Genomic DNA, 56,979 nt, shown 5'->3' with positions numbered 1-56,979 from the left:
CACACCCTCGAAAACCAGTGCGCTCACCCGCCCTCACTTCTCCGCCAGATAGACCTCGCCCAGCAGCGACGAGTTCGACCACGGCACCTGCTTGTTCTTCGTGCTCGAGACCACTTCCGCCCGCACGCGCGTCAGCATCTGCTGCACCTCCAGCCCCGGCGTGCCGAGATGGCGGGAGAGGGCGGCGGAGAACGGCGAGTTGGCGCCTTCGCCGTCGAGCGCGACCTGGCCCGGCGCAGTGGCGAACGCGATCAGCGTGCCCGCGCCCAGCGTTGCACCGGCGCCCAGGCTCGTTGGCGCTGCGAGGCCCGAAGCGCCCTCGATGCCTCGGTTGGTGCCGGCGGCGGCGACCTGCTGCGCCATCGGGTTGTTGCGGCAGGCATCGAAGATCAAAATGTTGGTGCGGACCTGGTCGTCGAGGCCGGCCATGATCGTGTCCATGTCGATCATCGCCTCCGTCATGCCCGCGCCCGGCTTGAGCTCGACGTCAACGGGAATGAGGTAGTTGCGGCCGTCGACCTGCACGCCGTGGCCGGCATAGTAGACCAACGCGACCTGTGCCCGCGCCGCCTCGCGCAGGAAGTCGCGCGTCACTTTCTGCATCGCTGCGCGGTCGAGATCGATGCCCTCCGACACCGTGAAGCCGATGTCGCGCAGGCTCCTGGCGACGGCGCGCGCATCGTTGGCCGGATTGGGCAGCGCCTTGACATGCGCGTAGGCGCCATTGCCGATCACCAGTGCGAGGCGCTTGCCGGGCGTCGCCGGGGCAGGCGAGGGCGCAGGCACCGCGCCCGTTTGCTGCGGGGCCGGCTGCGTCACCGGTGACGGCGCATCGCGCGGGACGGGGGTGAGCGCATCCGTCACCAGCGACAGCCGCACCTTGGCGGTGGCCTGGTTGGCCTTGCTGCCGGCATCGGAAGCCACGATAGCCAGCGTGGCCTTGTAGTCGTCGCGCGCATGGGCGTAGTCGCCCTTCGCCTCATAGGCCAGCGCGCGGTGGATATAGCCTGATATCAGCACGCTGTTCGGCGGCGTCATGATGTTGACGGGCGGCTTCTCCTTCGCAAGCCGGATCGCCTCGCTGCCATCGGCAATGGCGCGATCGAGATCGCCTCGCACGCGCCAGATCGCGGTGCGGTTGATCAGCGGCTGTGGCAGCGTCGGGTCGAGCCGAATCGCCTGGTTGATGTCGGCAAGCGCGCCGTCGAGATCGCCCAGCGCCTCCTTCGCGATGCCGCGGTTCTGGAACGAGAACGTCGATTTGGGCTGCAGCTTGATCGTGGCATCGTAGTCGGCAATCGCCTTAGCGTAGTCACCCTTGCCGCGCCAGGCGTTGCCGCGATTGTGGAAGATGGTGCCATCAGCCGGGCCGAGCTTCAGCGCATCGTCGAAATCGGCGATCGCGATGTCGTAGTCGCCCTTGTCGTAATAGGCCGATCCCCTGAGATTGTAGACCGCCTGGCTCGGCTGGAGCCGGATCGCCTCGGTGGTGTCGGCGATCACCTTCGAATAGTCGCCCTTCTTGTTCCAGCCGACCGCGCGCCAGAAATAGATCGTCGCGAGCTGCTCGCCGCGAAACACCTTCAGCGCGACGATCTTGTTGCAGGCGTCGATCATCTGGTCCGGCGGCGTGGTGTCGGTGGTGCAGAGCGGCCCGAGCTGGCTGCGCGCCTGCGCGAAGGCGGGCGCGGCCCACAGGGTTGCTGTGAGCAGGCAGAGCGCGACGAGCAGGCGGCGCATGGCGATGGTCCCTTGAAGGAGAGGCGCTTGTTTGTTGCCCGGCGATGCGCCGGGGTTCACGCGCTCGTCATTGGACGTGGGGTAAAGCGGGGGAGGGTATTCCCTCAGTGGGCAGATTTTGCTACGACGCTGGTTCCCAACATTTTTGCCCACCGCTTTCCCACTCATGAAGAACGACGAAATCCTCAGCCAAATCACCGAGTTCTGCCGCAAGGCGGACATGGCGGAATCGACGTTCGGCCGGCGCGCGGTGAACGATGGGAAGCTGGTCCATCGCCTGCGCGAGGGAAAGCGCATCACGATCGACACGCTGGAGCGGATCCAGGCCTATATCGCCGCATCGACGACGGGCGGCCTGCCGCCGCCGCGGGGGCTCCAGGTGCCGCCGGAAAAACGCGATCCGCGCGGCAATTTCCGCTTCTTCGAGAACCGGCAAAAATACCTGCTGTTCGTCCATACCTGCAGCGAGAAGCGGGTGGTCGCCGAGCGCGTGGCGCTGGAGCTCGCCAGCATCCATCCGCGGCCGCCGGCGCTGCGTATCTTCGACGCGGGCGTCGGCGACGGCACGGTGCTGGCCCGGGTCCTGCGCGCAACACACCAGCGCTATCCGCACATGCCGTTCTACGTGGCCGGCAAGGAGCTCAGCCTCGAGGACCTGCGGCTGACGCTGGAGAGAGTCCCGGACCGCATTTTCGAGCATCCGGCGTCGGTGTTCGTGTTCACCAACATGTTCTACTCCGAGGCGCCCTGGCTCACGCCGGCATCGCCTGCGGCGGCCGCGGCCACCGTCTGGCACGAGGTTCCGCTACGGGGCGCCTCATCGGGCGAGTTCGAGCAGCAGATCGCCGAGTTGAGGCCGTTCCTGGAGCAGAACTGGCGCGCCGCGATCAGCCCGCGCACGGCCATGCCGCTCTACGAGCGGCCCGTCGTCCTGGTGCTCTACCGCGAGGACCACAGGTTCCTGCTGGATTCGACCATTCCGCGGCCGGGCCAGACCGAGGCCAATTTCGACCTGGTCATTGCGTCCCAGCCCTACCGCGCTCTGTCCTCGGTCAATTTTCGGGCCAAGCGGATCATTGCACCGCTGGCGCGGGCGCTCCGGCCGGGCGGGCGGCTGATCGGTATTCACTCCCATGGTCACGATCCCGGCATGGAAATGATCCAGGCGATCTGGCCTGGAGAAAATCCTTTCTCGGTCAGCCGTCATGAGCTATTGCGCGCGGTAAAGTATGAGCTCGGGTCGTTGGGCCGCGACCTAAATTTTAATGCTTATGCGGACAACCGTTCAATCTTCAGGTATGATATGGAAGCGCTGCCCAACGAGGTGACGGGTACCATCGGAACCTCGACGGCCTTTGCAGCGTGGAATGCGGCGGTGTATGTGGCGCAGATCGAGGACGACCGATTGGCAGAAATGACTCAAAACGGCCGCACTCTGGATGCCGCCCGGGACGTGCTGCGGAAGTACAACGGGCTCTGGTTTCTCGACGAGTCCTACGTCATCTCGCGACGGCGTGATTGACATAATCCAAGGTTAAACATCGCAAACGCCCGCCAGGTTAACGGCGGAACAAGGGGTTACTGATGCGCGCGTCCTATCTCTTCACCAGCGAGTCCGTGTCCGAGGGCCATCCCGACAAGGTCTGTGACCGGATTTCCGATGAAATCGTCGATCTGTTCTACCGCGAGGGGCCGAAGGCCGGCATCGATCCGTGGCAGATCCGCGCGGCCTGCGAGACGCTCGCGACCACCAACAAGGTGGTGATCGCCGGCGAGACCCGCGGTCCGAAGTCGGTCACCAACGAGCAGATCGAGAGCGTCGTGCGCGCCGCGATCAAGGACATCGGCTACGAGCAGGACGGCTTCCACTGGGAGAAGGCCGATATCGAGATCCTGCTGCACCCGCAGTCCGCCGACATCGCGCAGGGCGTCGATGCGCTGCAGCCGGGCGAGGTCAAGGAAGAGGGCGCAGGCGACCAGGGCATCATGTTCGGTTACGCCACCAACGAGACGCCTGATCTGATGCCGGCGCCGATCTTCTATGCCCACAAGATCCTGCGCCTCATCTCGGAAGCGCGTCACTCCGGCCGCGAGAAGGTGCTGGGTCCGGACTCCAAGAGCCAGGTCACCGTGCAGTACGAGAACGGCAAGCCGGTCGGCGTGCGCGAGATCGTGGTGTCGCACCAGCATCTGGTCGAGGACATCTCGTCGAAGCAGATCCGCGACATCGTCGAGCCCTATGTCCGCGAGGCGCTGCCGAAGGACTGGATCACGCCGAAGACCATCTGGCACATCAATCCGACCGGCAAGTTCTACATCGGCGGTCCGGACGGCGATTCCGGCCTGACCGGCCGCAAGATCATCGTCGACACCTATGGTGGCGCGGCCCCGCATGGCGGCGGTGCGTTCTCCGGCAAGGATCCGACCAAGGTCGACCGTTCGGCGGCTTACGCGGCGCGCTACGTCGCCAAGAACATCGTCGCGGCCGGTCTCGCCGATCGCTGCACCCTCCAGCTCGCCTACGCCATCGGCGTCGCGCGTCCGCTGTCGATCTACATCGACACCCACGGCACCGGTAAGGTGTCGGAGGACCAGCTCGAGAAGGCCGCCGCCAAGGCGATGGATCTCACCCCGCGCGGCATCCGCAGCCATCTCGACCTCAACCGCCCGATCTACGCGCGCACCTCGGCCTACGGCCATTTCGGCCGCACGCCCGACAACGAGGGCGGCTTCTCCTGGGAGAAGACCGACCTGGTCGAAGCGCTTAAACGCGCAGTCTAAGTACCAACGTCATTCCGGGGCGCCGCGACAGCGGCGAACCCGGAATCCTTGTCCATCATGCCGAGATTCCGGGTTCGTCCCTCCAGGGCGACCCGGAACGACCAATTCAACAACAGGACCTCCGCTATGAATGCGAAGCCCGGCTTCACCGATTACATCGTCAAGGACATTTCGCTCGCCGATTTCGGCCGCAAGGAACTCTCGCTGGCCGAGACCGAGATGCCCGGCCTGATGGCCACCCGCGAGGAGTTCGGCCCGAAGCAGCCGCTAAAGGGCGCGCGCATCGCCGGCTCGCTGCACATGACGATCCAGACCGGCGTGCTGATCGAGACGCTGGCGGCCCTCGGCGCCGACATTCGCTGGGTCTCCTGCAACATCTATTCGACGCAGGACCACGCTGCCGCCGCGATCGCGGCCGCCGGCATTCCCGTCTTCGCCGTCAAGGGCGAGACGCTGAAAGACTACTGGGACTACACCGCAAAACTGTTCGACTGGCACGGCGGTGGTCACCCGAACATGATCCTCGATGACGGCGGCGACGCCACCATGTACGTCCATCTCGGTCTGCGCGCCGAGAACGGCGACACCGCCTTCCTCGACAAGCCCGGCTCCGAGGAAGAGGAAGTCTTCTTCGCGCTTCTGAAGAAGCAGCTCAAGGAGAAGCCGAAGGGCTACTTCGCCGAGATCGCCAAGAGCATCAAGGGCGTTTCCGAAGAGACCACCACGGGCGTGCATCGTCTCTATGACATGCAGAAGGCCGGCACGCTGCTGTGGCCGGCGATCAACGTCAACGACAGCGTCACCAAGTCGAAGTTCGACAACCTCTATGGCTGTCGTGAATCGCTGGTCGACGGCATCCGTCGCGGTACCGACGTGATGATGTCGGGCAAGGTTGCGATGGTCGCGGGCTTCGGCGACGTCGGCAAGGGCTCGGCCGCGTCGCTGCGCCAGGCCGGCTGCCGCGTGATGGTGTCGGAAGTCGATCCGATCTGCGCGCTGCAGGCCGCGATGGAAGGCTACGAGGTCGTGACCATGGAAGACGCCGCGCCCCGCGCCGACATCTTCGTCACCGCGACCGGCAACAAGGACATCATCACGATCGAGCACATGCGCGCGATGAAGGATCGCGCCATCGTCTGCAACATCGGCCATTTCGACAACGAGATCCAGATCGCGGGTCTGCGTAACCTGAAGTGGACCAACATCAAGCCGCAGGTCGACGAGATCGAATTCCCCGACAAGCACCGCATCATCATGCTGTCGGAAGGCCGCCTCGTGAACCTCGGCAACGCGATGGGCCATCCGTCCTTCGTGATGTCGGCCTCCTTCACCAACCAGACTCTGGCGCAGATCGAGCTGTTCGCCAACAACAAGGACGGCAAGTACAAGAAGGAAGTCTACGTGTTGCCGAAGTCGCTCGACGAGAAGGTCGCGCGCCTGCACCTCGCCAAGATCGGCGTCAAGCTCACTGAGCTCCGCAGGGACCAGGCCGACTACATCGGCGTCAAGCAGGAAGGTCCGTACAAGTCGGATCACTACCGCTACTGAGATCGCATCCAGCTGCGACACGAAGGCCCCGGAGCGATCCGGGGCCTTTTTTTGTAGGCTCGTTGTGCTACGCTCGGAGGTAGAGCCAAAACAAGCCCGCCACTTCTCAAGCGGGTGGCCGCGTTTCCCACGTTCATTGTCAGATGCATATGGAGGGAATGCGATGTCCAGCGAAGCCAACGTTCAGTTGCTCAAGGAAGCCTATCGTCGGTGGAACGACAGCAAGGGCGGCAGCGTCGACTTCTGGTTCGACAGCGTCATGGGCCCGCAGATCAAATTCGACTCGCTTCCGCAGGGAGCTCCGGCGGTGCCCTTTGCCAAGTGCTATGACGACCGCACTCAGCTGCGTGGCTATTTCGAGGGTCTGCTGGCTGACTGGAGCATGCTGCACTACACCATCAATGAATACGTCGCGCAGGGCGACGCTGTTTTCGCGCGCGGCTCAACTGCCTGGACCAATAAGAGGACCGGGAAGGTCGCTGAGACACCGAAGGTCGATTTCTGGCGCTTCAAGGACGGCAAGGCGATCGAATTCTACGAGTATTTCGACACAGCCCTCGTCTACGACGCTGCCACTGCCTGACGGTTGCAATTCGGCACGGCGTCGCCCATCCTGTGCCGGGGAGAACGCCATGACCGCAACCGCAGAACATTTCGACGTGTTGATCGTCGGTGCCGGCCTGTCCGGCATCGGCGCGGGCTATCATCTGCAGAACAAGTGCCCGGGCAAGAGCTACGTCGTTCTCGAGGGGCGCGACTGCATCGGTGGGACCTGGGACCTGTTTCGCTATCCCGGTGTCCGCTCCGACAGCGACATGTTCACGCTCGGCTATTCGTTCAAGCCGTGGACCGATCCGAAGGCGATCGCCGACGGGCCGCAGATCCTGAATTACGTACGCGAGACAGCAGCCGAGAACGGCATCGAGAAGCACATCCGCTTCCGCCATCGCGTCAAACGCGCGTCTTGGTCCACGCCGGACGCGCGCTGGACCGTCGAGGCCGAGCGCACCGCAGGAGAGGGCGCAACCGAACTCGTGCGCTTCACCTGCAATTTCCTGTTCATGTGCTCGGGCTATTACAAATACGAAGCGGGCTATACGCCGGAGTTTGCGGGCGTGACGGATTTCGCCGGCCGCATCGTGCATCCGCAGAAATGGACCGAGGACATCGACTACGCGGGAAAGCGCGTCGTCGTGATCGGCTCGGGCGCAACCGCAGTGACGCTGGTGCCGGAGCTGGCCAAGAAGGCGGCGCAGGTCACCATGCTCCAACGCTCGCCGACCTACGTGGTGTCGCGCCCGGCGCAGGACCCCGTCGCCAACAAATTGCGCCGCAATCTGCCGACGCGGCTTGCCTATCATGTCATCCGCTGGCGCAACGTGATGTGGGGGATGTTCTTCTTCCAGCTCAGCCGGCGCCGGCCTGCCAAGGTCAAGGAGCTGGTGCTCAAGGGCGTGCAGATGGCGCTCGGCCCGGACTACGACGTCGCGACCCATTTCACGCCGCGCTACAATCCCTGGGACCAGCGGCTCTGCCTCGTGCCCGACGGCGATCTGTTCAAGGCGATCCGCGAGCAGCGCGCCGCCGTCGTCACCAACGAGATCGACGCCTTTACGCGCGACGGCATTCGCCTGAAGGATGGCAGCGAGCTTGCGGCCGACATCATCGTCACCGCGACGGGGCTGGTGCTCCAGGTCGTCGGCGGTCTCGAGGTCAGCGTCGACGGCCGCGCCGTCGATTTCGCCAACACGCTGACCTACAAGGGCATGATGTATGCCGACGTGCCCAACATGGCGTCGGCCTTCGGCTACACCAACGCGTCCTGGACGCTGAAATGCGATCTCACCTGCGAATATGTCTGCCGGCTCATCAACTACATGGACCGGCACAATTTCCGCCAGTGCATGCCGCACAATGACGATCCTGAAATCACCGCGCAGCCGTCGCTCGATTTCACCTCGGGCTATGTCCAGCGCGCGGTCGCGAAGATGCCGAAGCAGGGCTCGAAGCAGCCGTGGAGGCTGTACCAGAACTATGCACTCGACATCGTCTCCTTGCGCTTCGGCAAGATCGACGACGGCGTGATGCAGTATTCCTGATCACGCCGCCGCCCGCTTTATGCCTTGCGCGTGGTGAGCGCGAGCCCAAGATCGATCGCAAGCGCGAGCACCACGGCGGCGCCGCCAAGTCCGAACAGGACCAGATAGTCTCCGCCGGTCTGCGCGTAGATCCAGGAGAAGCCGTAGGCAGCCGCCGCCTGGAACAGCGCAAAGCTGGTTGTGGCGTGGCTCCATGTGGCGCGCTGCTGCTCGGTCGAGTGCGGCACGAGCTCGTGAATGCGTCCGAGCACCAGCGGCACGATACCGGGTGTGAAGCCGCCGACCACCACGCTCGACACGATTAGCGAAACCGGTGCCGTGCTGACGGTGGGCAGCAGCACGGCGGCCGCCTCGATCAGGAACGCCGCGCGCAAGGCCGGTCCAAATCCCGAGCGGTCACCGAGATGGCCGGTGACGAGCGGGCCGACGATGGCGCCGAGACCGTACAGCACCCAGTAGCGCGAGCCCGCCGCTATGCCCTGGCCGAGGCCACGCGCCACGAAGTCGACGATGAAGACCATGTGCGGCACCAGGGCCACCGCGTTGAGGCCATACTGGACCAGAAGCGCGCGGACGGTGGGCGAGGCCTGATGGGACTTCGCGTGATGCGATGGCGCGCCATCACTCTTGGCCTCCGCGGGCCAATTCCACCAGCTCGCGAGCGTGAGCACGGCGGAGAGCACGCCGAGGCCGTACCAGCTCTGCTGCAAGCCCTGTTGAAGAAGCAAGGGCACCAGCGTGCCCGATGCAGCGACGCCAAGGCCGACGCCGGCAAAGATCACGCCGCCGACGATGCCGCGCCTCGCGGCCGATACGTGCGGCAGAATGACGGAGGCCGCCAGCACCATGATGATTCCGCCGGTGAAGCCCGACAGAAAGCGCCAGGCGAAAAACCAGGCGAATGACACCGGGGTGGAGCTCGCGAAGAAGGAGAGGGTGGCAAGCAGCATCATCGCCCGCAACGCGCGGACCGCGCCGATGCGGGTGGCCAACGTGCGTGCCGCGAGCGCGCCGGCGAGGTAACCGGCGAGATTCGCGGCGCCGAGATAAACGACGTCGGATGCGCTGAACCATTTTGCGGCGATCAGCGCCGGGATCAGCGGCGTGTAGGAAAAGCGGGCGAGGCCAAGCCCGACCAGTGATGCGGACAATCCCGCCACGGCGTACCGCCAAGCCTGCCGCGACGTCGATTGCGATTCCGATCCCGGCTGCCTATGCGGCCGGGCGTGGTGCCCAGTGTTTGCATTGAGTTCGGTCATGTCATCCTCCTGCGCGCACAATGGCGCGCGGATCATCCTGTCTTTGCGGCGCTGCGGCGCCGGAATTCCTGCACGGGCAGGCCGCCCCAGCCCCAATTGTCGGTGTCGACTTCCTCGATCACGACGAAGGTCGACTCGAGCGGCTTGCCGAGCACATCGAGCAGCAACTGGCTCGATCCCTTGATCAGCGCGGCCTTCTCCTCCGCCGTGAGCGACGCCGCTCCCGGCGTCGTTCCTTCGCGGGTCACTTGAATGGTGACGATCGGCATGGTGTTTCTCCGCGCTCAGTGCCCGGCGCTCTGGCCGCCGTCGACGTGCAGGATCTCGCCGGTGACGAAGCTGGCCTGCTCGAGATAGAGCACGGCACCGACGATGTCGGACATCTCGCCCATGTGGCCGACCGGATGCAGCGCGCCGAGCTGGGCGTGCGTCGCAACCGGATGCATCGGCGACTTGATGACGCCGGGCGCCACCGCGTTCACGCGGATGCCGCGCCTGGCGTATTCGATCGCGAGCGACTTGGTCGCGGCATTCAGCCCGCCCTTGCTCAGCGAAGCCAGCACCGACGGCACGTTCGAATTGGCCTGATCGGCCAGGGTCGTCGTGATCTGGACGACGTGACCCGAACCCTGCTTCTCCATCTCCGCAATGGCGAGCTGCGTGATGTGGAAAAAGCCTGCGACGTTGGTGCCCATCACCGCCGCGTAGTCTTCCGCCGTGTACTGCGTGAACGGCTTTGCGACGAAGATGCCGGCATTGTTGACCAGCGTGTCGACGCGGCCAAAGCGCGCGACGGCCTGCGAGACCACGCGTTCAGCGGTGGCCCGGTCGGCGATGTCGCCGGGAACGGCGAGGATGTCATCGTCGCCCGACGGCTTGATGGAACGCGCCGTTGCGACGACGCGATAGTTGCGATCACGAAAACCCTGGACCAGGGCGGCGCCGATGCCCTGCGATGCGCCGGTGATGATGGCGACCTTCTGCTCGATACCCATGACGGGCTCCTGTTGTTGGCTTTCAGAACCTGCGCCAGCAGCGGCTGGCTCGGGTGCTGAGGTACGCCGCGGCGGCCCGGCTGCGAATACACGTTGTCCGGCAGACACTGTTACGTGGCGCGAACGAATGCCGGACCGGCCTTTGGCGGCGGTTGTCGCGGCGGGGGCGAACGCCTAGCTTGTCACTGGAATTTGATGGGGCGACGGGTCGGCATGGATCGTCTGGATGCGATGAAGGTGTTCGTCCTTGCGGTGGACGAGGGCAGCTTGGCCGCCGCAGGGCGCAAGCTCGGCCGCTCGCCGGCGGCGGTCAGCCGCGCCATCGCCTTCCTGGAGGAGCGGGTCGGCGCCGAGCTGCTGCACCGGACGACGCGATCGATCAAGCTGAGCGAGGAGGGCGAGCGCTATGTTGCGATCTGCCGTCGCGTGCTCACCGAATTGGAGGAGGCCGACGACATCGCGGCCGGACCGCGCACGGCACCGCGCGGCCTGCTCACGATCACTGCCCCCGTGGTGTCGGGCGAGATGGTGCTGCGGCCGATCCTCGATGCATTTCTCGATGCCTATCCGACGGTGTCGGCAAAGCTCCTGCTGTTCGACCGTTCGGTCAATCTGATCGAGGAGGGCGTCGACATTGCGCTTCGCATCGGACCTCTGGCGGATTCCGCGATGGTGGCGATGCGGGTCGGCGGGATCAGCCGCGTCGTCGTCGCAGCGCCGCGCTACCTGAAGCAGCACCCGCGCATCGCTGAACCCGGCGATCTCGCCAAGCACCAGATCGTGGCGATGGCGCACCTTCCCAATTCCTGGACCTTTGCGCCACCGGCCGGCTCATCGGCAGCCAGGACAGTCCAGTTCACGCCGCGGCTCGTCGTCAACAGCACCTATGCGGCGGTAGCGTCCGCGGTCGCGGGGCGCGGCGTGGCGCGGATGTATTCGTACCAGGTAGCCGAGCAGATCGGGCGCGGCGAGCTCGAGATCGTGCTGGCCGGCGATGAGGATCCGGAGATGCCCGCGCATTTGATCTGCCCGCAGGGACGGCTCGCGGTTCCCAAGGTACGGGCCTTCACCGACTTCGCCGTGCCCCGGCTGAAGAAGCATTTTGCGCAGCTCAAGAAGAGCCTCGGTTCACGCTAGACATTGCGGCCGCACGGCGACTGCCAATGCGTTGTTTTGCGTATACGGCCGCCGGGCTGAGTCGGCGATGGTTCCAGAACGGTTAACGCCGATTTAACGGATGAGTCCTAGCCTGTCTCGGCCGGGGTTACTCGCAAGGCCGAGGTGAGCCAATGGAAGCCCAGAAGATTGCGGTCGACGCCGTCGTCGCGCTGACCGATTGCGACCGCGACGCCGTCATCGCCTTCATCCGCCGGCTCTATCTCGCCGGCGTCACCGACCCCAAGCGCCTCACGTTCAAGGGCCTGCAGGCGCTGTCGCGGGTCTGATCGGCACGCGCGCAATCGAACCTACTTGGCCCCGACGGTCGGATCGCTGATCCGGATCGAGGTGACGCGGTCCTGCCGCACCTCGAATGAGAAGGGCCATGGTTCGTAAGTCCAGAGCTCGGTTTTCTCCAGCCCACTCGGCCTGACATGGAAGGGGCCGCCGAAGCGCGCCATCAGTTTCTCGGTGCTGTCGCCGAGATTGACCTGGTTGAAGCTGTAGGCGGCGACCGGCGCCGACCCGCTGACCTGAAGTGCGACGACGCGGTTCGCCTTCACGGTCGCGGCGAGGTAAGGAAGTTGGTCTGGCTTGCCGAGGAAGTACACATAGTTCGTGGCGTTGTCCGCCGGTGGCAGCTTGCGGTGTGGTTCGCCGAGCGCGGCCTTGAGTGAGGCCTCCGAGATGCCGACACCAAGCGCGCCCATCCGCTGACAGGCAAAGCTGAGCACGTCGGGATCGGGCGGGGTGATGCGCTTACCGGCTTCGACCTTGCAGGCGAATGTCTGCCCGACCCGTAGCCACTGGCCGCGCAGCTCCGGATCCGGAGGCTTGCCGCCTTGGGACGACGGCGAAGTGCCTTGGCCGTTCACGGGTGCGAATATTCCAAGCAGAACCAGCGCGAGCGCGGAGCCCGCCAACGACCGCCACATCCCCAAGACACACCCCGATTTTCCCGCCCTGGAACCAGGATAGCATGCCGCAAACCGACCGCAACGCCGGGATTGGCGGCGCGTCACCTACCATTTCAAATTGTGCGCGGCACGGCTCGGGACGCCCCAATCACAACCTGCGGAACAGCCTCAGGATGCAGGCCAATATCTTGCAGCTCGGGCCGGGTCGGAGTAGATCACGTCCCCGGCTGGGTCACTCGGGATTTGGGGAAATGCTGAAACAGCTTTTTGCGCCGCAACTTGTCATTCTCTATGTGCTCGCGGCTTCGACCATTTACGTTCACTTCCGCGGCAAGCAGCGACTGCGCTTCGCGCGCCAGCTCGGCGACCACTCGACCTACCTCGCGCCCTACAATGTGCTGATGTATGCGGGCTCGGCCGTACCGAACAGCCCGGTGATCCCGGTCGAGCAGTTTCCGGAGCTGAAGCCGCTCAGCGAGAATTGGGAGACCATTCGCGACGAGGCCGTGCGCCTGTTCGACGAAGGCTTCATTCGGGCCGCCGCGAAGAACAACGATTGGGGCTTCTACTCGTTCTTCAAGAGCGGCTGGAAGCGCTTTTACCTGAAATGGTACGACGACTTCCTGCCGTCGGCGAACACGCTGTGCCCGAAGACGGTGGAGCTGCTCAAATCAATCCCGAGCGTGCACGGTGCGATGTTCGCGATGCTGCCGCCGGGCGGCAAGCTGGGCGCGCACCGCGATCCCTTCGCCGGCTCGCTGCGCTATCACTTGGGGCTCGTCACGCCGAACTCGAACAAGTGCCGCATCCTCGTCGACGGCGTCGAATGCGTCTGGCGCGACGGCGAGGCCTTCATGTTCGATGAGACCTTCATTCACAGCGCGGAGAATGCGACCGACGTCAACCGCATCATCCTGTTCTGCGACGTCGAGCGCCCGATGAAGTACGGCTTCATGACCGCGATCAACCGCTGGGTCAGCCATCACATCGTCAAGGCGTCGGCGACCCAGAACATGGACGGCGAGAGCGTCGGCGTCCTCAACAAGGTGTTCGGCAAGCTCTACGAGATCCACCTCGGCAGCCGCAAGGTCAAGGAGTGGAACCGCAACGTCTACTACACGCTGAAATATTCGCTGACGGCGCTGATCCTCGGTCTCATCGTAATGTCGGCACTGCGGTAGCGCGGATTGGCGAAGCGCGTAGCCCGGATGGAGCGAAGCGAAATCCGGGTTCCTGCCGCGGCGAGAGTCCCGGATTGCGCTTCGCTCCATCCGGGCTACGGTGACTGAATCGCAAAGCCCCGGAGTGTTCTCCGGGGCTTTGTTTTTGTCGCCTGGCCGTGATCTTACTTCGGCTTCGCGCCAGTGCTGATGATCGACCCCACATGCTGGCCGCGCAGCGCCGCGCTGATCCGACCCGGCACGAGACCGTTGACGACCTGCACGCGCGTGATGTGCCGCGCGTTGGCCATCACCTCGAGCAGCGCTGGATCGAACGGCAGTGTGCCCTTCAGCTTCGCAAGCTCGGCAAAGCTCGTTTCTTTCAGCAGCTCGGCCTTCTTGCCATCCGCGCCATTGGGATCGGTCGTGTAGACGCCGTCAACGTCCTCCACGATCGTAAGCCCGGCAGCGCCAAGCGCGTCGGCGAGCAGGAAGGCGCCGGTATCGGCCCGATGCAGCGGGATGCGCGCGGTCGGGAATTCATGATGGTGGTAGGGCGGGAACGCGCTGCCGACGACCGCGCGCGCCGCCTGGAGGTGAATGGCGAGCTGGCTCGCGATGGTGGGATGCTCGACGTAGGAGACACCCTCCGGTGCGAGCAGGCTTGCCAGGATATGTCCGTTCTGGCCGGCCTCGCTGGCGGCGAGCGGTGCGAGCGAACCCACGGGCAGGCCGAGGTCGAGGCCGACGCTGTAGAGATGACGGGCGCGGATGCCGGCGCCGGTCAGGATGAGCAGGCGATGCTCCGGCAGGAGCGACCGCAGCTCGTCGACGAGCGGGAGGATCGCTTCGTGACCGCGGTCCATGATACGGCCGCCGATCTTGATGACCTGCAGCCAGGGCAGCAGCTTGATCGGACGATTGCCGGCAACGGGACGGGTGAGATCGCTGTCGAGCAGAGTCTGGCGCGCGAGCGGCGAAGCGACGTGCTTGATCTGGTTGGTGTCAGCCATGACGGTGCTCTCTTCAGCTCGCGGTGATGATGGTGCCGACATGCTCGCCCGCGAGCGCGCGGGTGAGATTGCCGGGGACGAGGCCGTTGATGATCTGCACCTGCCGGACATGGCGCGAGGCGTTGAGCAGATCGAGCACCGGGAATTCCAGGATGGAGTCCTGCAGGCCCTTGGCCTTCATCTCCGCCACCGAGATTTTCGGGATGAAGGTGGCGTTCTTCGACGTCTTGGGGTTCGCGGTGTAGAGGCCGTTCTCGTCCTTCACATAGATCATCGCCTTGCAGCCGAACTGCTCGGCAACGAGGAAGCATCCGGCGTCGGTGCGATAGGGCGGGATCACACCCTCGGCCGCGGGCCGCATCCACAGGCTATAGGGCGGCATGCCGCTGAAGATCACGGCATTCACTTCGGCGAGGAACAGCGGCACGGACGACAGCCCGGCGCTGGAGACGGCGGAGATGCCGTGCTTGGCCAGCAGCTGCCCGAGCATCGCGGCGTTCTGGTCGGCGACGGAAGCGCCAAGCTGCGACAACACGCCCGCGGGCAGGCGGAGCCCGGCGGCAATCGAATATAGATGCCGCGCACGAGTGCCGGCGCCGGTTCCGATCAGGAGCTTGTGGGCCTTGCGGGCGGCGACGATCTCCTCGACGACCGGATAGACCGCGGCGCGGCCGCGATCGATCATGCTCTGGCCGCCGATCTTGATGACCGTGGCTTCCGGCAGGATGCGGAAGTCTGCTGCCTTTTCCGCTGCGGCCACAAGCTGCGGGTCGGTGAGCGAACGCTGCATCAACAGCCCCTCGAGCTCCGTGATCGTGTTCGACATCCGAGACATCCTCTCGTTTTGTGACGCAGTCTCTGCGGCGGGACCCTCCGGTCCGAACCTGGCGAATCTTGCTGCACTCCGCGGTCCATGGCAACAAGATCGCCGCGATTTAGCGACCAAACATGGAGCAGGCAATGGCCCCGTTGCCACTTGCGAACACCGAGATCGTGCAATTCTTCCGCGAGTGGTTGGATACCTTCTCGGGGTATGTCCGTGAGGTCGACTACGCCTCGGCGCGGCCGCTCTTCCACCCGGACGTGCTGGCCTTCGGCACGCATAACGATGTCATCCCCGGCCTCGACCAATGGGTCTCGTCCCAATGGAACAACGTCTGGCCGAAGACGACCGACTTCCGCTTCGTGCTCGAGCAGGTCTCCATCCTGGCATCCCCCGACGGTACAATGGCGACGGTGGTCGCGCCGTGGACGAGCACGGGCTATCATCCCGACGGCAGCGCGTTTCCGCGCCCCGGTCGGGCGACGATGGTGTTTTCAAAAAATGGCGATGGCTGGCTGTGCGTGCATTCCCACATGTCGCTCAATCGCGGGGTGCCGCAGGCGAGCCACGCCAATCGGCCGGTGAAGGCCTGGTAGAAATGCAAAAGGCCCCGGACATTCCGGGGCCTTTCGATTCCAGATGTCGTTCAGCCTATTCCGGCTGGCCGATCGAGACCTTCAGCGTGCCGACGCCGTCGACGCCGCATTCGAGCTTGTCGCCGGGCTGGAGCTGCGACACGCCGGCCGGCGTGCCCGTCATGATGATGTCGCCGGCGGCGAGCTTCACCTGCTGGGAGAGCTGCCAGATCGTCTCCGGCACGTTCCAGATCATTTGCTCGAGGTCGCCGGTCTGGGCCTCCTTGCCGTTCACCGTCAGCCAGATCCTGCCCTTGGTGGGATGGCCGATCTTCGAGGCCGGCTGCACCGCGGAGGCGGGGGCCGATCCGTCGAACGACTTGCCGATCTCCCACGGACGCTCCTTCTTGCGCGAGGCGATCTGGAGGTCGCGGCGGGTGAGGTCAATGCCGACGGCATAGCCGTAGACGTGGTCCAGCGCCTTCTCGGCGGGGATGTTGAGGCCGCCACTCTTCAGCGCGACGATCAGCTCGACCTCGTGATGCAGATCCTTGGTCAGCGGCGGATAGGGAATGGTGGCGCCATCGGGCACCAGCATGTCGGCGTGCTTGGCGAAGAAGAACGGCGGCGCGCGCTCGTCATTGCCCATCTCGCGGATGTGCTCGAGATAGTTGCGGCCGACGCACCAGATGCGGCGCACGGGAAAGCGGCCGGTCTCGCCGACGACGGGAAGCGAAGCCTGGGGCGGAAGCGGAATGACGTAGGAGGCGGCGTTCATGAAGCGGTCTCGCTGCTCTTGAGGTGGAACGAACTCTATGCGGTTGCGCTGATCGGCGCCAGAGCGCCGGCGTCGTGGTGCTGCAGGCGGAAGAACGAGGCGTAGCGGCCGGAGCGGCGGAGCAGCTCGTCGTGCCGGCCCTGCTCGACGATCTCGCCACCCTCGACCACCAGGATCGCGTCGGCGTGCATGATGGTGTGGAGCCGGTGCGCGATCACGATGGTGGTGCGGTTCTGGCAGAGATGCTCGATCGCCTCCTGCACCTGCCGCTCGGACTCGGAATCGAGCGCGGCGGTGGCCTCGTCCAACAGGATGATCGGCGCGTTCTTGATCAGCGCACGCGCCACCGCGATGCGCTGGCGCTGGCCGCCGGAGAGCTGCGTGCCGTGCTCGCCGACCGGCGTGTCGTAGCCGAGCGGGAAGCTCATGATGAAATCATGCGCGCAGGCCGCTTTCGCGGCATCAATGATTTGCTCTTCGCTCGCGCCGGGCTTGCCGAAGGCGATGTTGCTGCGGATGGTGTCGCGGAACAGATAGACGTCCTGGCCGACATAGGCGGTCTGTGCGCGCAGCGATTTGCGCGAGACCGCGCCGATCGACTGGCCGTCGATCACGATCGCGCCTTGCGTCACCTCGTAGAAGCGCAGCAGCAGCCCTAGCACGGTCGATTTGCCACCGCCGGAGGGGCCGACCAGCGCGGTGACTTTTCCGGGCTCCGCAACGAAGGACATGCGGTTGAGCACGGTCTCGCCAATCCGGTAAGAGAAGCTGACGTCGCGCATCTCGATCTTCGCTTCGGACAGCTTCAGCGCCGGCTTGTCGTCGTCGGAATGCTCGCTCGCCGGGCTGTCGACGACCTCGAGCAGCATGCGGGCGCCGACGAGCTGGCTGTTGAGGTCGATGTTGAGCCGCGCCAGCCGCTTGGCCGGCTCGGTCGCCATCAGGAACGCGGTCATGAAGGAGAAGAACGCGCCGGGCGTGGCGTTGAGCGCAACCACGCTGTAGCCGCCGTAGAGCAGGCAGCCGGCGACCGCGAAGCCGCCCAGCATCTCCATCAGCGGGTTGGAACGGTTGGCGACGCGGGCCATCTTGTTGGCATTGCGCTCGACGATCGCGATGTTCTCGTCGATGCGCTTCTGCATGGTGTCTTCGAGCGTGAATGCCTTCACCGTGCGGATGCCCTGGAGCGATTCCTGCATCGTCTCCAAGATGTCGGCGGTGCCGGTGAACTGGTTGAAGGCGAGGCCCTTGATGCGCTTGACCAGCTTGCGCAGCACCAGCATTGCCGGCGGCACCACGACGAGGCCGATGAACGACATCACCGGGTCTTGCCACACCATCACGCCGATCATGGCGAGCAGCATCAAAAGGTCGCGCCCGACTGCGTTGACCAGCATGTTGAGGACGTCGGTGATGGATTTGGCGCCGGCGGTCAGCCGCGCCAGGAATTCAGACGAATGCCGTTCCGAGAAGAAGCCGACGCTCTCGCGCATCAGCTTGGCGAACAGCTGGCGCTGGTTGGTGGCGAGGATCGCGTTGCTGATCTTGGTCAGGATCACCATGTGGCCGTAGGTCGCCACGCCCTTGATGAATAGCAGGATCACCGTGATGCCCGAGAACATCGCGATGCCCGCGACGTTCTTGTCGACATAGGCCTGGTTGATGACCTGGCCGAGCACGTAGGTCGCGCCCGCGGTCGATCCGGCGGCAAGCGCCATCAGCGCGAAGGCGACGAGGTAACGCCGCCAGTAGATGATCCCCTGTTCCGTGACCAGGCGGCGAATCAGGATTGCCGCCGTGTAGGGATCGTCGGTGATTTTCTTTGGAAACTGGGCCATCCGGTGTCCATTGACGGGGCAAGCAGGAGCCTGCCCGCGCGTCAGGGATCGAAGGGCCTCTGTGCCCGCTAAAGCCGCGCTTTTCAAGCCCAATTAAGGGCTTGCGCCGGGATGGAATCTAGGCCGAGGCGGCGTGGCGGAGCTCGCCATGGCGCTCGCGGAACAACTTGTCCTCCCAGGCCAGCGCGTGCGCGGCGATGGTCTCGAGGTCGTCGTATTGCGGCTTCCAGTCGAGCAGGCCGCGGATGCGGCTGGTGTCGGCGACCATGGTCATGATGTCGCCGGGCCGGCGCGGGGCGTATTGCACGGCGAAGCTGCGGCCCGAAACCCGGCGCACCGCGTCGATGGTCTCCAGCACCGAATAGCCGCGGCCATAGCCGCAATTCAGCGTGGTCGAGGCGCCGCCATTGCGCAGGTAAGCGAGTGCCGAGCGATGCGCCTGCGAGAGGTCCGAGACGTGGATGAAGTCGCGGATGCAGCTTCCGTCCTGGGTCGGGTAGTCCGTGCCGAACACGTCGATCTTGGCGCGCTGGCCGGTCGCGGCCTCGACGGCGATCTTGAGCAGATGCGTGGCACCGACGGTGGCCAGCCCGATGCGCGCCTGCGGATCGGCACCGGCGACGTTGAAATAGCGCAAGGTCACGTATTGCATGCCGTAGGCGGCGGCGACGTCGTGCAGCATGATCTCGGTCATCAGCTTCGACGAGCCGTAAGGCGACAGCGGCCGCGTCGGCGCATGTTCGGGCACCGGCACCAGGTCCGGATTGCCGTAGACGGCCGCGGTCGAGGAGAAGATGAAACGGCTTATGCCGCGCTTGACGGCGACGTTGAGCAGGTTGCGCGCGGTCATGAAATTGTTGCGGTAGTAGCCGAGCGGATCGCGCATCGAGTCCGGCACGACGACGGAGCCCGCGAAATGGATGATGCTCTCGATGTTGTGCTGGGCGATCACGCCCTCGACCAGGTTCTCGTCGCCGGCGTCGCCAATGAACAGCGGTACGCCCTCGGGCAGATAGGCGGAGAAACCGGTGGAGAGATCGTCGATCACGACGACGTCCTCGCCGGCTTCCGCCAGCGCCAGGACCGTGTGACTTCCGATATAGCCGGCGCCGCCGGTGACTAGCACAGTCATGATCTCACCCGTCTTCGATCAACGCGCCAAGTTAACGTTTGCGCGGTGAAGAGGGGGTTTCGGCAGCCCTGAACTGGTCACTATGCTTAATGTTGCGTATAGGGGGCTTCCGTAACGGAGCATGACGTGGCGAATTCCCCCGGCGATCTCGAAGTGATCGTGCCAAATCTGCACAGGCGCTATTCCGGGGTCACCGCGACCAACCGGATGGTGGCGCCGCGATTGGCAAAACTCTATCGCGCCGCATGGTTCGGCTCCGATGCGCCGGAGGGGATTTCGCGGTTGAGCGCTGCCGATTTCCTCAAACTATGGGGCCGCAAGGCGCCATTGATCTGGCATGCGCGGCGCAACAACGAGATGATCGCGGGCGTCGTGCTGCGCGCGCTCGGCTGGCCGCTCAAACTCGTGTTCACGTCGGCTGCACAGCGGCATCACAGCTGGATCACGCGCTGGCTGATCCGGCGCATGGACGCGATCATCGCGACATCGGACATCTCGGCCTCGTTCCTGAAAGTGAAGGCGACGGTGATCCCGCACGGCGTTGACACCGACGTCTATGCGCCGCCGAGCGATCGCGCTGCGGCCTTCGCGGAAGCCGCGCTGCCGGGCCGCTATGCGATCGGCTGCTTCGGTCGCGTGCGCGCGCAGAAGGGCACCGACGTGTTCGTCGATGCGATGTGCCGGCTGCTGCCGCGCTATCCGGACTTCACCGCAGTCATCGTCGGACAGGTCACGCCGGAGCAAATGCCTTTTGCGAACGACCTGAAGAAACGCATCGAGGCCGCCGGCCTGCAGTCGCGCATCGTCATCACAGGCGAGCTGCCGATCGAAGCGGTGCAGCGCTGGTATCAGCGGCTGACGATCTACGCCTTCACCTCACGCAACGAGGGCTTTGGCCTGACGCTGATCGAGGCGATGGCGGCCGGCAGCGCGCTCGTCGCCGCGCGCGCCGGTGCGGCCGCGCTCGTGGTCGAGGACGGCTCGACAGGTGTGCTGATCCCGACCGGTGACGCTGACGCGTTGGCGGCCGCGCTCGAACCGCTGATGAACGACCCGGACGCCGCGCTCGCCATGGGCGCGCGGGGGCGGGTACGGGTGCTGGCGAAGTTCAGCCTCGATGCCGAAGCGGCGCGGATCGGCGAGATCTATCGTCCGCTGCTCTGAGGCGTCGTTTCCAGGGCCGCAAGGCAAAACCGCGAAAACAACCCCATGCACAGTAACCGGTGCCAGCAGAATCAAGGGCTTGGCGGCGGGCGACGATCTTATTCTGGTTTTACGAAATAGGTTTGACTCGTCGGGCAAAACACCGGCATGATGTCATCATCGGCACAGCCTCGACGGCCGTCGCGGTCGACTTCACATTGGGCAGCGCACATAGGGCATTTGCACCGGCACCGGCTCCTTGGAGCTGAGTGTGATATTATTCTCGCCGGAGACTGTCAGATCGAATGTCACGTCCGAAATCGCGACGCCGTCAGAGCACGACGCGATCAGTCGCATGTTCGGCCCGTCTTCGCGCAATGATTTGACGGTGCATTTTTCAAATGTGCCGGTGACTTGCTTTCCCTGGACGATCAAGCCGCCCGCGTGGAGATCGGCATCTTTCTTGAAGGCAAGCCTGTTGTTCTCTTTGGTGAACATGTCACCACAGGCCGAGGCGTCGATTGACCAGGCTCCGTTCAAATCCGCAGCCTGTATCGAGGCCGATTGCGTCACGAGAAGTACCAGCGTCACCAAAGGATTGAAGGTTCTCATGAAACTCTCCGACTGAATGGTCAATACCGCTAGATCAGCCTCTTCGACGGGGGCGCAGCAAAACGCGGCCCTTCGTATCGGTTTCGAGCCGCATTTAGGTGCGGCGAACTGGCGAACGTCTAGTTGATCTAAATCAATAGGTTCTGCAGAGCACTCGTCTGCCGAGGACCCGACCAGGGCGCGTACTCATGGCGTCACTGAGTTCACACTCCGAGCACCCGCTGCGCGATCGCCACGACCTCGGAGGCCGCGATGTCCCGCATGCAGCGGTGGTCGTTCATCTTGCAGATCGTGCTCTGGCAGGGCTGGCAGGACAGCACGCTCTTGTCCTGGACCACGGTCGCGGCGAGGCCGTTGAGGGGGGCCCAGAGATAGGGGCTGGTCGGGCCGAAGATGCCCATGGTGGGCGTGCCTAAGGCGGCTGCGATGTGCATCAGGCCGGAATCATTGGAGATGGCGACGCCGGCCGCGGCCATCGCCAGCACGCCGTTGCGCAGATCGGTGCCGGTGAGGTCTCGTACGCCCGGACCGCCGGCGGCCACGATCTCCTGGGCGAGGCCCTTTTCGGCGGGGCCGCCGACCACCCAGACCTCTAGGCCGCGCTCGGCCAGCAGGCGGGCCGCCTCCGGATAATAGGTCCAGCGCTTTGAGACGCCTACCGAGCCGGGGGCGAGCGCCACGGCGGCCCCGGCGCTGAGGCCATTGGCCTGCCGCCAGCGGACGATGTCCTCGGCCGGGACCCGCAATTGTGGCACCGGCCATTCCGGGGGCAGGGGGGCACCATCGGGCTGGGCCAGGGCGGCGTTCTTGTCGATGAAGCGGGGCAGCTTCTTCTCGCCCCAGCGCCAGCGGTTGAGCAGGCCGAACCGGAATTCGCCGACGAAGCCGACCCTTTCCGGAATCCCGGCCAGGGCGGGCGCGATGGCCGCCTTCCAGGTCCGGGGCAGCACCAGGGCTGTCCCGTAATTCCGCTCGCGCAGGAGCTTCGCCAGGCCGAACTGGCGGCCAACGGCCAGCCGGCTGCGCGGCAGGTCCCACACGATGCCATCACGCACGCCGGGCATGTAGTCGACCAAGGAGGCGCAGAGGGAGGTGGTCAGGAGATCGACCGGCCGGTTGGGCCAGCGCTCGTTCAGGACCCGGACAACGGTGTGATTCCGGACGAAATCGCCGATCCACATATAGGGGACGATCAGGATCGGGCGGGTGTCGCTCCGATCTGCATCTCGACCAAATTGCGAATCTTGGTTCATTCGTTAATAGGACCGGGAACGCGCTGATGTGGCGGTTCGGTTACCCGCTCCGGACCTGCAGGTAAAGCCGGGACAGCGCCGATCCCAAAACCGCTTACACTTTGGCGGATCATGCGCTAGGGCAGGACCGGGCCGTGAAAATCGGGCAGGGCAAAACCTGGCAGGGTAGGTGGAATGTTGCTGGTGACCGGTGGGGCCGGTTTTATCGGATCGAATGTCGTCGCCGCGCTGAACGAGGCCGGTCGCAGCGATGTCGTCGTCTGCGATCTCCTCGGGACCGAGGGCAAGTGGCGAAACCTCGCCAAGCGCCAGCTTGTGGATATCGTCCCGCCGGCCGAGCTGCTCGACTGGCTGAAGGGCCGCAAGCTCGACGCCGTGATCCATCTCGGGGCGATTTCCGAGACCACCGCGACCGACGGCGACCTCGTGATCGAGACTAATTTTCGCCTGTCGATGCGCCTTCTGGACTGGTGCACGGCGGCTGCGGTGCCGTTGATCTACGCCTCCTCGGCCGCGACCTATGGCGATGGTGCCGACGGCTTTGGCGACGACGCCTCACTGCCCGCGCTGAAGAAACTGCGGCCGATGAATCTCTACGGCTGGAGCAAGCACCTGTTCGATCTCGCCGTCGCCGAGCGCGTCGCGCGCGGCGAGAAGCTGCCGCCGCAATGGGCTGGACTGAAATTCTTCAACGTGTTCGGCCCCAACGAATACCACAAGGGCTCGATGATGAGCGTGCTGGCGCGCCGCTTCGACGATGTGAGGGCGGGCCGTGTCGTGCAATTGTTCAAGTCGCACCGCGAGGGCATCGCCGACGGCGATCAGCGCCGCGATTTCATCTATGTCGACGACGTCGTGCGCGTCGTCATGTGGCTGCTGGCGACGCCGTCGGTGTCCGGTCTCTTCAACGTCGGTACCGGCAAGGCGCGCAGCTTCAGGGACCTGATGCTCGCTGCCTATGCCGCGCTCGGCACCAGGCCCAACATCGAATATGTCGACATGCCCGAGCAGATTCGCGGCAGCTATCAATACTTCACCCAGAGCGAGGTCGATCGCCTGCACCGCGCCGGCTATAACGGCGGCTTCTCGACGCTCGAGGATGCGGTGAAAGCCTATGTCGGCGATTATCTCGACCGGCCAGACCGCTTCCGCTGAGGCTTCAAGGACCATGCCGACGCCCATTCTCGATTTCGACGCTCTCGCGCAAGCCATCTCAGGCCGTACGGTGCTGTGCATCGGCGACATCATGCTGGACGAATTCGTCTATGGCGAGGTCTCGCGGATCTCGCCGGAAGCGCCGGCGCCTGTCATCGCCGCCCAGCGCAGCGAGATCCATATCGGCGGCGCCGGCAACGTCGCGCGCAATATCGCCTCCCTCGGGGCGCGCTGCATCTTCATCGGCCTCGTCGGCCAGGACGATGCGGGCAAGCGGCTCGAAGCGGCACTTGCGGAGCATGCCGGCATCGAATGCGCGCTGGTGTGCGATCCGGCGCGGCCGACAACGCGAAAGGTCCGCTTCGTCTCCGAGCATTTTTCCACGCATATGCTGCGCGCGGATTGGGAGCAGGCGGTGCCTGCCTCCGACGACATCGAGACCAGGCTGATCGACGCAATCCTGCCGCAGATCGCGCGCGCCGACATCGTGCTGCTCTCCGACTACGCCAAGGGCGTGCTGACCGCGCGCGTGATCCGCCACACGATCGACGCCGCGCGAACGCTCGGCAAGCCCGTGATCGTCGATCCCAAGAGCCTGAACTGGGCGATCTATCGCGGCGCCACGCTGCTCACGCCCAATCGCAAGGAATTTTCGGAGGCGACCCGCAGCCGCGCCGATACGCCGCAGAGCATCGTCGATGCCAGCGAGGACGTGATGCGGCTCGCCGATTGCGAGGCGATCCTGGTCACGCAAGGCGAGCACGGCATGACGCTGGTGCCGCGCAATGGCGAAGCCGTTCACGTTCCGGCTGTGCCCGTGAAGGTGCGCGACGTCTCAGGCGCCGGTGACACCGTCGCCGCTGCGCTTGCGGTGTCGCTCGCGGCGGGTGCGGACTGGGACACGGCGTTGCGGATGGCCAATGCGGCCGCTGCCGTCGCCGTCGGCAAGCAAGGCACGGCCAGCGTGAGCGCGGCCGAGCTGCGGCGGAAGATCCTGCCGCATGCCTATCTCGCGGCCGAGGAGAAGATCGTGCTCGAGCCTGATACGCTCGACGCGCAGCTCGCGGAATGGCGCCGGCAGGACCTGCGCGTCGGCTTCACCAATGGCTGCTTCGATATCCTGCATCCCGGCCACGTCAAGGTGTTGACCGCGGCGCGCGGAGCCTGCGATCGCCTGATCGTCGGCCTCAACAGCGATGCCTCGGTGCGGCGGTTGAAGGGCGCCGATCGCCCGGTTCAGGACGAGCGGGCGCGTGCGGAAGTGCTCGCCGCGCTCGAAGCCGTCGATCTCGTCGTCATCTTCGAGGAGGATACGCCGATCGATTTGATCACCCGGATCAAGCCGAGCGCGCTGGTGAAGGGCGGCGACTACACCCGCGAGCAGGTGGTCGGCCATGAGGTCGTCGAAGCCGCCGGCGGAACCGTCGTGCTGGTCGACATCCTCCAGGGCTTCAGCACGACCGCGCTGGTTCATCGCGCGCGGGGAGGGGGCAAGTGACGGACCAAGCGACGACGCTCGCCCGGGAGACGACTGCCCAGATGCTGCGGCGGCGCTTTCGCAGCCCGGCGGCGTGGTGCGAGGCGGTCGACCTGTTTGCGATCCTGACCGTGGCGTCACTGCCCTGGTCGACCTCGCTCGCGGCGATCTTCAACGTTGCGTTCCTGGCCTGCATGGTGCCGTTTCTCGACGTTCGCGCATTCCTGCAATCGCTGAAGCGCCCGATCGCAGCCGCGCCGATTGCGCTGGTCCTGCTCGCGCTGGTGGGCACGCTGTGGTCGGATGCGGCCTGGGGCGCGCGCCTCTATGCGGTCAACCCGACCGTCAAGCTGCTCGTGCTGCCGGTCTTCCTCTATCATTTCGAGCGCTCGCCGCGCGGGCACTGGATCTTCATCGCGTTCCTGGTGTCCTGCGCGCTGCTGTCGGTGATGTCGTGGCTGGTGGCCTTCTATCCCAACCTGACGCTCAAGTCCGACCATCTCGAGCGCGGCATCTTCGTCAAGAACTACATCGACCAGAGCCAGGAATTCACCCTGTGCGCGGTCGCGCTCGCTTATCCGATCGTGATGTTGCTTCGCCAGAAGCGCTATTGGCTCGCCGGATTGCTGACCGCGCTGGCGCTCAGCTTCTTCGTCAACATGGCCTTCGTGGTGGTGTCGCGCACCGCGCTCGTCACCATTCCGGTCATGTTCGGCGTGTTCGCGCTGCTGCATCTGAGATGGCGCAGCATCGCGATCATCTCGGCTGCTCTGCTCGCCGGCGCCGCTCTCGCCTGGCAGGCCTCGCCGCAATTGCGCAAGACCGCGGACACCTTCGCCAGCGACTACACGCGCTATGTCGAAAAGGGCGAGCCGACCTCGCTGGGCCTGCGGCTCGAATTCTGGCGGAAATCGCTCGGCTTCTTCGCGGAGGCGCCGATCAAGGGGCACGGCACCGGCTCGACGCGCGGATTGTTCGAAGCGGTCGCGACGCCCAGCGGCCACTACCAGGCCTCCGCCGAGGTGATCGGGAATCCGCATAACCAGACGCTGAATGTCGCCGTGCAATGGGGCGTCATCGGCATCGTCGTACTCTACGCGATCTGGATCCTGCATCTCCTGCTGTTCCGCGGCGACGGGCTGGCCCATTGGATTGGCCTGCTGGTCGTGGTGCAGAACGTCTTCACCTCGCTGTTCAACTCCCATCTCTTCGACTTCCACGAGGGCTGGATGTATGTCATCGGCGTCGGCGTTGCCGGCGGCATGGTGATCCGGGCCCGACACGCCGGGGCGAAAGTGGGGGAAGCTGGTTCCTGAACGGCCGCGCGGCCGGCAAGCCTTGTACTGGCAAGTCTTGTCGAGATGGGCTATCAGCGCGGTCAGGTTGCACTTAACTGGGATTTCATCGGTCGGCGGATGACGCGTCTTTCGCATCTCACCTTGCGCAATTTCCTGATCGCGCTCCACGACCTGCTGGCGACCACGGCGGCGCTGTTCGCAGCCTTCTACCTGCGTTTCGAGGGTGGCGACGGCTTCTTCGACCGCCTGCCGCTGCTGTTCCAGATCCTGCCCTACTTCCTCGCCTTCAGCGTGGTCGTGTTCTTCCTCTTCAACCTGACCACGACGAAATGGCGCTTCATCTCGCTGCCTGATGCGCTGAACATCATCCGGGTCGCGACCGTGCTGACGGTTGCCCTCCTGGCGCTCGACTACATCTTCGTTGCGCCCAACGTCCGCGGCGCCTTCTTCCTCGGCAAGGTGACGATCGTCCTCTACTGGTTCCTCGAGATCGCCTTCCTCAGCGCGCTGCGCATGGCCTATCGCTATTTCCGTTATACGCGGGTGCGGCGGCATGCGAGGGGCGAGGATGCCGCGCCGACGCTGCTGATCGGCCGCGCCGCGGATGCCGAGGTGCTGCTGCGCGGCATCGAGAGCGGGGCGATCAAGCGCATCTGGCCGGTGGGCGTGCTGTCGCCGTCGAGATCCGATCGCGGCCAGTTCATCCGCAACGTGCCGGTGCTGGGCGACATCGAGGACATCGAGGACGTCGTCGGCGACTTCGCCAAACGCGACAAGCCGATCGCACGCCTGGTGATGACGCCGTCCGCGTTCGAGCCGGACGCTCATCCGGAATCGATCCTGATGCGGGCGCGCAAGCTGGGCGTGATCGTCAATCGCATGCCCTCGCTGGAGAGCGGCGATGCGCCGCGCCTCACGGCCGTCGCGGTCGAGGACCTCCTGCTGCGGCCGAGCGAAAAGATCGACTATGCGCGGCTCGAAGCGCTGATCAAGGGCAAGGCTGTCATCGTCACCGGCGGCGGCGGATCGATCGGGTCCGAGATCTGCGAGCGTGTCGTTGCCTTCGGCGCCGCGCGTTTGCTGATCGTGGAAAATTCCGAGCCGGCGCTCTACGCGGTCACGGAGACGCTGGCCGCGCAGGGCGCTGCGGCCGCGATCGAGGGGCGGATCGCCGACATCCGCGACCGCGAGCGCATCATCCGCCTGATGGCGGAGTTCAAGCCGGACATCGTGTTCCATGCCGCCGCGCTCAAGCACGTGCCGATCCTGGAGCGCGACTGGAGCGAGGGCGTCAAGACCAACATCTTCGGCTCGATCAACGTCGCCGATGCGGCGCACGGCGCCGGTGCCGAAGCCATGGTGATGATCTCGACCGACAAGGCGATCGAGCCGGTGTCGATGCTCGGCCTCACCAAGCGCTTCGCCGAGATGTATTGCCAGGCGCTCGACCACGATCTTGCCGCAGCTAGCGGCAGTGCCAGGCCGCCGATGCGGTTGATCTCGGTCCGGTTCGGCAACGTGCTGGCCTCGAACGGCTCGGTGGTGCCGAAGTTCAAGGCCCAGATCGAGGCCGGCGGCCCGGTGACGGTGACTCATCCCGACATGGTCCGCTACTTCATGACCATCCGCGAAGCCTGCGATCTCGTCATCACGGCGGCAACGCATGCGCTCGGCACCGCGCGCCCCGATGTCTCGGTCTACGTGCTCAACATGGGCCAGCCGGTGAAGATCGTCGATCTCGCCGAGCGCATGATCCGCCTCTCGGGCCTCCAGCCCGGCTACGACATCGAGATCGTGTTCACCGGCATGCGGCCGGGCGAGCGCCTGCACGAGATCCTGTTCGCTTCAGAGGAGCCGACCCGCGAGATCGGTGTCGCCGGCATCATGGCCGCGCAGCCGAACGAGCCGCCGATGCAGACGCTGCGCAAATGGATCGCGGCGCTGGAGCAGGCGATCGCACGGGACGATCGGGCCACGATCAAGACGATCCTGAAGGATGCGGTCCCGGAATTCGGGTCGACCGCGGCCTGAACATGCAGTCTCAAGGCAAGATCGTCGTCGCGAGCCAGCACTATCCGCCTGATCCGAGCACGACCGCCGCGATCATGGCAGAGATCGCCTGTCGCGTCGCCGTCAACCACGAGGTCATCGTGCTGTCGGGCTCGCCCGGCGAATTGCCGGCCTCGCAAACCGGCCCGGGCAAGCCGCGCGTCATTGCCATCAAGAACCGGATGGCGGGAAAGGCCGCGCTGGTGCGGCGCGGATTGTCCGAGCTGCTGTTCGCGGCGCGCACCTTCTTCGCTTTGATCCGGGAGCTTAGGGCAGGCGACGTCGTGGTCACCGTGACCGCGCCGTTCATGCTGCCTTATGCGGTCGCGGCAGCGGCAAGATGCAAGGGCGCGCGCTCGGCGCTGATCATGCACGACCTCTTCCCCGATGTTCTCGTGATGGCGGAAATCCTGAAGCCCGGCTCGTTCGTGACGCGGACGATGCGCGCGGCCAACAGCCTGATGTTCCGCGCGCTCAATGCCGTCATCACCATCGGCCGCGATGCGGAGCGGCCGCTCCTGAGCTATTCCGGCATGACGCGGAACAAGATCCGCTTCATCCCGAACTGGGCGACGCTCGTACCCGCGGCACGTCCCCTGGCGCAGGACAATCCGTTCCGCAAAGCGCTTTCCGCGCGATTCATTGTCGGCCTGTCGGGCAATCTCGGCTTCACGCATGATCCGGACATCGTGTTCGAGGCGGCACGCCTTTTGAAGGACGAGCCGGACATCCACTTCCTGCTGTCCGGCTGGGGCATCGGCTTCGAGCGGCTGAAGCAGTTGCAGGCTGAAGCGAACTTGCCCAATGTGTCCTTCGTGGCGCGGGTCGCGGATGCCGAACTCGAGGCGTTCCTGGCGGCTGCCAATCTCTGGATCATTCCGTACCGGAAGGACGTGGCGGGGGTGTCGGTGCCGAGCCGGTTCTACAATCTGCTGGCGGTCGGCCGTCCCGTGGCGCTGGTCTCCGAGCCGGAGGCCGAGGCCGCGTTGACGGTGGTGGAGAACGGGCTCGGCTGGGTCGTGGCGCCGGGCCGCGCCGATCAGCTCGCCGACGCAATCCGCGCGGCATCCCGTTGCGACGCCGCCGCTATGGCCGAACGCGCGGTGAAGGCGGCGGCGAGATTCGACCGGACGACCGCGATGAACGCCTATGCCGGGCTGATCGACGAATTGTTGCGCAACCCCGATCTGGCGGAGCAACGATGAACGAGCGAAAACCGGTCGTGCTGGTGACAGGGGCGAGCGGCTTCGTCGGCCGTCATGTCGCGCCCGAGCTGTCGCGCGCGGGATGGTCGGTCCGCCGCGCGGTGCGCAGCCCGGAGGGGATCGACGACGAGGTCGTGATCGAATCGATCGGCCCCGATACCGATTGGCAGGCGGCGCTCGAAGGCGTCGACGCCGTGGTCCATCTCGCCGCGCGCGTGCATCACAAGCACGAGGAGCATGCGGTCCAGCTCTACCGCAACGTCAACATCGCCGGCACGCTGCACCTGGCGCGCTCCGCGGCGACGGCGGGCGTGCGCCAGTTCATCTTCGTCAGCACCGTTCTCGTGCACGGCCGCAGCAATGAAGGCCGCGCGCCGTTCAGCGAAGAGGACATCCTCACGCCGCGCGGCCTCTACGGCATGTCCAAGGCCGCCGCCGAGGCGGGCTTGAGGACGCTGGCGCGCGACAGCGACATGAATATCTCGGTGATCAGGCCGCCGCTGGTCTATGGCGCGGGCGCCAAGGGCAATTTCGCGCTGCTGACGCGCGCGGTGAATCTGGGACTGCCGCTGCCCTTTGGCGCGATCCGCAATCAGCGCGCGTTCCTGGCCGTGCAGAATCTGTCGTCGTTCATCCTGCGCCGGCTGGCTCACCCCGATCCCACGAGCAATTTCGAGATCTTCCTGGTCGCCGACAGGGAACAGGTCTCGACGCCCGAATTCATCGAGCGGCTGGCAAAGGCTGCCGGCAAGAACTCGCGGCTGTTCGGCATGCCGCCGGACCTGCTCTCAACGCTGCTCAGCGTGATGGGCCGGCAGGATACCCATGACAGCCTGATCGGCTCGCTCGAGCTCAACCTCGCCAAGGCAATCGCGACCGGCTGGCAGCCGCAGGTCTCCCTCGACGAGGGCCTGCGGCTCGCGCTGGCGGCTCAGGACGTCTGAGGGCGGGAGAAGCGCCGCAGCACGAATCCGATCGCGATCGCGCCCGCGACGAGCGCGAGCCATGTGACCGAGGTCGAGCCTGCGCGTACGGTGACGACGGCGAGCACCGCCAGCAATAGATTGAGCGCGAACACATCGCCGATCACGCGGCGGACCGTGAAGCCGTTGTCGGTGGCACGCTGGTAGAAGTGCGAGCGGTGCGCCGACCAGAATTGTTCGCGCCGCGCGATGCGCCGAAACAGCGTGATGGTGGAATCCACGAGGTAATAGGCCGGCAGCAGCAGCGCCGCGGCGGGCTGCCCGTGCCAGGCGAGCTCCAGCAGGCACCAGCCGAGCAAAAGGCCGATCGGCAGGCTGCCGACATCGCCCAGGAACACTTTTGCGACGGGACGGTTGAACGGCGCAAAGCCGAGCATGGCGCCGCACAGCGCCGTGGCGATCAGCGCGGCCGGCCACGAGAGATCACCGAGCAGTCCCAGCAGCAGCAGCGCCGCAGTGACCGGCACGACTTCCGCAACCGTCATCAGGTCCAGTCCGTCCATGAAATTGACGAGGTTCACGAACCAGACGCCGGCGAGCAGGATGAGGCCGCGCTCCAGCGAAAGCGGCAGTGCCGGCACGATGCGCGCGGTCTCGGGAGCGGTGAACACGACCGCGCCGACGCAGGCTGCTTGCAGCGCGAGCCGCACCAACACCGGCAGCGACACGATGTCGTCAGCGAATCCGACCAACGCGATCACGATCGTTGCAATGACCAGCGCCGGCGGGATCGCAACGTTTGCCCAGGCGGCCCAGGCCGATGCGACCAGCAGCGTGGCGGTGATCACCGCGATGCCGGCGCCCTGCGGGGTCGGAATGCGATGCGAGGAACGGGCATTCGGCCGCGCCAGGGCGTAGCGCTGGAGCAGGGGACGGCTGGTCCAGGTGATGAGGGCCGACATCAGCGCGGCGACGGCGACGGCAAGCAGCGAGGACATGGCGGCGACAGCGTCGATGGCTGGGCTCACTCCGGCACCCCGAGCGGCGCCGACCCTTTCGCGGCCTTCTCCGCGCTGAGGATCCAGACCAGGCCGCCGATCGCGCCGACGATGAAGAGCACGGCGCCGAACAGCAGCGAGACGTTGACGCCTTCGTTGGCGGAAAGCCCGGCGAAACCGAAGGCCAGGCCCATCGTCGCCTCGCGCACGCCCCAGCCGGCGATCGAGATCGGCATCAGGGTGATCAGCATGATTGGCGGAATGAGGAGGAATGTCTGGCCGAAGCTGACCGGCGCGGCAATCGACTGCACCACGCACCACGCAATGACGACGGCGAGCACGTGAACGAGAAGCGACAGAATTGCGACGATCGGTCCGCGCTTGGCATTGAAGATCACGCGGTTGGCAATCACGGCGCAGGCGTGGATGTGATGGGTGGCCCACCAGGTCTTCAGCCACGACCATTTCAGCGCGCCGAAGATCAGGAAACCGACGCCGCCCGCGAGTGCCGCGAAGTCGACGAGCAGCAGCGCCGAGCGTCCGTGCGGATCGGTGATGAGCTCGTAGCTCCAGGGCAGGCTCGCGACGACGACGATCGCCAGCGCGACGAGGCCGATCGCGCGGTCGACGAAGATCGAGTAGGTGGCCGCGCGCCATCCGGCGCCGGCGCGCGCGACCAGCCACAGCCGGACCGCATCGCCGCCGATCGCGGAGGGAAGCGTCTGGTTGAAGAAGGCGCCGATCACGTTGTAGCGCATGGCGCGGCCGAGCTCGAGCGGCGCACCGCATTCGGCGCTGATCTCGCGCCAGCGGACCACGCCGACGAAGATTTGCAGGAACGTGACCGCGATCGCCATGGCGATCCAGAGCAGGCTGGTCCCGGTCAGGCGCGAAACCAGTTCGGACAGATCGACCTTGCGCAGCGCCAGGTAGAGCAGCGCTCCGGAAATCAGGATTTTGGCCGTCGACAGCAGGATTCGGCGCATCTCGCCCGCATGAACAGGGTTTGCGAAGATTTGAGGCAACCCGACGCGAGGCGTCGAATTCGGCCGCTTTGGTATGGTTTTGGCGCCGATCTTGCAATAGCGCTTATCTGGAGCGGTGACGAATAGCGGCGGGGCTATTGCGACGGCCTCGATACCGCGGCTAAAGAGGCGCCGCGGGGCCCGCTTGGGGATCGCGTGGCAACAGATCGCTTGGGAACAGGATGACGGATCAGGCGATTTTGGTCACGGGAGCCGCCGGGTTCATCGGCTTTCACGTCGCCCGGCAGCTCCTGGCCGAGGGCCGGCCCGTGGTCGGGCTCGACAATCTCAACAGCTATTACGATCCGGCGCTGAAACAGGCGCGCCTGGCGTTGCTTCGGAACGATTCCAACTTCACCTTCGTCGAGGCCGATCTTGCCGACCGCGAGACCATCGCGGCGCTGTTTGCGCGACATCGATTTGACAAAGTCGTGCATCTCGCGGCGCAGGCGGGCGTGCGTTACTCGATCGACCATCCGCACACTTACGCCGATTCCAACCTCCAAGGCTTTCTCAACGTGCTGGAGGGCTGCCGCAACAACTCTTGTCGTCATCTCGTCTACGCCTCGTCATCCTCCGTTTATGGCGCCAACACTAAACTGCCATTTGCCGTGCAGGACCGGACCGACCATCCCGTGAGCTTCTATGCCGCGACCAAGAAGGCGAACGAATTGATGGCGCAGTCCTACAGCCATCTCTACCGGCTGCCGGTCACGGGCCTGCGCTTCTTCACCATCTACGGCCCGTGGGGCCGACCGGATATGGCCCTGTTTCTGTTCGTGAACGCCATCATGGCCGGCAAGCCGATCCGGCTCTTTAACCATGGCAAAATGCGTCGCGACTTCACCTATATTGACGACGTCACCCGTGTAGTATCCAAGCTCATCGATCGGGTGCCCGCGGATGACCCGGCTGCCGCAAATGCGCCGTCTAAGGTCTACAATGTCGGCAATAACCATCCGGAAGAGCTGATGCATGTCGTCGGGCTTCTGGAGCAGGAGCTGGGTCGGACGGCAATCAAAGAATTGCTGCCGATGCAGCCGGGAGACGTCTTGGAAACGTTCGCGGATGTCGAGGATCTGACGCGCGACACCGGCTTTGCACCGTCAACGCCGATCGCGCTCGGGGTCCGTAATTTTGTCACCTGGTATCGGGACTACTTCAAGGTTTGAAATGACGATGGACAAACGCATTATCCCCCTGATCATGTGCGGCGGTGCCGGCACGCGGCTGTGGCCGGCTTCGCGCGAGGTGCGCCCCAAACAGTTCCTGCCGCTGTTCGGTACGCGCTCGACCTTCCAGGACACGCTGCTGCGCGTGTCGGATGCCTCGCTGTTCGATCGTCCGATCGTCATCACCAATGCGTCCTATCGCTTCATGGTGCTGGAGCAGCTCGCCGAGATCGGCATCGAGGCCGACGTCATCCTCGAGCCGATGCGCCGCGATTCCGGCCCCGCGATCGCCGCGGGCGCGGTGTTCGCGCAGAACCGCGCCAGTGACGCGATCGTGCTCGCGCTCGCCGCCGACCACGTGGTGCAGGACAATGCGGCCTTCGTCGCGGCCTGCCGCGAAGGCCTCACCGCCGCGAGCGCCGGACGCATCGTCACCTTCGGCGTCAAGCCGGAGCGACCGGCAACCGAATACGGCTATATCAGTCCGGGCGAGGTGATCTCCGGCGAGGTGCACGCCGTCGCGCGCTTCGTCGAAAAGCCTGATGCCGTGAAGGCGGCCGACTACGTCAGTTCGGGCTATCTCTGGAACAGCGGCAACTTCATGTTCCCGGCCACGGTCCTGCTCGACGAGTACCGCAAGGTGGATGCGGCGAGCGTCGAGGCGGTGTCCAATGCAGTGACCAATGCCGGCCGCGATCTCGGCTTCGTGACGCTGGAGCCCGAGGCGTTCGGCGCGGCGAAGGCGATCTCGATCGACTACGCGGTGATGGAGAAGACCTCGCGCGCAGCGGTCGTGCCGGTGTCCTGCGGCTGGTCCGACGTCGGCTCCTGGCGTGCGGTGTGGGAATTGTCCGAGAAGGACACGCAAGGCAACTCGGCACATGGCACCGCCGTGTTCGAGGACTCGCGCAACTGCAACGTCACGAGCGATCATGCGCTGGTCGCGCTTGAAGGCGTCGACGATCTCGTCGTGGTCGCCACCGCGGATGCGGTGCTGGTCTCGCGCCAGAAGGATGCCAACGGCCTGAAGCGCCTGGTGACGAAGCTGAAGGCGGTCGCGCCGAAGGTCACCGAGGAGCATCTCAAGGTGCACCGGCCCTGGGGCAGCTACCAGTCCGTCGACAATGGCGAGCGTCATCAGGTCAAGCGCATCGTGGTGAAGCCGGGCGGGCGGCTGTCGCTGCAGAAGCACCATCATCGTGCCGAGCACTGGATCGTCGTTCGCGGCGCGGCCCGGGTGACCGTCAACGAAACCGTCAAGACCGTGCACGAGAACGAGTCCATCTACATCCCGATGGGCGCGGTGCACCGGATGGAGAACCCCGGTAAAATCATGCTGGAACTCATCGAGGTCCAGACCGGCAGCTATCTCGGGGAAGACGACATCATCCGGATTGAAGACGACTATCAAAGGTCGTAACCAGCAAGCTCCGAATCACGCGACCCGGGCCGACAAGGCGGTCTGTTTTCCGGCGTAAGGCCCGGGGAACGTGTAACTTTTTGAATCAAATCGTGTCCGGACCGTCAGGTCGGCATTCGCCACAAATGTGGCGCCCGTGCTAGAAGCAGCCCGGGGATTTGCGTTGAATCGGGGTTTACTCAGATGAGTTCCAAAGGGTTTGCACCGGCAAAGGCCGGCTTGCGCGTTGGCGTCATTGGCGCGGGCGTGATGGGCAGCAACCATGCGCGCGTGCTTAGCGGTCTTCCAGGCGTCAGCCTCGTCGGTGTGGTCGATCCGTCGCCAACGCATCTGACGCGCACCACCGAGCTTGCCAGCTGCCAGGGCTTCGAGACGCTCGATCAGCTCCTCGCCGCAGGTGTCGACGCCGTCACCATCGCGGCACCGACCCATCTGCATCACGAGGTCGCGCTCGCCTGCATCGCCAAGAACGTCCACGTGCTGGTCGAGAAGCCGATCGCCTCCACGGTCGCGGAAGGCCGCGAGATCGTCGCCGCCGCGCAAAAGGCCGGCGTCACGCTCATGATCGGCCATGTCGAGCGCTTCAATCCGGCGGTCGCCGCCGTCAAGCAGGCGATCGCGGGCGAAGATATTCTCTCGATCGCGATCACCCGCGTCGGCCCGTTCCCGCCGCGCATGTCCAATGTCGGCGTCGTCATCGATCTCGCCGTGCATGACATCGATTTGATCCGCTGGTTCACCGAATCCGACATCGTCGAGGTGCAGCCGCAATTGTCGAGCGCCGTCGCCGAGCGCGAGGACATCGCGCTCCTGCAGTTCCGCACTGCCAACGGCGTGCTCGCGCACATCAACACCAACTGGTTGACGCCGTTCAAGGCGCGCAGCGTCACGGTCGCGACCCGCGACAAATACGTGATGGGCGATCTGTTGACGCGCCAGGTCACCGAGTGCTTCGGCTTCAAGCCTGATGGCAGCTACTCGATGCGACATCTGCCGGTCGGCCACGACGAGCCGCTCCGTGCCGAGCTGATCGCGTTCCTGAAGGCCGTGCGCAACGGCGAGACGCCGGCGGTCACGGGCGACGAAGGCGTCGCCAGCCTCGAGATCGCCACGCAGTGCCTCGAAACGCCGTCGCGGCCCGCGGCCTCGTCGGCTGCCCGCAAGGGCCCGCGCCGCGTCGCCGGCTGATTCCCTTTCCATGTCGACCACTCAAGAAGGCGCCATGAACCAGCATCTGCGTTCCGAACCCATTCCCTTCATCGACGTCGCCTCGCAGCGCCGCCGGCTCGGCGCCTCGCTCGATGCCGCCGTCAAGCGCGTTCTCGACCATTGCCAGTTCGTCAATGGCCCTGAAGTCGCCGAGCTCGAGAAGCAGCTTGCGGCCTATAGCGGCGCCAAGCACGTGATCGGCTGCGCCAGCGGCACCGATGCGATCCTCATGGTCATGATGGCGAAGAATGTCGGCCCCGGCGATGCCGTGCTGTGTCCGTCCTTCACCTTCATCGCAACCGCATCGCCGGTGGCGCGGACCGGCGCGACGCCGGTTTACGTCGATGTCGATGAAGCCACCTTCAACATGAGCCCGGAGTCGCTGAAGCGCGGCATCGCGACCGCCCGCAAGGCCGGCCTGAAGCCGGTCGCGGTGATTCCGGTCGATTTGTTCGGGCAGCCCGCCGACCACGATTCCATTGCCGAGATCGCCAGGGCCGAAGGCCTGTTCGTGCTCGACGACGCCGCACAGGGGTTTGGCGCGAGCTACAAGGGCCGCAAGCTCGGCACCTTCGGGCTCGCCACCGCGACCAGCTTCTTCCCGGCCAAACCGCTCGGCTGCTTCGGCGACGGCGGCGCGATCTTCACCGATGACGACGAGCTCGCCGCGACGCTGCGCAGCATCCGCGTGCACGGGCAGGGCGTCGACAAATACGACAACGTCCGCCTCGGCCTGACCGGCCGGCTCGACACCATGCAGGCCGCGATCCTGATCGAGAAGCTGAAGATTTTTGACGACGAGATCGCCGCCCGCAACAAGGTTGCGGAGCGCTATGCGCGCGGCCTGTCGAACGTGGTCACCGTGCCGCGGCTTGCGCCGGGCAATACCTCGGTCTGGGCGCAGTACACGATCCGTCTCCCTGAGGGCACCGACCGCGACGGCTTTGCCGCCGCGCTGAAGGCCCAGGGCGTGCCGACCGCGATCTATTACGGCAAGTCGATGCACCAGCAGACCGCCTACAAGCAGTATCCGGTCGCGGACGGCGGGCTGCCGGGCTGCGAGAGCCTGTCGCAGGACGTCATCAGCCTGCCGATGCACGCCTACCTGACCGAAGCCGACCAGGAGCGAATCATCGCCGCCGTGCGCGGGGCGATCGCGGGCTGAATTCGTCGTTTTGCCGCGCTGGTCGTCATGCCCGGGCTTGTCCCGGGCATCCACGTTCTTTGTGTGCGTGGCAAGGCGTGGATGGCCGGGACAAGCCCGGCCATGACGCTGTGGAGACTGTCGGCGCTCCTGGCGCACACCTCATGTGCGATTGCCCTCTCCCGGGAGGGGGCACACCTCTGTCGCGGCTTGCACCTAGACCTAATCGCGCCATGCTCTAAAACAGACGCATGCTCGGACGCATCTTTACGGTTGGTGGTTACACGCTGCTCTCGCGGCTGACGGGATTTGCCCGCGACATCATGCTCGCGGCGATCCTCGGCGCCGGCCCCGTGGCCGACGCCTTTTTCGTGGCGCTGCGGCTGCCCAATCATTTCCGCGCGATCTTTGCCGAGGGCGCCTTCAACGCCGCCTGGGTGCCGGCCTATGCCCATGTCCATGGCGAGCGCGGGGAGGGGGCGGCAAAACTGTTCGCCGACCGTATCTTCACGCTGCTGCTGGCCTCGCAGGTGGTGCTACTCATCGTCGCGTGGCTGTTCATGCCGCAGGCCATGAGCATTCTGGCGCCCGGCTTCAGTGAGGACGCGGAGCAGCGCAAGCTCGCGATCGAGCTGACCCGGATCACCTTTCCCTATCTGCTGCTGATCACGCTGGTCACGCTCTACGGCGGCATGCTCAATGTGATGCAGCGCTTTGCCAGCGCCGCCGCCGCGTCGATCTTCCTCAACATCTCCATGATGATGACGCTGGCGCTCGCGGCATGGTTTCCCAGCGCAGGCCACGCCGCCGCCTGGGGCGTCCTGATTTCCGGCTTCCTGCAATATTTTCTGCTCGCGGGCGATCTCGCGCGCCATGGCGGCCTGCCGCGCTTTGCGCCGCTGCGGCTCGATGAGGACGTCCGCGGCTTCTTCAAAGCGCTCGGCCCGGCGACGCTGGGCTCGATGGGCACACAGGTCGCGCTGTTCGCCGACACCATCATTGCGACCTTCCTGCCCGCAGGCGCACTGTCCGCGCTCTATTATGCCGACCGCCTCAACCAGCTGCCGATCGGTGTGATCGGCATCGCGATCGGCACGGTGTTGCTGCCCGAGATGTCGCGGCGGATCACCGCCAATGACCATGACGGTGCGATGAAGGCGCAGCGCCGCGCCTTCGATTTCACGCTGCTGTTCTCGATCCCATTCGTCGCGGCCTTCATCACCGTGCCCGATGCGATCATGCGTGCGCTGTTCGCCCGCGGCGCGTTCTCGAAGGCCGATGCCGCCGCCGCCGGCGCGACGCTCGCGGCCTATGCCATCGGCCTGATCCCCTTCGTGCTGATCCGCAGCGCGGTCGCGACCTTCTACGCGCGCAAGGATACGGCGACGCCGGTTCGGGCGTCGCTGACCGGCATCGCGGTCAACGTCGCCCTGAAGGTCGCCCTGATGGGATCGCTCGCCCAGATCGGCCTGGCGCTGGCAACGGCGATTGGCGTCTGGACCAATCTGCTGCTGGTGCTCTTCTTCGCGGTGCGGCGCGGCTTCCTTGTGCTGGACCGCGCCTGGCTGTTGTCGCTCGGCAAATTCCTGCTGACCGGACTGATCCTCGCCGCCACGTTCTGGCTGATCGCGCGCTTCGGCGGTTCCTATCTGTCCTCGATGCACTTCCACGATGAATTGACGCTGGGCCTGCTGGCCGTTGGGGGCACCATCGTCTACGCGCTTGCGATCCTCATCCTGTTCGGCCGCAGCTGGCTGGTCTCGCTGGTGCGCGGCTAGGCCTGTATCAATCCGGCGGGCCAAAGGATGGGGTGCAGCAGGCGAGACAGGCCGGAAGCAGTCATCACGTATACGGCTCTCCTCTGGTTCCCGGTACATGCTAACGTTAAACCTCGACTGAGTTCGAAGGGTGCAGTGCCACTAACGGTTATGCGATGACCAGACGGGCGAAAAAGACAGCCTCGTCGCCGAAGAGGCGCAGTGGTGCTGCCCCTGCGTCTCCAAGTTTGCAGGGTCGTGCGCAGGACATTGCGCTGATTGATCATCTGATCGAGCGGATCGACCAGGGTGGATCCACGCTTGTGATCAGCGGCGAGCCCGGCATCGGAAAATCTGCGCTTCTCGATGTGGCCAGGCACAGAGCCAGTGAAAGCGGCTTCACCGTCTTGGGCATGACCGGCGTCCTGGCCGAAGTCCATTTGCCGTTTGCAGCACTTGAACAGGCCCTGCGTCCGCTGATGAAAGGGGCCGAGGGCCTTGTCCCTCGCCAGCGATCGGCGTTGCTGGCTGCATTTGGCATGCAGGATGACACGGGGGCGCCCGATATTTTCCTGGTTGCACTCGCGACGCTGTCTCTGCTGAGTGAAAGGGCGACGCGCAAGCCTCTGCTGCTTGTTGCCGACGATGCCCAATGGCTGGATCAGGCGACCTATGAGGTGCTGGCCTTCATCTCGCGCAGATTGAGTTCGGACCCGATCGTTCTGGTGGTGGCCATGCGCGATGACTTCAAGGGTTCGCTTGGCGATGCCTCGACCCAGAGGCTGCGACTTTCAGGGCTTGACGCCGCCGATGCCGAGCATCTGCTCGATGCCAACGCGCCGGGCCTTCCTGCGGAGCTGCGCAGCCGCTTCCTTAAGGAAGCCTCGGGCAATCCCCTGGCCCTTGTGGAGCTGCCTCGCGGAGAACGAGCCGCTGGAGATACGCCGTGGCTTCCGCTGACCGACCGGCTCGAGCGCGCCTTCTCCAATCGCTTATCCGACCTCCCGCCTATCGCGCGATTGCTGCTGTTCGTGACGGCAGAAAACGACGGGACATCGCTCCACGAAATCCTTTCCGCCGCCGAAGCCGTGTTGGGCGAGCGCGTGGGGATCGATGCGATGGCGCCCGCGGTCGCCGCCAAGCTGATCGAGATCAACGGAACGGAGGTGCGGTTTCGGCATCCGCTGGTTCGCTCCGCCATGCACCAGGCCGCCGACCCGGCAACCCGCCAGAGGATCCACGCCGCGCTTGCTGCCGTGATTCACGATCAGCTCGACCGCCAATTGTGGCATCGTGCCGCGGCAACGATCGGACCTGACGACGAGCTCGCCGGCGAATACGACCTGATGGCGGCGCGCGCGTTGCGGCGCGGCGCCGTGGCGATGGCGATCGAGGTCCTGGAAAGCGCGGCACGGCTGAGCAGCACGGCGAGAGCCAGAGGCGATCGGCTGTTGCGGGCGGCCGAACTCGCGGCCGATCTGGGGCAGCCGGAGCTCATGGAGCGGCTGCTGCGGCAGGCCGACATCGATGAAGCGAACCAATTGGCGCTGGTTCGGATTGCCTGGTGCCGCGAGATCAGCCAGCCTCCGGCGGCCAACCATCCCGCGAAGATTCTCGCCTTGATCGGGTTCGCCGCGAAAGCCCACGCCGCCGGCGCGATCGATCTCGCCGGCAACCTTCTTTGGCGCGCCGCGCAACGCTGCTGGTGGAGCAGCGCAAGCGATGAACTTTGCAAAAAGGTTTACGACGCGGCAACGCGGCTGGAATTGCCCGACACGGATCCCCGCCTGATCGCGATCTCCGCTTACGTCGAACCGCTGCGGCGCGGAGCTGATGTGTACCTCAAGCTGCAGGGGCTTGCGGGAACGGCGCCCAGCGATCCCACCATTGCGAGAATCCTCGGCAGCACCGCCAATGTCATCGGGACCTTCGACATCGGCGTGAACTTTCTCGCCGAGTCCAGTGCCGTGCTGCGCATGCAGGGACGGCTCAGCGATCTTGCCCGGGTGCTTTTCGCCCAAGGGTGGGCGGAAATGGAAGTCGGTGACTGGCGAGGCGCCATGAGGGAGGCCGAGGAATCCGCCCGGCTTGCCGAAGAGACCGGCGGGCTTCCGTGGATTGCCGCAGCCACGATCCTGAAAGCCAGGCTCGCTGGAATGCAAGGCAATCTGGAGCAATCCGAAGCGTATGCGGCGCAGGCGGAAGCCCTGGCCCTGTCCATCGGCGCGAGTTTCCTGCTGGCCATGTTGCAGATCGCACGAGGCGTATCCGCAATCGGCGCGGGCCGTCATTGGGAGGCCTTTGAGCATCTGCGACGCCTGTTCACGCCGGCCGATCCCGCTTTCAATTTCGGCCTTCAGTTCTTTGGCCTCGCGGATTTCGTGGAGGCCGCCGTGTCATCCGGCAATGCGGACGAGGCGAGCCGCGTGCTCGACGAGATCGAGCGCGCCTCGGCTCCGACGCCGGTGCCGTGGGTCGGGACGATACTGCAATATGGCAAGGCGTTCCTCGCGGCGCCTGATGATGCCGAACAGTTCTTCTTGCAGGGTCTTGGATTGCAAGGTCCTGGGCCGGCCGCGAAGAAATGGCCGTTCCTGCGTGCCCGTTTTCTCCTGGCCTATGGCGGATGGCTGCGCCGCCAGCGCAGATCCGCCAATGCGAGGGCTCCGTTGCGCGAGGCACGCGACATGTTCGATGCGCTCGGCGCTTCGCCCTGGAGCGATCGGGCCCGCGAGGAATTGCGAGCGTCGGGCGAAACCAGCCGCCGGCGAACCGAACAGGTGTGGGACACGCTGACCCCGCAGGAGCTTCACATCGCGCAACTCGCCGCCGAAGGTCTCTCGAACAAGGAGATCGGCGCCAGACTGTACCTGTCCCACAGAACCGTCGGGTACCACCTGCACCGGATCTTTTCGAAGGCCGGAATCACCTCGCGGTCCGGGCTACGCCCCGTTCTCGCCAGCATCAGCCGCCCCGCGGACTGATCGCCGTCCCGTCATCGGACTGGTCATTTGACAGAAGCGGCAGCCCCTCCGCGCGGGCTAGCTGTGCGAGTGCGTCTACCCCAAGCAAAAGTTGACCATGAAACTGTTCTCTTCACTCGCAATCCTCAGCCTCGGAGCAATCCTCATGACCCAAGCCGCCGATGCGGCCCCGGACGCCGGGACCGACCCCCGGATCGATCCCCAGGTTCGCGCCTTCCTGCGCGAGATCAACAAGGATCCGAGCCCGTTCTGGGAGCTCCCGCAGCCCAAGCCGCAGGACATCCTGACGGAGCTTCAGAACAAGACGGCAGTCGACATGTCGGGGGTGAACACGACCGAGCAGACCATCACCCAGGATGGTCAGTCCGTGAAAATATACATCATGAAGCCCGAGCACGTGACCGGAAAGCCCGGCGTGCTGCTGTTCATTCACGGCGGTGTCTGGATCGTCGGGAATTTCCAGAACCATCAGCGTCTGTTGCGCGACCTGGTGGTCGGCTCCGGCCAGATCGGTGTTTTCGTTGAGTACACGTCCCTGCCAAAGGCGCGCTTCCCCACGCAGCTCGACCAGTCCTATGCCGTGCTGAAATGGGTGGCGAGCCACGCCGAAGAGTTCGGCGCGGACGGTAGCCGAATCGCGGTGGCGGGCAATTCGGTTGGCGGCAACATGACTGCGGCATTGTCGCTGATGGCCAAAGACCGCGGCGGCCCCAAGATCAGCTATCAGGTCATGATGATCCCGGCGACCGACGCCAGCGTCGATACCGCATCCTATCACGAATATGGCACGGGACGATTTCTCGCCCGCGCCTTCATGAAATACGGCTGGGATCTGTACGCGCCGGACGCGGCGGCGCGCAACAACCCCTACGTCTCGCCGCTGCGCGCCAGCCTGCAGCAATTGAAGGGGCTTCCCCCGGCTCTTGTCATCACCGCAGAGAACGATCCGCTGCGCGACGAAGGCGAGGCTTACGCGCGCAAGCTCAAGGAGGCCGGCGTGTCCGTGATTGCGACCCGCTACAACGGGATGATCCACGACTTCGTCCTGCTGAACGGCATCCAGAGCGACCCCGAGCCCCAGGCCGCGATTCGGCAGATGTCGGCGGAGATCAAGGCACACCTCGCTCCTTGACCTAGCCCTGGAAGAGCAGGCGGCGACATTGTCGTCGCTTGCGGCGCCTTGACCGATCCCGAGCTTATGATTGCGGCGTACCGCTACGTTCCAGTCGATCGAGTTGGTCCCGAACGCAACGCTGCGAGGATGTTGCGACGGCGTCGAAGACGAATGCGCCCGGAGTGGGCTCGCCCCCAGGATGCAGCGACCCTCCGTACATCCCTTGATTTCGTGCGATTGCCGTGGTATTGGCGCCGCATGATCAAATCGTCGCGCCACTTCAACCGCAACCACATGACCCGCTTCGGCTGGGCCGTGGAAGGAGTCGCGCGCTAGAAATTCGACGACGACATCTTTTCCACCAGGCCCCGCCGGCATCGGACGGGGCCTTTTGTTTGGCCACGCTCCCTGCCGGCACAACAGCAGGAGCATCCGATGCCACCTCAACAGACGAACATCTCATCCGGGATTGAGCGCGATGCCGTGAGGCTTCGCCTCGACCTCTCCATCGTCTTGAGACTGATCAAGCGATACTGGCGTGCGTTTCAGGAGCGGCGCCAGAGCCCACGCGTCTCCTTGGAGGACTTGAGTGACAGCGAGCTGATGGATATCGGCCTGACGCGCGGCGAGGTCGACTACATCACGCCCGAGCGCGCTATCGATACGCTGAGAGATCGCGCCACGGATCTTTGGAGGCGGGGCGTGATATAGGTAATCAACCGTCAGAAGCGGAGATGCGCTTTGCGAACAAGCGGCAGTCAGCACGACTACGTCTTCTTGGGAGTGCACCGCGGGACGAGTTCGGCAACTATCGTGCCATCAACCGGACCGTTCTTCACAGGGAAATGACCGGGCTGCGGCGTTTTCGTCGCATCCCGCTCTGTCACGCGAGGCACCGGGCGAGTCTTCGCGGCCTGTGCATGCCTAAAGCCGTTTGCCTTGCCACTTTTTCCACGGCAATATGCCCGCAAAATAACCATGAGGACGGGATAAGAAAATGGCGGCTCCCATCAAGTTCGGCGTTGGCCAAAGCGTGCTGCGCAAGGAGGATGACGCGCTCATCCGCGGCAAGGGCCGCTATACCGACGATTATGCGCCGCAGGCCGCGCTTCGCTGCCTGATGCTGCGCTCGCCGCACGCGCATGCCAAATACACCATCGATGCGAGCCGGGCCCGTACGCTGCCGGGCGTTGCGCTGATCCTGACCGCCGATGACGTCAAGGACCTCGGCAATCTGCCCTGCCTGTTCAACCTCGAGACCGATCCGTTCACCGGCCCGCCTTATCCGATCCTCGCCAAGGACGAGGTGCGCCATGTCGGCGATTCCATCGCCTTCGTGGTCGCCGAGACCATCGACCAGGCCCGCGACGCGATCGAGGCGATCGAGGTCAAATGGAGCCCGCTGCCGGCGGTGACCGGCGTCGTCAACGCGGTCAAGAAGGGCGCGCCGCAGGTCTGGCCGGACAAGGCCGGCAACGTGCTGTTCGACGTCTCGATCGGCGACAAGGCGGCGACCGAAGCTGCCTTTGCGAAAGCGCATGCGGTGGCCGAGATCTCCATCGTCAATCCGCGCGTGGTCGCGAGCTTCATGGAGGCGCGCGCGGCCGTTTGCGAATACGACGCCAAGCGCGATCATCTGACGCTGACCGTCGGCAGCCAGGGCAGCCACCGCCTGCGCGACATCCTCTGCCAGAACGTGCTGAATATCCCCACGGAGAAGATGCGGGTGATCTGCCCCGACGTCGGCGGCGGTTTCGGCACCAAGCTGTTTCCATACCGCGAATACGCCCTGATGGCGGTCGCCGCGCGGCAGCTCAAGAAAGCGGTGAAATGGGCGGCCGACCGCACCGAGCACTTCATGGGCGACGCGCAGGGCCGCGACAACGTCACCACCGCCAAGATGGCGCTGGCCGAGGACGGCAAATTCCTCGCGATGGATTGCGACCTGATGGGCGACATGGGCGCGTATCTGTCGACGTTCGGCCCCTACATTCCGCATGGCGGCGCCGGCATGCTGCCGGGCCTCTACGATATCCAGGCCTTCCACTGCCGGGTGCGCACCATCTTCACCAACAGCGTGCCGGTCGATGCCTATCGCGGCGCGGGCCGACCCGAGGCGGCCTACGTGATCGAACGCCTGGTGGACGCGTGTGCGCGAAAACTCGACATGACGCCGGACGCCATCCGCCGCAAGAACTTCATTCCGCCGAAGGCGCTGCCCTACAAGACGGCCACGGGCAAGGTCTATGATTCCGGCGATTTTGCCGCGCATCTCAAGCGCGCGATGGAGATCGGCGAGTGGAAGGAGTTTCCCAAGCGCGCCAAGGCGGCCAAGAAGAATGGCCTGATCCGCGGCATTGGCCTGGCGAGCTATGTCGAGATCTGCGGCGTGATGGGCGAGGAGACCGCCAATGTGCGGCTCGATCCCAACGGTGACGTCACCGTTCTGATCGGCACGCAGTCGAGCGGGCAGGGTCATCAGACGGCTTATGCGCAGATCGTCGCCGAGCAGTTCGGCCTGCCCCCGGAGCGCGTGCACGTGCGCCAGGGCGACACCGACGAGATCGCCACGGGGCTCGGCACCGGCGGCTCGGCCTCGATCCCGTCAGGCGGCGTCAGCGTCGAGCGCGCCACGCGCGAGCTCGGGCAAAAGCTGAAGGAGATCGCGGCGCAGGCGCTGGAAGCCAGTGCCGGCGACCTCGAGCTCTCCGACGGCGTGGTGCGGATTGCCGGCACCGACCGTTCGATGTCGTTCGCCGATCTCGCCAAGCGCGGGAGCGCCGATCCATCGAAGCTTAACGGCAGCGCGACCTTTGCCAGCGCCGACGGCACCTATCCGAACGGCACGCATCTGGCGGAAGTCGAGATCGATCCGGCGACCGGCATCATCAAGATCGTCAACTACGTGATCGTCGACGATTTCGGCAAGACGCTCAATCCGCTGCTTTTGGCGGGCCAGGTGCATGGCGGCGCCATGCAGGGCATCGGCCAGGCGCTGATGGAGCAGGTGGTCTACGGCGCCACTGACGGGCAACTGATCACCGCGACCTTCATGGACTACGCGCTGCCGCGCGCGGCGGATGGTCCGGCCTTCGTGTTCGAGACCAGCAACGTTCCCTGCACGACCAATCCGCTGGGCGTGAAGGGGGCGGGCGAGGCCGGCGCGATCGGCTCCTGTCCGGCCGTCGTCAACGCCATCGTCGACGGGCTCTGGCGCGAATACAAGATCGACCACATCGACATGCCGGCCACCCCGGAGCGGGTGTGGATCGCCATCAACGAGCACCACCGCCGTCACAGCCTCTAAGCTCGAGTTCGACCAAATAGTCCAAAGTGCGACGATCTATCGCCGCGCTTTGGATGGAATGAACTCTGCCAAACGGTGTTGGCCCAATGTGGGGTCAGCACGATCCTGTCTCGGAGAAAGGGATTTTGCGAATGAAGCGAGTGTTGGTTGTTGGGGGCGCGCTGCTGCTCGGCATGGGCGCGGTTTGGGCGCAGCAGGACTCCGTCAAGGAGGTCCAGGCCCTCATGAAGGGCAACGGCAAGAACGCCGGCGCGGTCGCGGCGATCGTCAAGGGCGAGAAGCCCTACGACCAGGCCACGGTGGACAGCGCGCTTGCGCAGTTCGCGGATACGGCCAAGAAGCTGCCGAACCTGTTCCCGGCGAGCGCAAAGGGCCAGAAGCCCGAGGGCGACTACAGCGCCTCGCCGAAGATCTGGGAGGACAAGGCCGGCTTCGACGCCAAGATCGCAAGCTTCGCCAAGGTCGTCGGCGAGGCCAGGGGCAAGATCAAGGATCTCGATTCGCTCAAGGCGACGTTTCCCGCGGTCGGCAAGGAATGCGGCGGCTGCCACGAGACCTTTCGTGTGAAGAACAGCTGAACGCGGAGCCGGCAAAAAGTGAGGGCGGATGCGCACGGCATCAGCCCTTTTTGCGTTGTGTGCGGGCGCCTCGGTTGACGAAGGCGAGCGTATCGCTCAGCCGGCTCCCGAAGCTTTTCGAGCGGCAGGCTTGCGAGTCTCTTTTTCGAGTAACCACCCTAAAGCCTTGGCTGGGTTCAACCAGCGCAACTCATCGATCTGTTCGGCGAGCGTCAGCGCATGAACGGTCAGTACCTCAATGTCCTGAGGATCGACGTCAGCCTTTTCCAGCACGTGTATGCACCGGTTGATCGCCGCCAGATCGAGCTGAAGTTGCTCGACCCTTGAGTGGTGATGTTTGGCCCCCACGACTTTCCATGGTCTTGCGCGCACTTTTTTTCTCCCCATACGCGGTCACGCCTTCGTGAGTGCTGTTTGTGGCGGCAACACGAAAATGGATGGACGGAATCGGGGATGTTTGCGGGCGGCCCGCCAAAGGTAGGGCCGCAGCGGGGAGCCCCGGACCATTGTGTTGAGGTGCCTCGGTTACCCTGACTTCGCTTCGTCGAACCACACCAAAAGGCAAAATTTGTCTGCGAGGCCTGGCTGATCGCTGTCGGGGCGCCGCGTATGAGCTTATCTTCAACCGCAGTCGCTGCGACGTTGACGAGTCGGATGCAGGCGCATCGCGGAGTTCCAATACGTGGCGAGAATCTGAATCCAAACAGCGAGACAGGCCATGGTCAAACCGTTCCCGTCGAAGACGCACATCGGCAACCATATGCTGCATCCGGAAACGCTCATGCTGACCTATGGCTATGATCCGCAATTGTCGGAAGGCGCCATCAAGCCGCCGGTGTTCCTGACCTCCACCTTCGTGTTCAAGACGGCCGACGACGGGCAGGACTTCTTCGATTTCGTCGCCGGCCGGCGCGAGCCGCCGGAAGGGATGGGCGCGGGGCTGGTCTATTCGCGCTTCAACCACCCCAACAGCGAAATCGTCGAGGACAGGCTCGCGATCTACGAGCGCACCGAGAGCTGTGCGCTGTTCTCATCCGGCATGGCGGCCATCGCAACCACGATCCTGGCGTTCGTCCGCCCCGGCGACGTCATTCTGCACTCGCAGCCGCTCTATGGCGGGACGGAAACCCTGCTGACGAACACGCTTGCGCGTCTGTCGATCGGCGCCGTCGGCTTCGCCGATGGCGTTGATGAAGCGGCGGTCAGCCAGGCCTCGGAGGAGGCCATGCGCAAAGGCCGGGTCTCGATGATTCTGATCGAAACTCCGGCCAACCCGACCAACGGGCTGGTCGACGTGGCGATGATGCGCCGGGTCGCCGAAGCCATCGGAAAGACCCAGGGACACATTCCAATCATCGCCTGCGACAATACGCTGCTCGGACCCGTGTTTCAGCGGCCGATCGAGCATGGTGCGGACATTTCCCTGTACTCGCTCACGAAATATGTCGGCGGTCATTCGGACCTGATAGCGGGTGCCGCGCTCGGCGCGAAAGCGATCGTGAAGGGCATCAAGGCGCTCAGGGGCGCCATCGGCACCCAGCTCGATCCGCATTCCTGCTGGATGATCAACCGCTCGCTCGAGACGCTGAGCCTGCGCATGGAGAAGGCCGACAGCAACGCGCGCCTCGTGGCGGACTATTTGCGCGATCACCCCAAGGTGGCCAAGGTCCACTATCTCGGCCATCTCGAAGAGGCTTCGCCGGCCGGAATGGTATTCGCGCGGCAATGCCTGGGAGCGGGCTCCACCTTCTCGTTCGACATCGTCGGCGGCAAGGACGCGGCGGTGAAATTCCTCAACGCGCTGCAAATCCTCAAGCTGGCGGTGAGTCTTGGCGGAACGGAGTCGCTTGCGAGCCTGCCTGCAACCATGACCCATTCCGGCGTTCCCGCCGACATCCGCCGGAAAATCGGCGTCCTCGATTCCACGATCCGCCTGTCGATCGGCATCGAAAACCCGACGGACCTGATCGCCGACCTCGCACAGGCGCTGAATGCGGCCTGAAGGCGCAGACCCGACATTGCCGGGGCGCGCTCAATCAACGCAATGAGGTCGGCCGTGCCGCCCCGCGCGAATGGCGCACGATGTCTCGTGGGTCGAGATCGCAGTTGGAGGCAACGTAGTCGATCTCGCCGCGTGTCGTGCCGATGTCCATCAACTCCCGGTCACTCAAGCCAGACAACGTGCCGCGCAATCTCCGGCGATCGCGACGTGCCTGAAAGACATCCCAGTATTTCCGGATCAGGCTGCGGAGATGCCGGGACGACATGGACGCCCGTTCCGGCCATATTGTACCTTGGATCAGGGTCATTGCAGTGCCCTCGGAGGGTGCTTTTCACCCCCAGAAGGTGCCCGAAGACCAACGCGCGTGCTTGACCGACAGCTTACATTTTTCCTACCGGCAGCTTATTCTTGCGACGTCCAGCGGGCCAAAAAGCTCACCCCGGTCGCCCCGGAGGGCTCACCCAAGGGATTCGCACCGTGCGCTATCTCTTTGAGGAGTATGCATTCGACGCCGGTCGGCGAGAGCTGCATCGCGGAGCGGATCGGATCTCAGTCACGCCAAAGGTGTTCGATCTCCTGGATTACCTGATCCGCAACCGGGAGCGCGTCGTAGGCAAGGATGAACTCATCGATGCCGTTTGGCAGGGGCGCTGCGTGTCCGATGCTGCGGTGACGACCCGCCTCAACAGTGCGCGATGCGCGATCGGGGATTCTGGCGAAGAGCAGCGGCTGATAAGAACACTGCCACGCAGAGGCTTCCGCTTCGTGGGGCAGGTCCGGGAAACGCTTGCCGCCGAGGGCGCCGCGGCCGCCGACGGCGGAGCCGAGACGCCGAAACCAGCGCTCTCGCTTCCCGACAAACCCTCGATCGCGGTCCTTCCATTCGCCAACCTGTGCCCGGATCCGGAGCAGGACTATTTTGCCGACGGTATGGTCGAGGAGATCATTTCGGGACTGTCGCGTTCGAAGTCTCTTTTCGTCATCGCGCGACATTCGACTCTGGCCTACAAGGGCAGGGCGATCGACGTCAAACAGATCGGTCAGGAGCTGGGCGTTCGCTACGTGCTCGAAGGCAGTGTGCGCAAGGCCGGCAATCGGGTCCGAATTGCGGGCCAGTTGATCGACGCGGCGACCGGCCTGAATCTCTGGACAGACCGGTTTGACAGCGAGATCGAAGATCTTTTCGACCTGCAGGATCGGCTGACGAGCAGCGTGATCGGCGCAATCTCCCCGCAGCTGGAGCGCGCCGAAATCGAGCGCGCCCGACGCCAGCCGACCGACAACCTTCAGGCTTACGACTATTATCTTCGGGCATTTGCCTCCTTCTTCAAATTCACCGCGGAAGCAAGCATCGAGGCTATCGAGCTCGCAAAAACTGCCCGCGAGATCGATCCCGAATTCGCGCGTGCATACGCGCTCGGCGCCCGTTGCTATGTCCTGAGGAATGTTTTCGACTGGATCACTGATGAAGCCCATGAACGCAGTGAAGCCGCGCGGCTGGCGAGACGAGCGGTTGAACTTGACAGGAATGATCCATCGGTACTTGCCATGGCCGGACATGCTCTCGCCCAGGTCCTCGGTGAAGTCGAGGAGGGCGAATCTCACCTGACGCGAGCGATAAAGCTGGACCCAAACCTCGTCATCGCACGGCATTGGAGCGGATGGGGCCAGCTCTGGCTTGGCCGCGGTGACGCCGCAGTCGAGCAGTTCAGTATTGCATTGCGTCTGAACCCGCTCCATCCGCATGGGAGCTGCAACGCCCAGACGGGTCTGGCTTACGCTTATTTCCTCGCCGGTCGCAATGAGGACGCCTTGTCCTGTGCTGCGTCAGCCGTCAGTCTGATCCCAATCTTTCCGCCTGCGCAATTCATTCTGGCAGCATGTCACGCAGCATTAGGCCAGGTCGAGGAAGCGCGGCGGATTTGCGCCGACGCGATCAAGCTATCTCCCAACAAGCGCATCGCCAACTACACATCGCGAATGCGTCGACCGCAAGATGCCGAAAAGCTGACGCAAGCGCTCCGGGTTGCCGGCATGCCGGAATGAGCGTGCGCGGCCACCTCGCGGCGTGCGGAATCGAAAAGGCCGGACGCTCCCTCCGGCGCCCGGCCTTCGCGTACGAAGCAGCCTTGAGGTTACTTCGTCACCTGGCCGCGGATCTCGCCGCCCGGATTGGCCGCGGTGTGGATGTTGACGTAGAGCTTGCCGGCGAGCAGGTCAGCAGCTTGCGCATCGGTCAGCGTCGCCGAGCCCTCGACCGGGCTCGAGGACGCATTCGGGATCGCGACCGCGACGCCGGCGTTCTTGCCGGCCTCGGCCGGCCCGTGGAAGTGGGCGGCCGTTGCCGGGCCGGACAGGCCGGAATAGGTGACCTTCCAGGACAACTTCTTGCTGGCGGCATCATAGTCCAGGTCGGCGGTTCCGGTGCCGCTGGTGGTGGTCGCGGGCACCTCGGACTTGCCGTCGAGCGTTGCTTTCAGCTTTTCGGCGCCGGCGGGGGCTGCAAAAGCTGCGGCGCCCAGCGCGACCATGGCGATGACGGTCTTGTTCATGACATTCTCCCTGAGACCTCGTTGGCCTGCCAACCTTCCAACATTGGCCGTTTCAGTTTATTCCCGTATCCGGCCGGGGCGGGCTAAATTCTTCGTGGCTGGAGCCGCGCGGACATCGGTCATAAGTTCGCGGCAAGCAATGAATGGATCTGCATGTTGCAACGAACAATTGTCGTGGCGCTGCTTGCCGCGGTCGCTGCCGCGGGCGTCTATTGGTGGCTCAGCGCGCCGGTGGTGGCGGCCGGTGCCGCCACAACGCCTGCCCATGTCCCCAATCTCGCCAATGGCGAGGTGATGTTCAACGCCGGCGGATGCGCGTCCTGCCATGCCGTCCCCGACCAGCCCGATCGCACCAGGCTCGGCGGCGGCGTCGCGATCAAGTCGCCGTTCGGAACGTTCTACGCGCCGAACATCTCCTCCGATCCGACCTACGGCATCGGCAAATGGACCGACGCCGATTTCGTCAACGCGGTCATGCACGGGGTCTCGCCGGACGGACAGCATTATTTTCCGGCGTTTCCCTACACATCCTATCAGCACGCCAGGCGCGAGGATGTGCTCGACCTCTTCGCCTATCTGAAGACGCTGTCGCCCGTCGCAGGCAAGGTGCGTGACCACGACGTGCGCTTTCCGTTCGACATCCGGCGCAACATCGGCATCTGGAAATTCCTGTTTATGGACGGAAAGCCCTTCGTCGCCGACGGCACGAAGTCGCCGCAATGGAATCGCGGCGCCTATCTCGTCAACAGTTTCGGTCATTGCGCCGAATGCCACAGCCCGCGCAACGCGCTTGGCGGCATCATCTCCGGAGAACGCTTTGCCGGCGGGCCCAATCCGGAAGGCGAGGGCTGGGTGCCCAACATCACACAGAAGCGTCTCGGCGAGTGGAGCGCGAAGGATATTGCCTATTTCCTCAAGACCGGCGAATTGCCCGACGGCGACAGCGTCGGCGGCGCGATGACGCGCGTGATCAAGAACACCTCGCAATTGCCGGACGAGGATCTCGCGGCCATGGCGGATTACATCAAATCGCTGCCGCCAGTAGACGGGCCGCCGCGGCCGAAACGCAAGGAAGCGAGCTAGTCTAGGGTATGTAGCGGAAGTATGCGGCTTTTTGGGGAGGCTCAGGAAAGCCCCGGATTTCAACTAGCCGTGGTGGAGGCTTGCCTTCCATAAGTAGTATCGCAAGGTCGTTAAGCACATTTCGTGTTGTGGCGAACGTGTTGTGATTTAGTCCGAACAGTTCATCTCCAATCAGACTGACGTCAATCGTCCAAAGTCCGGGTAAAACAACTGGCCCGGCATCAGGTACATCTCCTGCGCGCGGGATACCTCCGGCAATACGCTTCGATAGCTGCAATGCCTTGTCGTTCTTGGATGCGTAAAGTGTAAGCCCCTTGGTGACCTTTGCAACGCCGGAAATGTCTTGAACAAACATGTCTCGGTCCACATCGGGGGCCACCATAATCAACTGCGCGATAGCCGTGGGCGATCGTGTCGCTGCGCTATTTGATAGGGCCTCAACCGCGACCAAGTTCCCCATACTGTGAGCGATCACATCGATGTTGTCATATCCGGCTTTGTAAAGATCGTCGATCACGCGAAGAAAGGCCGTGCGCGAACCTAACGCGCTTTCTTTGTCATAGAGATAGTCCGCGATATCCCCGCGAGACGGCCATGAGAATAAGATTGTGGTGCCTCTGAATTGAAGATCCCAAGTTATCTGCGCTGCCCGGAGGACGGCGTCGCGGAATTTGGTATTGAAGCCATGGACAAACACGAGAGCCTTTTTCTTCTTCGTTGACGCCAGCGTTCTTATCCATTTCGCTTCGTCTGTTTTCTCGATGCTGCGAATAGTAAAATGCTTCGTTGGGTCAAGTGTGTCTCTTCTCAATTCAAATCCGAAGAGCTTAAGGCTCGGGGGCAATTCTATGTTTCCGACGTGGTGTCCTTCAGGCACCCGGACGCGAACGATCCCGACACTCAGATCAGGGTTGCGCTCGCCTGTGTAGCCGCTGACGGCAGTCCAGCCGTTTAAGCTGTAGACAGGAGGTCCATCGCTTGTGAATGCGGGCTGGGGATCGCCTTCGACATCGGGGGGAGTGTCCGACTGTTTGCGGTTCGTTGCATAGAAAAATTCAACGATACGTGTGTCGATTCTGGAGTCTTGCGCTGTACTTTGATTCCCCTTCTGAATCGCGCCGCCTTGGATATCCGGGTCTATTTTGGTGCCGCCGGGTCTAATCGTTGGCCTGATCGGGGCTGCTGTCACATCAAAAGGCGCGCGCCATGGCTCATCGTCTGCCAGCGTGACGGGCCTAAACCTCTCGATAGAAATCCGTTGAACTGAGTTGGAATCAGTGAGGAACTTCCAGTAACTCTCATACTGTGTGTTCTGAATCAAAAAGGTCACGCTATTTGGCTCGCGCTCGCGCTCCGATGCCGATAGGCAGCCTCGTAGCCGGTCCGAAAAGCGAGCGTATCGCCCAACGAAATTTTTGGCAGCTTCCGGCTGAACAATTGCCGGCATTCGCTCTGGGGCCTTCCGCGAGAACGCTTCGCAAATCTGAAGGACGTCTCGCTCGGCGACGATCGGTTGCGCGTAGCTGCTCCCGAAGCTCGTTGCGAAAGCAATTGACCAAACAGCCAAGTATTTTAACCAATGCTGGGGCACGGCACTCCCCTCAAATGAAAATGCAAGAGACCGAGCAGGCGTTCGTCGCGGAGTTTCTCTTGGTCCAGTGGGGGCTCCCCCAGCGGCCCCGCTCGGTAGTATGCAGTCGTCGTCGGACATCGGCTGTTGAGAGTTGGGAGCGGCGGGCCTCATTGCCGCGCTCCAGCAAAGGTGTTGCAGCTCTTCACCAATCCAGTGGCGTAACCGACATCGAACCAATGATGGCGCTGCGCAGCGCTGCCATGAGTGAACGAGTCAGGCACTACGTACCCCAAGGTACTTTTCTGCAGGGTGTCGTTGCCTAGTGCTTCTGTCGTTCGAATTGCCGCTGCTATGTCGCTCGCGTTGAGCTTCGCTTTCTCCTTAATTTTACGCGCCCAAATGCCGGCGAGACAATCGGCCTGCAACTCGAGAAGAACTTGTAACCGGTTTCTCTCCGCCTCCGTTTCCATGCTCCCTTGAAGCTCGCGCACTCTTGGCATAATTCCCAGCAAGTTCTGAACGTGGTGTCCGATTTCGTGGGCTATCACATAGGCCTGAGGAAGTTGACAGTCGGCGCCGCTCGAATCGCAGGCGTGAAGTTCAGCCTGCATCTCTTGGAAGAACGAAAGGTCGAGGTAGACTTTCTGATCACCAGGACAATAGAATGGTCCCATGATTTTCTCGGCTAATCCGCAGGCTGCCTGGGTGGCGTTTGTGTACAGGACGAGACGGGGTGGCCGATAAGTCAGGCGATCGGATGCGAAGATTGCCTGCCAGACTTCCTCCGTGCTGCCCAGAACTCGCGAAACGAAGAGATACATTTCGTCGCGCGGCGCACCGGTCTGGTCGCCCGACTTCGCTGGAAGCTCAGCATAAAGCCACTCGGCTTGCGCGTCATGGCTACTCGTTGTTGCCGTGAATCCTTCACCGAACAGGCGAGCCTGCTTGAAGCTGCCAACCTCGATCTGTTCAGTTTGAGCCACGCCATGACGTTGGAGCGGCTGGACGGATATTGGCTCGTGATAGCCGACCGTCATTTCCGTCGCAGGATTAAAGACGACTGACCCCGGACCAATCTTGTCGACTTGGTTCCGGAGGATGGCAGCGGGGTCTATCGGTGCTGGGTGAACTGCCCAGGCTAAGCCGCCCGTGCAAAGCACCCAGACAGCAACTGTTATCGAAACAAGCGGTCCTTTGGGCATTGCCGGCCCCTGGCGCTCACGATCCGTGCGAAAAGAGCATTCCAGGGTTGTATGTTCAATGAAATTTCTCACACTTTGCGCGCGGCATAAGTGCACGCGATCGGGCCCCCGAACTGTTCCTCTGCCGACCTAAGCGCGTGGGCTACGATGCAAAGGCCCCAACCACTTGGAGACTATCCGTTTTTTGACCGGACATTGGCGCGATGCCGACGCGGCCGTCGTCGATGACGCGCGTTCTTGCCAGCGCGAGAGCGGGCGAGCGCTGGAGGGTGTATGCGATGGTCAAAATCCGAAGAACTCACTTTGAGCACAATTGGTCCGCCGCGCTGTCTCGGAAGCGCACTTCCGATCCGGCCCTCTGTCAGTGCACGCCCTAACTCGTCCCAAACGCCTTGAAGGTGATGATGGTGAGGGTGTCCTGGATGCCCGGCAGCACCTGCACCTTCTCGTTGATGAAGTGGCCGATGTCGGTGTCCTTGTCGACGTAGAACTTCACCAGCAAATCGTAATGGCCGGCCGTGGAGTAGATCTCGGAGGCGATCTCGGCTTCGGCAAGCGCGTTGGCGACCGTGTAGGACTGGCCGAGTTTGCATTTGATCTGGACGAAAAAGGGAACCATTGCAGTCACTCCGAAGCATATCTGGCGGCTAGAGCCATTTCCGTTCCGATGAAATCGGAACGGGGCTCTAGATTCTAGTTTTGACGCGTTTTCTTCACGCGAACCGGTATCCACTTCGCTCGAAAACGCTCTAATAGGCCAAAACCGGCCGGATTTAGCAAGCGAACTTGCGGGCCGCCGGGGTGCGCGCTAGGACGGGCGATGGCCTCAAAAACGCGGAAAATCGCCCCATGACGACGCCCGTGGCGCTCACCATCGCCGGCTCCGATTCGAGCGGCGGCGCCGGCATCCAGGCCGACCTGAAGACCT

Annotated in this window: 50 protein-coding genes (1 of these 50 cut by a window edge); 30 read left to right on the top strand and 20 right to left on the bottom strand. The window is 64.2% G+C overall.

What is annotated here, in order from left to right:
• Positions 1-33: 33 nt before the first annotated feature.
• A complete protein-coding gene (locus tag AB7008_RS34020) occupies positions 34-1,740 on the bottom strand; it encodes a caspase family protein (RefSeq protein ID WP_441260208.1) in 1,707 nt (568 codons plus the stop codon).
• Positions 1,741-1,906: 166 nt separating this feature from the next.
• On the opposite strand from AB7008_RS34020, the gene AB7008_RS34015 reads away from it, so the two are divergent.
• The 5 genes from AB7008_RS34015 (at position 1,907) to AB7008_RS33995 (ending at position 8,168) form a co-directional block, all read left to right on the top strand.
• Positions 1,907-3,262: a hypothetical protein gene (locus AB7008_RS34015; RefSeq protein WP_028159827.1), complete on the top strand. Its 1,356-nt coding sequence runs from the start codon at positions 1,907-1,909 to the stop codon at positions 3,260-3,262.
• Positions 3,263-3,324: 62 nt separating this feature from the next.
• Entirely contained in the window at positions 3,325-4,521 is a 1,197-nt protein-coding gene (metK, locus tag AB7008_RS34010; protein ID WP_014493886.1) for a methionine adenosyltransferase, read from the top strand.
• Positions 4,522-4,647: 126 nt separating this feature from the next.
• Complete coding sequence (ahcY, locus tag AB7008_RS34005) at positions 4,648-6,069, top strand: adenosylhomocysteinase (protein ID WP_441260207.1); 1,422 nt, start codon at positions 4,648-4,650, stop codon at positions 6,067-6,069.
• 163 nt (positions 6,070-6,232) lie between these two features.
• Positions 6,233-6,652 (top strand): nuclear transport factor 2 family protein, encoded by a 420-nt coding sequence (locus AB7008_RS34000; RefSeq protein WP_248878835.1) that lies wholly within the window; start codon positions 6,233-6,235, stop codon positions 6,650-6,652.
• Between the two features lie 49 nt (positions 6,653-6,701).
• Positions 6,702-8,168: a flavin-containing monooxygenase gene (locus AB7008_RS33995; protein ID WP_441260206.1), complete on the top strand. Its 1,467-nt coding sequence runs from the start codon at positions 6,702-6,704 to the stop codon at positions 8,166-8,168.
• A gap of 17 nt (positions 8,169-8,185) precedes the next feature.
• On the opposite strand, the gene AB7008_RS33990 is transcribed toward AB7008_RS33995, so the two are convergent.
• The 3 genes from AB7008_RS33990 to AB7008_RS33980 are packed head-to-tail and all read right to left on the bottom strand — an operon-like array spanning position 8,186 to position 10,422.
• Positions 8,186-9,427, bottom strand: coding sequence for a YbfB/YjiJ family MFS transporter (locus tag AB7008_RS33990; protein ID WP_441260205.1), 1,242 nt, complete (start codon positions 9,425-9,427; stop codon positions 8,186-8,188).
• A 32-nt stretch (positions 9,428-9,459) separates the two neighbouring features.
• Positions 9,460-9,696, bottom strand: a complete 237-nt coding sequence (locus AB7008_RS33985; protein WP_028159822.1) for a tautomerase family protein — start codon at positions 9,694-9,696, stop codon at positions 9,460-9,462.
• Between the two features lie 15 nt (positions 9,697-9,711).
• A complete protein-coding gene (locus AB7008_RS33980; RefSeq protein WP_028159821.1) occupies positions 9,712-10,422 on the bottom strand; it encodes an SDR family NAD(P)-dependent oxidoreductase in 711 nt (236 codons plus the stop codon).
• A 213-nt stretch (positions 10,423-10,635) separates the two neighbouring features.
• Between AB7008_RS33980 and AB7008_RS33975 the strand changes: the two genes are divergently transcribed.
• Positions 10,636-11,559, top strand: coding sequence for a LysR family transcriptional regulator (locus AB7008_RS33975; RefSeq protein ID WP_304490604.1), 924 nt, complete (start codon positions 10,636-10,638; stop codon positions 11,557-11,559).
• Positions 11,560-11,711: 152 nt separating this feature from the next.
• On the top strand, positions 11,712-11,867 hold the full coding sequence (locus tag AB7008_RS33970) for a hypothetical protein (protein ID WP_167768006.1): 156 nt from the start codon (positions 11,712-11,714) through the stop codon (positions 11,865-11,867).
• Positions 11,868-11,888: 21 nt separating this feature from the next.
• Here AB7008_RS33970 and AB7008_RS33965 read toward each other — a convergent pair whose 3' ends face one another.
• Positions 11,889-12,515, bottom strand: a complete 627-nt coding sequence (locus AB7008_RS33965) for a hypothetical protein (protein WP_441260204.1) — start codon at positions 12,513-12,515, stop codon at positions 11,889-11,891.
• Positions 12,516-12,748: 233 nt separating this feature from the next.
• Here AB7008_RS33965 and AB7008_RS33960 point away from each other — a divergent pair, with 233 nt between their 5' ends.
• Complete coding sequence (locus AB7008_RS33960; RefSeq protein WP_304490602.1) at positions 12,749-13,678, top strand: aspartyl/asparaginyl beta-hydroxylase domain-containing protein; 930 nt, start codon at positions 12,749-12,751, stop codon at positions 13,676-13,678.
• Positions 13,679-13,842: 164 nt separating this feature from the next.
• Here the strand turns inward: AB7008_RS33960 and AB7008_RS33955 are convergent, their stop codons facing one another.
• Both AB7008_RS33955 and AB7008_RS33950 read right to left on the bottom strand, forming a co-directional pair.
• Entirely contained in the window at positions 13,843-14,670 is an 828-nt protein-coding gene (locus AB7008_RS33955) for an amino acid kinase family protein (RefSeq protein ID WP_304490601.1), read from the bottom strand.
• Positions 14,671-14,683: 13 nt separating this feature from the next.
• Entirely contained in the window at positions 14,684-15,496 is an 813-nt protein-coding gene (locus AB7008_RS33950; protein ID WP_014493898.1) for an amino acid kinase family protein, read from the bottom strand.
• A 134-nt stretch (positions 15,497-15,630) separates the two neighbouring features.
• On the opposite strand from AB7008_RS33950, the gene AB7008_RS33945 reads away from it, so the two are divergent.
• Positions 15,631-16,089: a YybH family protein gene (locus tag AB7008_RS33945; protein ID WP_304490600.1), complete on the top strand. Its 459-nt coding sequence runs from the start codon at positions 15,631-15,633 to the stop codon at positions 16,087-16,089.
• A 55-nt stretch (positions 16,090-16,144) separates the two neighbouring features.
• On the opposite strand, the gene AB7008_RS33940 is transcribed toward AB7008_RS33945, so the two are convergent.
• The 3 genes from AB7008_RS33940 to galE all read right to left on the bottom strand — a co-directional run bounded on the left by AB7008_RS33940 (position 16,145) and on the right by galE (position 19,816).
• Complete coding sequence (locus AB7008_RS33940; protein ID WP_028159809.1) at positions 16,145-16,846, bottom strand: fumarylacetoacetate hydrolase family protein; 702 nt, start codon at positions 16,844-16,846, stop codon at positions 16,145-16,147.
• A gap of 35 nt (positions 16,847-16,881) precedes the next feature.
• Positions 16,882-18,684, bottom strand: a complete 1,803-nt coding sequence (locus tag AB7008_RS33935; RefSeq protein ID WP_304490599.1) for an ABC transporter ATP-binding protein — start codon at positions 18,682-18,684, stop codon at positions 16,882-16,884.
• A gap of 118 nt (positions 18,685-18,802) precedes the next feature.
• A complete protein-coding gene (gene galE, locus AB7008_RS33930) occupies positions 18,803-19,816 on the bottom strand; it encodes a UDP-glucose 4-epimerase GalE (protein ID WP_039152366.1) in 1,014 nt (337 codons plus the stop codon).
• A 126-nt stretch (positions 19,817-19,942) separates the two neighbouring features.
• Between galE and AB7008_RS33925 the strand changes: the two genes are divergently transcribed.
• Entirely contained in the window at positions 19,943-20,980 is a 1,038-nt protein-coding gene (locus AB7008_RS33925) for a glycosyltransferase family 4 protein (RefSeq protein ID WP_441260203.1), read from the top strand.
• A 192-nt stretch (positions 20,981-21,172) separates the two neighbouring features.
• Here AB7008_RS33925 and AB7008_RS33920 read toward each other — a convergent pair whose 3' ends face one another.
• Both AB7008_RS33920 and waaF read right to left on the bottom strand, forming a co-directional pair.
• Positions 21,173-21,571, bottom strand: coding sequence for a hypothetical protein (locus AB7008_RS33920; RefSeq protein ID WP_028159805.1), 399 nt, complete (start codon positions 21,569-21,571; stop codon positions 21,173-21,175).
• 203 nt (positions 21,572-21,774) lie between these two features.
• Positions 21,775-22,824 (bottom strand): lipopolysaccharide heptosyltransferase II, encoded by a 1,050-nt coding sequence (gene waaF, locus AB7008_RS33915; RefSeq protein ID WP_441260202.1) that lies wholly within the window; start codon positions 22,822-22,824, stop codon positions 21,775-21,777.
• Between the two features lie 174 nt (positions 22,825-22,998).
• Here waaF and rfaD point away from each other — a divergent pair, with 174 nt between their 5' ends.
• The 6 genes from rfaD to AB7008_RS33885 all read left to right on the top strand — a co-directional run bounded on the left by rfaD (position 22,999) and on the right by AB7008_RS33885 (position 30,952).
• Positions 22,999-23,979 (top strand): ADP-glyceromanno-heptose 6-epimerase, encoded by a 981-nt coding sequence (gene rfaD, locus AB7008_RS33910; RefSeq protein WP_304490596.1) that lies wholly within the window; start codon positions 22,999-23,001, stop codon positions 23,977-23,979.
• 13 nt (positions 23,980-23,992) lie between these two features.
• The gene (gene rfaE1 / locus AB7008_RS33905; protein WP_441260201.1) at positions 23,993-25,477 is read left to right on the top strand and encodes a D-glycero-beta-D-manno-heptose-7-phosphate kinase; all 1,485 of its coding nucleotides are present in this window, start codon (positions 23,993-23,995) and stop codon (positions 25,475-25,477) included.
• A gap of 41 nt (positions 25,478-25,518) precedes the next feature.
• Entirely contained in the window at positions 25,519-26,772 is a 1,254-nt protein-coding gene (locus AB7008_RS33900) for an O-antigen ligase family protein (protein WP_441261263.1), read from the top strand.
• Between the two features lie 99 nt (positions 26,773-26,871).
• A complete protein-coding gene (locus tag AB7008_RS33895) occupies positions 26,872-28,785 on the top strand; it encodes a nucleoside-diphosphate sugar epimerase/dehydratase (RefSeq protein WP_028170554.1) in 1,914 nt (637 codons plus the stop codon).
• 2 nt (positions 28,786-28,787) lie between these two features.
• Positions 28,788-30,008: a glycosyltransferase family 4 protein gene (locus AB7008_RS33890; protein ID WP_441260200.1), complete on the top strand. Its 1,221-nt coding sequence runs from the start codon at positions 28,788-28,790 to the stop codon at positions 30,006-30,008.
• On the top strand, positions 30,005-30,952 hold the full coding sequence (locus tag AB7008_RS33885; protein WP_441260199.1) for an NAD-dependent epimerase/dehydratase family protein: 948 nt from the start codon (positions 30,005-30,007) through the stop codon (positions 30,950-30,952). Before AB7008_RS33890 ends, AB7008_RS33885 begins: the two co-directional genes overlap by 4 nt.
• Here the strand turns inward: AB7008_RS33885 and AB7008_RS33880 are convergent.
• Together AB7008_RS33880 and AB7008_RS33875 are read right to left on the bottom strand one after the other, a co-directional pair.
• Positions 30,940-31,959 (bottom strand): MraY family glycosyltransferase, encoded by a 1,020-nt coding sequence (locus tag AB7008_RS33880; protein ID WP_441260198.1) that lies wholly within the window; start codon positions 31,957-31,959, stop codon positions 30,940-30,942. The two genes, AB7008_RS33885 and AB7008_RS33880, sit on opposite strands and share 13 nt — an antisense overlap.
• Complete coding sequence (locus tag AB7008_RS33875; RefSeq protein ID WP_028159796.1) at positions 31,956-32,915, bottom strand: lysylphosphatidylglycerol synthase transmembrane domain-containing protein; 960 nt, start codon at positions 32,913-32,915, stop codon at positions 31,956-31,958. Before AB7008_RS33875 ends, AB7008_RS33880 begins: the two co-directional genes overlap by 4 nt.
• 221 nt (positions 32,916-33,136) lie before the next feature.
• Between AB7008_RS33875 and AB7008_RS33870 the strand changes: the two genes are divergently transcribed.
• The 10 genes from AB7008_RS33870 (at position 33,137) to AB7008_RS33825 (ending at position 47,639) form a co-directional block, all read left to right on the top strand.
• Positions 33,137-34,126, top strand: coding sequence for an SDR family NAD(P)-dependent oxidoreductase (locus AB7008_RS33870; RefSeq protein ID WP_441260197.1), 990 nt, complete (start codon positions 33,137-33,139; stop codon positions 34,124-34,126).
• 7 nt (positions 34,127-34,133) lie between these two features.
• Positions 34,134-35,546, top strand: coding sequence for a mannose-1-phosphate guanylyltransferase/mannose-6-phosphate isomerase (locus AB7008_RS33865; RefSeq protein WP_028159794.1), 1,413 nt, complete (start codon positions 34,134-34,136; stop codon positions 35,544-35,546).
• A gap of 183 nt (positions 35,547-35,729) precedes the next feature.
• Positions 35,730-36,734 (top strand): Gfo/Idh/MocA family protein, encoded by a 1,005-nt coding sequence (locus AB7008_RS33860; protein ID WP_441260196.1) that lies wholly within the window; start codon positions 35,730-35,732, stop codon positions 36,732-36,734.
• A 34-nt stretch (positions 36,735-36,768) separates the two neighbouring features.
• On the top strand, positions 36,769-37,920 hold the full coding sequence (locus tag AB7008_RS33855; RefSeq protein WP_441260195.1) for a DegT/DnrJ/EryC1/StrS family aminotransferase: 1,152 nt from the start codon (positions 36,769-36,771) through the stop codon (positions 37,918-37,920).
• Between the two features lie 230 nt (positions 37,921-38,150).
• Positions 38,151-39,677: a murein biosynthesis integral membrane protein MurJ gene (murJ, locus tag AB7008_RS33850; RefSeq protein ID WP_441260194.1), complete on the top strand. Its 1,527-nt coding sequence runs from the start codon at positions 38,151-38,153 to the stop codon at positions 39,675-39,677.
• A gap of 155 nt (positions 39,678-39,832) precedes the next feature.
• Positions 39,833-42,640, top strand: a complete 2,808-nt coding sequence (locus tag AB7008_RS33845) for an ATP-binding protein (RefSeq protein WP_441260193.1) — start codon at positions 39,833-39,835, stop codon at positions 42,638-42,640.
• 145 nt (positions 42,641-42,785) lie between these two features.
• Positions 42,786-43,772, top strand: coding sequence for an alpha/beta hydrolase (locus AB7008_RS33840; protein WP_248878793.1), 987 nt, complete (start codon positions 42,786-42,788; stop codon positions 43,770-43,772).
• 417 nt (positions 43,773-44,189) lie between these two features.
• Complete coding sequence (locus tag AB7008_RS33835; RefSeq protein WP_028159788.1) at positions 44,190-44,465, top strand: hypothetical protein; 276 nt, start codon at positions 44,190-44,192, stop codon at positions 44,463-44,465.
• Between the two features lie 286 nt (positions 44,466-44,751).
• A complete protein-coding gene (locus AB7008_RS33830; protein ID WP_028159787.1) occupies positions 44,752-47,061 on the top strand; it encodes a xanthine dehydrogenase family protein molybdopterin-binding subunit in 2,310 nt (769 codons plus the stop codon).
• Between the two features lie 131 nt (positions 47,062-47,192).
• Complete coding sequence (locus AB7008_RS33825; protein ID WP_014493924.1) at positions 47,193-47,639, top strand: c-type cytochrome; 447 nt, start codon at positions 47,193-47,195, stop codon at positions 47,637-47,639.
• A 96-nt stretch (positions 47,640-47,735) separates the two neighbouring features.
• On the opposite strand, the gene AB7008_RS33820 is transcribed toward AB7008_RS33825, so the two are convergent.
• Entirely contained in the window at positions 47,736-48,011 is a 276-nt protein-coding gene (locus AB7008_RS33820) for a hypothetical protein (RefSeq protein WP_212496280.1), read from the bottom strand.
• 346 nt (positions 48,012-48,357) lie between these two features.
• On the opposite strand from AB7008_RS33820, the gene AB7008_RS33815 reads away from it, so the two are divergent.
• Entirely contained in the window at positions 48,358-49,641 is a 1,284-nt protein-coding gene (locus AB7008_RS33815) for a cystathionine gamma-synthase family protein (RefSeq protein WP_304490583.1), read from the top strand.
• Between the two features lie 34 nt (positions 49,642-49,675).
• Here the strand turns inward: AB7008_RS33815 and AB7008_RS33810 are convergent, their stop codons facing one another.
• Positions 49,676-49,948: a DUF1127 domain-containing protein gene (locus tag AB7008_RS33810; RefSeq protein WP_304490582.1), complete on the bottom strand. Its 273-nt coding sequence runs from the start codon at positions 49,946-49,948 to the stop codon at positions 49,676-49,678.
• Between the two features lie 170 nt (positions 49,949-50,118).
• On the opposite strand from AB7008_RS33810, the gene AB7008_RS33805 reads away from it, so the two are divergent.
• Positions 50,119-51,687 carry a winged helix-turn-helix domain-containing tetratricopeptide repeat protein gene (locus AB7008_RS33805; RefSeq protein WP_441260192.1) on the top strand — a complete coding sequence of 523 codons (1,569 nt, stop codon included), beginning with the start codon at positions 50,119-50,121 and terminating at the stop codon, positions 51,685-51,687.
• Positions 51,688-51,776: 89 nt separating this feature from the next.
• On the opposite strand, the gene AB7008_RS33800 is transcribed toward AB7008_RS33805, so the two are convergent.
• On the bottom strand, positions 51,777-52,193 hold the full coding sequence (locus AB7008_RS33800) for a CHRD domain-containing protein (protein ID WP_038933787.1): 417 nt from the start codon (positions 52,191-52,193) through the stop codon (positions 51,777-51,779).
• A gap of 153 nt (positions 52,194-52,346) precedes the next feature.
• Between AB7008_RS33800 and AB7008_RS33795 the strand changes: the two genes are divergently transcribed.
• Positions 52,347-53,276, top strand: a complete 930-nt coding sequence (locus tag AB7008_RS33795; RefSeq protein WP_441260191.1) for a c-type cytochrome — start codon at positions 52,347-52,349, stop codon at positions 53,274-53,276.
• Position 53,277: 1 nt separating this feature from the next.
• On the opposite strand, the gene AB7008_RS33790 is transcribed toward AB7008_RS33795, so the two are convergent.
• The 3 genes from AB7008_RS33790 to AB7008_RS33780 form a co-directional block, all read right to left on the bottom strand.
• Entirely contained in the window at positions 53,278-54,867 is a 1,590-nt protein-coding gene (locus AB7008_RS33790; protein ID WP_441260190.1) for an alpha/beta hydrolase, read from the bottom strand.
• Between the two features lie 149 nt (positions 54,868-55,016).
• Positions 55,017-55,886 (bottom strand): KPN_02809 family neutral zinc metallopeptidase, encoded by an 870-nt coding sequence (gene ypfJ / locus AB7008_RS33785; RefSeq protein WP_441260189.1) that lies wholly within the window; start codon positions 55,884-55,886, stop codon positions 55,017-55,019.
• 538 nt (positions 55,887-56,424) lie between these two features.
• Entirely contained in the window at positions 56,425-56,670 is a 246-nt protein-coding gene (locus tag AB7008_RS33780) for an Lrp/AsnC ligand binding domain-containing protein (protein WP_027560402.1), read from the bottom strand.
• A 230-nt stretch (positions 56,671-56,900) separates the two neighbouring features.
• On the opposite strand from AB7008_RS33780, the gene thiD reads away from it, so the two are divergent.
• Positions 56,901-56,979: the 5' end (the start) of a bifunctional hydroxymethylpyrimidine kinase/phosphomethylpyrimidine kinase gene (thiD, locus tag AB7008_RS33775; RefSeq protein WP_028159778.1), read on the top strand. Its footprint extends 722 nt past the window's final position; 79 of the gene's 801 nt are visible here — the first part of the coding sequence; the start codon lies at positions 56,901-56,903; its stop codon lies off the right edge, out of view.

The organism is Bradyrhizobium sp. 521_C7_N1_3, from assembly GCF_052075975.1.
Taxonomy (GTDB): domain Bacteria; phylum Pseudomonadota; class Alphaproteobacteria; order Rhizobiales; family Xanthobacteraceae; genus Bradyrhizobium; species Bradyrhizobium japonicum.
Note: the sequence above shows the minus strand (reverse complement) of the source record. Positions and strands in the feature narration are given on the sequence as shown.

Bases quoted from the DNA above. Each gene is read 5' to 3' on its own strand.
- AB7008_RS33825 (WP_014493924.1), top strand. From the start codon at position 47,193: ATGAAGCGAGTGTTGGTTGTTGGGGGCGCGCTGCTGCTCGGCATGGGC.
- AB7008_RS33890 (WP_441260200.1), top strand. From the start codon at position 28,788: ATGCAGTCTCAAGGCAAGATCGTCGTCGCGAGCCAGCACTATCCGCCT.
- metK (WP_014493886.1), top strand. From the start codon at position 3,325: ATGCGCGCGTCCTATCTCTTCACCAGCGAGTCCGTGTCCGAGGGCCAT.
- AB7008_RS33810 (WP_304490582.1), bottom strand. From the start codon at position 49,948: ATGACCCTGATCCAAGGTACAATATGGCCGGAACGGGCGTCCATGTCG.
- AB7008_RS33780 (WP_027560402.1), bottom strand. From the start codon at position 56,670: ATGGTTCCCTTTTTCGTCCAGATCAAATGCAAACTCGGCCAGTCCTAC.
- AB7008_RS33900 (WP_441261263.1), top strand. From the start codon at position 25,519: ATGCTGCGGCGGCGCTTTCGCAGCCCGGCGGCGTGGTGCGAGGCGGTC.
- AB7008_RS34000 (WP_248878835.1), top strand. From the start codon at position 6,233: ATGTCCAGCGAAGCCAACGTTCAGTTGCTCAAGGAAGCCTATCGTCGG.
- AB7008_RS33845 (WP_441260193.1), top strand. From the start codon at position 39,833: ATGACCAGACGGGCGAAAAAGACAGCCTCGTCGCCGAAGAGGCGCAGT.
- AB7008_RS34020 (WP_441260208.1), bottom strand. From the start codon at position 1,740: ATGCGCCGCCTGCTCGTCGCGCTCTGCCTGCTCACAGCAACCCTGTGG.
- AB7008_RS33870 (WP_441260197.1), top strand. From the start codon at position 33,137: ATGACGGATCAGGCGATTTTGGTCACGGGAGCCGCCGGGTTCATCGGC.
- AB7008_RS33940 (WP_028159809.1), bottom strand. From the start codon at position 16,846: ATGAACGCCGCCTCCTACGTCATTCCGCTTCCGCCCCAGGCTTCGCTT.
- ahcY (WP_441260207.1), top strand. From the start codon at position 4,648: ATGAATGCGAAGCCCGGCTTCACCGATTACATCGTCAAGGACATTTCG.
- AB7008_RS33995 (WP_441260206.1), top strand. From the start codon at position 6,702: ATGACCGCAACCGCAGAACATTTCGACGTGTTGATCGTCGGTGCCGGC.
- AB7008_RS33965 (WP_441260204.1), bottom strand. From the start codon at position 12,515: ATGTGGCGGTCGTTGGCGGGCTCCGCGCTCGCGCTGGTTCTGCTTGGA.
- AB7008_RS33840 (WP_248878793.1), top strand. From the start codon at position 42,786: ATGACCCAAGCCGCCGATGCGGCCCCGGACGCCGGGACCGACCCCCGG.
- AB7008_RS33835 (WP_028159788.1), top strand. From the start codon at position 44,190: ATGCCACCTCAACAGACGAACATCTCATCCGGGATTGAGCGCGATGCC.
- rfaE1 (WP_441260201.1), top strand. From the start codon at position 23,993: ATGCCGACGCCCATTCTCGATTTCGACGCTCTCGCGCAAGCCATCTCA.
- AB7008_RS33980 (WP_028159821.1), bottom strand. From the start codon at position 10,422: ATGGGTATCGAGCAGAAGGTCGCCATCATCACCGGCGCATCGCAGGGC.
- murJ (WP_441260194.1), top strand. From the start codon at position 38,151: ATGCTCGGACGCATCTTTACGGTTGGTGGTTACACGCTGCTCTCGCGG.
- waaF (WP_441260202.1), bottom strand. From the start codon at position 22,824: ATGAACCAAGATTCGCAATTTGGTCGAGATGCAGATCGGAGCGACACC.
- AB7008_RS33830 (WP_028159787.1), top strand. From the start codon at position 44,752: ATGGCGGCTCCCATCAAGTTCGGCGTTGGCCAAAGCGTGCTGCGCAAG.
- AB7008_RS33945 (WP_304490600.1), top strand. From the start codon at position 15,631: ATGGCCCCGTTGCCACTTGCGAACACCGAGATCGTGCAATTCTTCCGC.
- AB7008_RS33935 (WP_304490599.1), bottom strand. From the start codon at position 18,684: ATGGCCCAGTTTCCAAAGAAAATCACCGACGATCCCTACACGGCGGCA.
- AB7008_RS33950 (WP_014493898.1), bottom strand. From the start codon at position 15,496: ATGTCGAACACGATCACGGAGCTCGAGGGGCTGTTGATGCAGCGTTCG.
- AB7008_RS33970 (WP_167768006.1), top strand. From the start codon at position 11,712: ATGGAAGCCCAGAAGATTGCGGTCGACGCCGTCGTCGCGCTGACCGAT.
- AB7008_RS33800 (WP_038933787.1), bottom strand. From the start codon at position 52,193: ATGAACAAGACCGTCATCGCCATGGTCGCGCTGGGCGCCGCAGCTTTT.
- AB7008_RS33860 (WP_441260196.1), top strand. From the start codon at position 35,730: ATGAGTTCCAAAGGGTTTGCACCGGCAAAGGCCGGCTTGCGCGTTGGC.
- AB7008_RS34015 (WP_028159827.1), top strand. From the start codon at position 1,907: ATGAAGAACGACGAAATCCTCAGCCAAATCACCGAGTTCTGCCGCAAG.
- AB7008_RS33955 (WP_304490601.1), bottom strand. From the start codon at position 14,670: ATGGCTGACACCAACCAGATCAAGCACGTCGCTTCGCCGCTCGCGCGC.
- ypfJ (WP_441260189.1), bottom strand. From the start codon at position 55,886: ATGACGGTCGGCTATCACGAGCCAATATCCGTCCAGCCGCTCCAACGT.
- galE (WP_039152366.1), bottom strand. From the start codon at position 19,816: ATGACTGTGCTAGTCACCGGCGGCGCCGGCTATATCGGAAGTCACACG.
- rfaD (WP_304490596.1), top strand. From the start codon at position 22,999: ATGTTGCTGGTGACCGGTGGGGCCGGTTTTATCGGATCGAATGTCGTC.
- AB7008_RS33885 (WP_441260199.1), top strand. From the start codon at position 30,005: ATGAACGAGCGAAAACCGGTCGTGCTGGTGACAGGGGCGAGCGGCTTC.
- AB7008_RS33875 (WP_028159796.1), bottom strand. From the start codon at position 32,915: ATGCGCCGAATCCTGCTGTCGACGGCCAAAATCCTGATTTCCGGAGCG.
- AB7008_RS33815 (WP_304490583.1), top strand. From the start codon at position 48,358: ATGGTCAAACCGTTCCCGTCGAAGACGCACATCGGCAACCATATGCTG.
- AB7008_RS33975 (WP_304490604.1), top strand. From the start codon at position 10,636: ATGGATCGTCTGGATGCGATGAAGGTGTTCGTCCTTGCGGTGGACGAG.
- AB7008_RS33990 (WP_441260205.1), bottom strand. From the start codon at position 9,427: ATGACCGAACTCAATGCAAACACTGGGCACCACGCCCGGCCGCATAGG.
- AB7008_RS33960 (WP_304490602.1), top strand. From the start codon at position 12,749: ATGCTGAAACAGCTTTTTGCGCCGCAACTTGTCATTCTCTATGTGCTC.
- AB7008_RS33865 (WP_028159794.1), top strand. From the start codon at position 34,134: ATGGACAAACGCATTATCCCCCTGATCATGTGCGGCGGTGCCGGCACG.
- AB7008_RS33895 (WP_028170554.1), top strand. From the start codon at position 26,872: ATGACGCGTCTTTCGCATCTCACCTTGCGCAATTTCCTGATCGCGCTC.
- AB7008_RS33920 (WP_028159805.1), bottom strand. From the start codon at position 21,571: ATGAGAACCTTCAATCCTTTGGTGACGCTGGTACTTCTCGTGACGCAA.
- AB7008_RS33795 (WP_441260191.1), top strand. From the start codon at position 52,347: ATGTTGCAACGAACAATTGTCGTGGCGCTGCTTGCCGCGGTCGCTGCC.
- AB7008_RS33985 (WP_028159822.1), bottom strand. From the start codon at position 9,696: ATGCCGATCGTCACCATTCAAGTGACCCGCGAAGGAACGACGCCGGGA.
- AB7008_RS33855 (WP_441260195.1), top strand. From the start codon at position 36,769: ATGAACCAGCATCTGCGTTCCGAACCCATTCCCTTCATCGACGTCGCC.